The 56406-nt window shown below is 65.9% G+C and carries 53 protein-coding genes and 1 pseudogene (2 of these 54 running past the window's edge); 23 read left to right on the top strand and 31 right to left on the bottom strand.

Annotation, left to right across the window (positions count from 1 at the left end; all coding sequences use genetic code 11):
* The 6 genes from phnE (RT614_RS07980) to RT614_RS07955 all read right to left on the bottom strand — a co-directional run.
* A protein-coding gene (gene phnE, locus RT614_RS07980) for a phosphonate ABC transporter, permease protein PhnE (RefSeq protein ID WP_313621557.1) crosses the window boundary here: on the bottom strand, positions 1–471 show its 5' portion. 354 nt of this gene lie to the left of the window's left edge; the window shows 471 of its 825 coding nt (coding positions 1–471); its start codon is at positions 469–471; its stop codon lies off the left edge, out of view.
* Positions 468–1355, bottom strand: a complete 888-nt coding sequence (gene phnE / locus RT614_RS07975; protein ID WP_313621556.1) for a phosphonate ABC transporter, permease protein PhnE — start codon at positions 1353–1355, stop codon at positions 468–470. The genes phnE (RT614_RS07980) and phnE (RT614_RS07975) overlap by 4 nt, the downstream gene beginning before the upstream one ends.
* Positions 1352–2122 carry a phosphonate ABC transporter ATP-binding protein gene (phnC, locus tag RT614_RS07970; RefSeq protein WP_313621555.1) on the bottom strand — a complete coding sequence of 257 codons (771 nt, stop codon included), beginning with the start codon at positions 2120–2122 and terminating at the stop codon, positions 1352–1354. The genes phnE (RT614_RS07975) and phnC overlap by 4 nt, the downstream gene beginning before the upstream one ends.
* Positions 2123–2128: 6 nt before the next feature.
* Positions 2129–3127, bottom strand: coding sequence for a phosphate/phosphite/phosphonate ABC transporter substrate-binding protein (phnD, locus tag RT614_RS07965; RefSeq protein WP_313621554.1), 999 nt, complete (start codon positions 3125–3127; stop codon positions 2129–2131).
* A gap of 147 nt (positions 3128–3274) precedes the next feature.
* Positions 3275–4087 (bottom strand): IclR family transcriptional regulator, encoded by an 813-nt coding sequence (locus RT614_RS07960; protein ID WP_313621553.1) that lies wholly within the window; start codon positions 4085–4087, stop codon positions 3275–3277.
* 12 nt (positions 4088–4099) lie between these two features.
* Positions 4100–4918: an HAD-IIB family hydrolase gene (locus tag RT614_RS07955; RefSeq protein WP_313621552.1), complete on the bottom strand. Its 819-nt coding sequence runs from the start codon at positions 4916–4918 to the stop codon at positions 4100–4102.
* Positions 4919–5068: 150 nt separating this feature from the next.
* Here RT614_RS07955 and ribBA point away from each other — a divergent pair, with 150 nt between their 5' ends.
* The 6 genes from ribBA to RT614_RS07925 all read left to right on the top strand — a co-directional run bounded on the left by ribBA (position 5069) and on the right by RT614_RS07925 (position 9554).
* On the top strand, positions 5069–6244 hold the full coding sequence (gene ribBA, locus RT614_RS07950) for a bifunctional 3,4-dihydroxy-2-butanone-4-phosphate synthase/GTP cyclohydrolase II (RefSeq protein WP_313621551.1): 1176 nt from the start codon (positions 5069–5071) through the stop codon (positions 6242–6244).
* 10 nt (positions 6245–6254) lie between these two features.
* The gene (ribH, locus tag RT614_RS07945; protein ID WP_056325435.1) at positions 6255–6785 is read left to right on the top strand and encodes a 6,7-dimethyl-8-ribityllumazine synthase; all 531 of its coding nucleotides are present in this window, start codon (positions 6255–6257) and stop codon (positions 6783–6785) included.
* Positions 6754–7263, top strand: a complete 510-nt coding sequence (nusB, locus tag RT614_RS07940; protein WP_313621550.1) for a transcription antitermination factor NusB — start codon at positions 6754–6756, stop codon at positions 7261–7263. Before ribH ends, nusB begins: the two co-directional genes overlap by 32 nt.
* Positions 7264–7449: 186 nt before the next feature.
* The gene (gene thiL / locus RT614_RS07935) at positions 7450–8415 is read left to right on the top strand and encodes a thiamine-phosphate kinase (protein WP_313621549.1); all 966 of its coding nucleotides are present in this window, start codon (positions 7450–7452) and stop codon (positions 8413–8415) included.
* A gap of 66 nt (positions 8416–8481) precedes the next feature.
* Positions 8482–8988, top strand: coding sequence for a phosphatidylglycerophosphatase A (locus RT614_RS07930; RefSeq protein WP_313621572.1), 507 nt, complete (start codon positions 8482–8484; stop codon positions 8986–8988).
* Positions 8985–9554, top strand: coding sequence for a CinA family protein (locus tag RT614_RS07925; protein WP_313621548.1), 570 nt, complete (start codon positions 8985–8987; stop codon positions 9552–9554). The genes RT614_RS07930 and RT614_RS07925 overlap by 4 nt, the downstream gene beginning before the upstream one ends.
* Positions 9555–9724: 170 nt before the next feature.
* Here the strand turns inward: RT614_RS07925 and pyrF are convergent, their stop codons facing one another.
* The 3 genes from pyrF to RT614_RS07910 are packed head-to-tail and all read right to left on the bottom strand — an operon-like array spanning position 9725 to position 12318.
* Positions 9725–10543: an orotidine-5'-phosphate decarboxylase gene (gene pyrF, locus RT614_RS07920; protein ID WP_313621547.1), complete on the bottom strand. Its 819-nt coding sequence runs from the start codon at positions 10541–10543 to the stop codon at positions 9725–9727.
* A gap of 8 nt (positions 10544–10551) precedes the next feature.
* A complete protein-coding gene (locus RT614_RS07915) occupies positions 10552–11871 on the bottom strand; it encodes an NAD(P)/FAD-dependent oxidoreductase (protein WP_313621546.1) in 1320 nt (439 codons plus the stop codon).
* A gap of 48 nt (positions 11872–11919) precedes the next feature.
* Complete coding sequence (locus tag RT614_RS07910) at positions 11920–12318, bottom strand: diacylglycerol kinase (RefSeq protein ID WP_313621545.1); 399 nt, start codon at positions 12316–12318, stop codon at positions 11920–11922.
* Positions 12319–12492: 174 nt separating this feature from the next.
* On the opposite strand from RT614_RS07910, the gene RT614_RS07905 reads away from it, so the two are divergent.
* From RT614_RS07905 to RT614_RS07865, 9 genes are all read left to right on the top strand, one after another.
* On the top strand, positions 12493–13206 hold the full coding sequence (locus RT614_RS07905; protein WP_313621544.1) for a FadR/GntR family transcriptional regulator: 714 nt from the start codon (positions 12493–12495) through the stop codon (positions 13204–13206).
* Positions 13207–13353: 147 nt separating this feature from the next.
* Positions 13354–14328, top strand: a complete 975-nt coding sequence (locus tag RT614_RS07900; protein ID WP_313621543.1) for a sialic acid TRAP transporter substrate-binding protein SiaP — start codon at positions 13354–13356, stop codon at positions 14326–14328.
* 64 nt (positions 14329–14392) lie between these two features.
* On the top strand, positions 14393–15019 hold the full coding sequence (locus RT614_RS07895; RefSeq protein WP_313621542.1) for a TRAP transporter small permease: 627 nt from the start codon (positions 14393–14395) through the stop codon (positions 15017–15019).
* A gap of 51 nt (positions 15020–15070) precedes the next feature.
* The gene (locus RT614_RS07890; protein ID WP_313621541.1) at positions 15071–16480 is read left to right on the top strand and encodes a TRAP transporter large permease; all 1410 of its coding nucleotides are present in this window, start codon (positions 15071–15073) and stop codon (positions 16478–16480) included.
* A gap of 13 nt (positions 16481–16493) precedes the next feature.
* Positions 16494–17240 carry an SDR family oxidoreductase gene (locus RT614_RS07885; protein ID WP_313621540.1) on the top strand — a complete coding sequence of 249 codons (747 nt, stop codon included), beginning with the start codon at positions 16494–16496 and terminating at the stop codon, positions 17238–17240.
* Between the two features lie 33 nt (positions 17241–17273).
* Positions 17274–18140, top strand: a complete 867-nt coding sequence (locus tag RT614_RS07880) for a fumarylacetoacetate hydrolase family protein (RefSeq protein WP_313621539.1) — start codon at positions 17274–17276, stop codon at positions 18138–18140.
* A gap of 31 nt (positions 18141–18171) precedes the next feature.
* Complete coding sequence (locus tag RT614_RS07875) at positions 18172–19707, top strand: altronate dehydratase family protein (protein WP_313621538.1); 1536 nt, start codon at positions 18172–18174, stop codon at positions 19705–19707.
* A 60-nt stretch (positions 19708–19767) separates the two neighbouring features.
* Positions 19768–21288, top strand: coding sequence for a mannitol dehydrogenase family protein (locus RT614_RS07870; RefSeq protein WP_313621536.1), 1521 nt, complete (start codon positions 19768–19770; stop codon positions 21286–21288).
* Between the two features lie 9 nt (positions 21289–21297).
* Positions 21298–22350, top strand: coding sequence for an Ldh family oxidoreductase (locus RT614_RS07865; RefSeq protein WP_313621534.1), 1053 nt, complete (start codon positions 21298–21300; stop codon positions 22348–22350).
* A 29-nt stretch (positions 22351–22379) separates the two neighbouring features.
* On the opposite strand, the pseudogene RT614_RS07860 reads toward RT614_RS07865, so the two are convergent.
* The 10 genes and pseudogenes from RT614_RS07860 to RT614_RS07815 all read right to left on the bottom strand — a co-directional run bounded on the left by RT614_RS07860 (position 22380) and on the right by RT614_RS07815 (position 31851).
* Positions 22380–23094 (bottom strand): annotated as a pseudogene (locus RT614_RS07860) (ABC transporter ATP-binding protein).
* Complete coding sequence (locus RT614_RS07855) at positions 23091–23858, bottom strand: ABC transporter ATP-binding protein (protein ID WP_313621532.1); 768 nt, start codon at positions 23856–23858, stop codon at positions 23091–23093. The pseudogene RT614_RS07860 and the gene RT614_RS07855 overlap by 4 nt, the downstream one beginning before the upstream one ends.
* Positions 23855–24838: a branched-chain amino acid ABC transporter permease gene (locus RT614_RS07850; RefSeq protein WP_313621530.1), complete on the bottom strand. Its 984-nt coding sequence runs from the start codon at positions 24836–24838 to the stop codon at positions 23855–23857. The genes RT614_RS07855 and RT614_RS07850 overlap by 4 nt, the downstream gene beginning before the upstream one ends.
* Positions 24839–24851: 13 nt before the next feature.
* Entirely contained in the window at positions 24852–25772 is a 921-nt protein-coding gene (locus RT614_RS07845) for a branched-chain amino acid ABC transporter permease (RefSeq protein WP_313621528.1), read from the bottom strand.
* Between the two features lie 39 nt (positions 25773–25811).
* Positions 25812–26987: an ABC transporter substrate-binding protein gene (locus RT614_RS07840; protein WP_313621526.1), complete on the bottom strand. Its 1176-nt coding sequence runs from the start codon at positions 26985–26987 to the stop codon at positions 25812–25814.
* Between the two features lie 51 nt (positions 26988–27038).
* A complete protein-coding gene (locus RT614_RS07835; protein ID WP_313621524.1) occupies positions 27039–28043 on the bottom strand; it encodes an amidohydrolase family protein in 1005 nt (334 codons plus the stop codon).
* Positions 28044–28056: 13 nt separating this feature from the next.
* Complete coding sequence (locus RT614_RS07830) at positions 28057–28608, bottom strand: 3-hydroxyanthranilate 3,4-dioxygenase (RefSeq protein ID WP_313621523.1); 552 nt, start codon at positions 28606–28608, stop codon at positions 28057–28059.
* 254 nt (positions 28609–28862) lie between these two features.
* Complete coding sequence (locus RT614_RS07825; protein WP_409558432.1) at positions 28863–29837, bottom strand: LysR substrate-binding domain-containing protein; 975 nt, start codon at positions 29835–29837, stop codon at positions 28863–28865.
* A gap of 103 nt (positions 29838–29940) precedes the next feature.
* Positions 29941–30372, bottom strand: a complete 432-nt coding sequence (locus RT614_RS07820) for a RidA family protein (protein WP_313621520.1) — start codon at positions 30370–30372, stop codon at positions 29941–29943.
* Positions 30373–30393: 21 nt separating this feature from the next.
* The gene (locus tag RT614_RS07815) at positions 30394–31851 is read right to left on the bottom strand and encodes a 2-hydroxymuconic semialdehyde dehydrogenase (protein ID WP_313621518.1); all 1458 of its coding nucleotides are present in this window, start codon (positions 31849–31851) and stop codon (positions 30394–30396) included.
* A gap of 150 nt (positions 31852–32001) precedes the next feature.
* Here RT614_RS07815 and RT614_RS07810 point away from each other — a divergent pair, with 150 nt between their 5' ends.
* A complete protein-coding gene (locus RT614_RS07810) occupies positions 32002–32487 on the top strand; it encodes a MarR family transcriptional regulator (RefSeq protein ID WP_313621516.1) in 486 nt (161 codons plus the stop codon).
* 20 nt (positions 32488–32507) lie between these two features.
* Here RT614_RS07810 and RT614_RS07805 read toward each other — a convergent pair whose 3' ends face one another.
* The 3 genes from RT614_RS07805 to groES all read right to left on the bottom strand — a co-directional run bounded on the left by RT614_RS07805 (position 32508) and on the right by groES (position 35639).
* A complete protein-coding gene (locus RT614_RS07805; protein WP_313621571.1) occupies positions 32508–33461 on the bottom strand; it encodes a YihY/virulence factor BrkB family protein in 954 nt (317 codons plus the stop codon).
* Positions 33462–33673: 212 nt separating this feature from the next.
* Complete coding sequence (gene groL / locus RT614_RS07800) at positions 33674–35314, bottom strand: chaperonin GroEL (RefSeq protein WP_313621515.1); 1641 nt, start codon at positions 35312–35314, stop codon at positions 33674–33676.
* A gap of 37 nt (positions 35315–35351) precedes the next feature.
* A complete protein-coding gene (groES, locus tag RT614_RS07795; protein ID WP_006221616.1) occupies positions 35352–35639 on the bottom strand; it encodes a co-chaperone GroES in 288 nt (95 codons plus the stop codon).
* A 348-nt stretch (positions 35640–35987) separates the two neighbouring features.
* On the opposite strand from groES, the gene RT614_RS07790 reads away from it, so the two are divergent.
* From RT614_RS07790 to RT614_RS07780, 3 genes are all read left to right on the top strand, one after another.
* Positions 35988–36677, top strand: coding sequence for a hypothetical protein (locus tag RT614_RS07790; RefSeq protein ID WP_313621513.1), 690 nt, complete (start codon positions 35988–35990; stop codon positions 36675–36677).
* A 381-nt stretch (positions 36678–37058) separates the two neighbouring features.
* Entirely contained in the window at positions 37059–37685 is a 627-nt protein-coding gene (locus RT614_RS07785; protein WP_313621511.1) for a glutathione S-transferase family protein, read from the top strand.
* Positions 37686–37728: 43 nt separating this feature from the next.
* Complete coding sequence (locus tag RT614_RS07780; RefSeq protein WP_313621509.1) at positions 37729–39042, top strand: MFS transporter; 1314 nt, start codon at positions 37729–37731, stop codon at positions 39040–39042.
* Positions 39043–39064: 22 nt separating this feature from the next.
* Here the strand turns inward: RT614_RS07780 and RT614_RS07775 are convergent, their stop codons facing one another.
* The gene (locus RT614_RS07775; protein WP_313621507.1) at positions 39065–40078 is read right to left on the bottom strand and encodes a helix-turn-helix domain-containing protein; all 1014 of its coding nucleotides are present in this window, start codon (positions 40076–40078) and stop codon (positions 39065–39067) included.
* A gap of 189 nt (positions 40079–40267) precedes the next feature.
* Here RT614_RS07775 and RT614_RS07770 point away from each other — a divergent pair, with 189 nt between their 5' ends.
* Positions 40268–41032 (top strand): aldolase, encoded by a 765-nt coding sequence (locus RT614_RS07770; RefSeq protein WP_313621505.1) that lies wholly within the window; start codon positions 40268–40270, stop codon positions 41030–41032.
* A gap of 51 nt (positions 41033–41083) precedes the next feature.
* On the opposite strand, the gene RT614_RS07765 is transcribed toward RT614_RS07770, so the two are convergent.
* The 3 genes from RT614_RS07765 to RT614_RS07755 all read right to left on the bottom strand — a co-directional run bounded on the left by RT614_RS07765 (position 41084) and on the right by RT614_RS07755 (position 43986).
* Positions 41084–43372, bottom strand: a complete 2289-nt coding sequence (locus RT614_RS07765; protein ID WP_313621504.1) for a molybdopterin-dependent oxidoreductase — start codon at positions 43370–43372, stop codon at positions 41084–41086.
* Between the two features lie 69 nt (positions 43373–43441).
* The gene (locus tag RT614_RS07760; RefSeq protein ID WP_313621502.1) at positions 43442–43711 is read right to left on the bottom strand and encodes a PAAR domain-containing protein; all 270 of its coding nucleotides are present in this window, start codon (positions 43709–43711) and stop codon (positions 43442–43444) included.
* 20 nt (positions 43712–43731) lie between these two features.
* Positions 43732–43986, bottom strand: a complete 255-nt coding sequence (locus RT614_RS07755) for a hypothetical protein (RefSeq protein WP_313621500.1) — start codon at positions 43984–43986, stop codon at positions 43732–43734.
* A 131-nt stretch (positions 43987–44117) separates the two neighbouring features.
* On the opposite strand from RT614_RS07755, the gene tssA reads away from it, so the two are divergent.
* Positions 44118–45245, top strand: coding sequence for a type VI secretion system protein TssA (gene tssA / locus RT614_RS07750; RefSeq protein WP_313621498.1), 1128 nt, complete (start codon positions 44118–44120; stop codon positions 45243–45245).
* Between the two features lie 149 nt (positions 45246–45394).
* On the opposite strand, the gene RT614_RS07745 is transcribed toward tssA, so the two are convergent.
* The 5 genes from RT614_RS07745 to RT614_RS07725 form a co-directional block, all read right to left on the bottom strand.
* The gene (locus tag RT614_RS07745; RefSeq protein WP_313621497.1) at positions 45395–46189 is read right to left on the bottom strand and encodes an OmpA family protein; all 795 of its coding nucleotides are present in this window, start codon (positions 46187–46189) and stop codon (positions 45395–45397) included.
* A 3-nt stretch (positions 46190–46192) separates the two neighbouring features.
* A complete protein-coding gene (gene tagF, locus RT614_RS07740; protein WP_313621495.1) occupies positions 46193–47176 on the bottom strand; it encodes a type VI secretion system-associated protein TagF in 984 nt (327 codons plus the stop codon).
* The gene (tssM, locus tag RT614_RS07735) at positions 47173–50940 is read right to left on the bottom strand and encodes a type VI secretion system membrane subunit TssM (protein WP_313621493.1); all 3768 of its coding nucleotides are present in this window, start codon (positions 50938–50940) and stop codon (positions 47173–47175) included. Before tssM ends, tagF begins: the two co-directional genes overlap by 4 nt.
* 64 nt (positions 50941–51004) lie before the next feature.
* On the bottom strand, positions 51005–52366 hold the full coding sequence (locus tag RT614_RS07730; RefSeq protein WP_313621491.1) for a hypothetical protein: 1362 nt from the start codon (positions 52364–52366) through the stop codon (positions 51005–51007).
* On the bottom strand, positions 52366–53217 hold the full coding sequence (locus RT614_RS07725) for a M15 family metallopeptidase (RefSeq protein WP_313621490.1): 852 nt from the start codon (positions 53215–53217) through the stop codon (positions 52366–52368). The genes RT614_RS07730 and RT614_RS07725 overlap by 1 nt, the downstream gene beginning before the upstream one ends.
* Positions 53218–53442: 225 nt before the next feature.
* On the opposite strand from RT614_RS07725, the gene RT614_RS07720 reads away from it, so the two are divergent.
* Entirely contained in the window at positions 53443–54318 is an 876-nt protein-coding gene (locus RT614_RS07720; RefSeq protein WP_313621488.1) for a hypothetical protein, read from the top strand.
* 57 nt (positions 54319–54375) lie between these two features.
* Positions 54376–56406 carry the 5' portion of a type VI secretion system Vgr family protein gene (locus RT614_RS07715; RefSeq protein WP_313621486.1) on the top strand. Its footprint extends 918 nt past the window's final position, so the window shows 2031 of its 2949 coding nt (coding positions 1–2031); its start codon is at positions 54376–54378; its stop codon lies off the right edge, out of view.

Below are 56406 nucleotides of genomic sequence, written 5' to 3'. Positions count from 1 at the left end.
CGCGATGGCCAGTGTGCCGGCGAGGGCGCCGGGGCCGAAGATGGCGATGAACAGCAGTGCCCAGACGAGCGAGTTGACGGACCGGCTGGATACGAGGATCAGTCGGGCCAGCATGTTGATCGTTTTGCTGGGCGTGAGGTTGTTGGCCGCCAGGAGGCCCACGGGCACGGCCATGAACACCGAGAGGATGGTGCCCAGTGTGGCGATGTGCAGCGTTTCGATGAGGGCGTTGTGTACGCCGTCCGGGTAGTAGGCCCAGTCGATCGGCCACATCCGTTGGAACAGGTCGGCCATCTGTTCCGGTGCGTCGTACAGGAACTCGGGGATGACTTCTACGCCGCGGATCGCCTGCACGATGGCGGCGACGACCAGCAGGTACAGCGCGAAGCGCAAGAGGCGCTGGCCCATGCTGTAGCGTTGCCAGACGCGGGGCTGGCCGGCGGGGTTCAGGGGGGATACGTGGGCGTTCATTCGTCCACCTCCGCCTTGCGAGCCGCCGGTTGCTTGCTGCTGCCGATGCCGCGTGCGCCGGCGAAGCGGCTCTGCAGGATGCGGTCGAAGCCGAGGTTGTCCAGGAACACGGCCCGCACGAAGCCGGCAAGGATTTCGCCCAGCATGATGATGGCGATCAGGGTCAGCAGGATGGCGCTGACGAAGTCGTAATCAAAGCGCTGGAAGGCCGAGAACAAGGTGCCGCCGACGCCGCCCGCGCCCACGATCCCGACCATGGTGGAGTTGCGCAGGTTGGAGTCGAACTGATAGGTGGCGAAGCCGATGAAGCGCGCGAACACCTGCGGCAGGACGCCGAAGATGATGACGTTGGCGAAGGATGCGCCGGTGGCGCGCACGGCTTCGACCTGCTTGAGCGAGATTTCCTCGATGGCTTCGGTGAACAGTTTGCCGATGAAGCCGATGGACGCGACGGTCAGCGCCAGGATGCCGGCCAGCGCGCCAAAGCCAACGGCCTTGACGAAGAGGATGGCGACGATGACGGGGTGCAGGGCGCGGCAGAGCGCGACGAGCGACCGAGCGGGCCAGGAGATCCAGGCGGGCATCATGTTGCGCGCGCCCAGCAGGCCGACCGGCAGGGCCAGGATGATGCCCAGCATCGAGGCCAGGACGGCGATCTCGAGGCTTTCGGCAATGCCTTTCCACAAGGTGGCGGGCTTTTCGAAATTGGGCGGGAACATGCGCGCGAGGAAGGTCGACGCGTGGCCCATGCCGGTTTCAAAACGCGCCCAGCTGAAGTCCAGTTGCGCGCCGGCGTAGATGGTGTAGATCACCAGCAGCAGCACGCCGGCCTTGGCGCGCCCCGACATGGCGAATGGGCGGTTGGCGCCCCGGGATTGGATCATTCCAGCCAAGACTCGCCTCCGTAGATGGTCTTGAGCATGGCCGCGTCCAGGCCCTGGCCGTTGCCGTCATAGACCACGTGGCCGCCGGACATGCCGACGATGCGCGTGGCGTAGCGGCGGGCGAGTTCGACGTCGTGGATGTTCACGATGACGGGAATGCCGGTGGCGCTGCCCTGCGCGGACAGCAGCTCCATGATTTCAACGGAGGTTTTCGGGTCCAGCGAGGACGTCGGTTCGTCGGCAAGCAGCACTTGCGGCCGCTGCATCAGCGCGCGGGCGATGCCCACGCGCTGGCGCTGGCCGCCGGACAGCGCATCCGCGCGCTGGTCGGCAAAGCCGGCCAGCCCGACGGTGTCCAGCAGTTTGTACGCGTGCTCGATGTCTTCGGGTTCGAAGCGCCGCATCCAGGCCTTGACGGCGGACGTATAGCCCAGCCGCCCGGTCAGCAGGTTCTCCATCACCGTCAGGCGTTCGACCAGGTTGTATTCCTGGAAGACCATGCCGATGCGCCGGCGTGCGCGGCGCAGCGCCGCGCCGCGCACGCGCGCCAGATCGACGGCGCCGTCCTGGGATTCCAGGACGATCTCGCCTTTGGTGGGTTCGATCAGCCGGTTGATGCAGCGCAGGAGCGTGCTCTTGCCGGTGCCCGAAGGCCCGATGATGGCGGTAAGGCCTTGGCCGGCGATGTGCAGGTCAATGCCATTGAGAACCGGCCGGCCGGCCCGGTATTCCTTGACCAGGCCGGAAATGCGTAGCGACGTCTTCATGCTGGATTACTTCTTGCTCTTGGCGGATTCGCGGTCGTAGGCGGCGCGGTTGAAGCTTTCGCCGCCGGATTCGGCGACTTGGCGGACGATGGCCCAGTCCTTCTCGTAGGTCACGGGATAGAAGCGGTCTGCGTTGTCGAAGGCCTTGGACATTTCCGGCGGGAACCGGTAGTCGTAGAAGCACTTGAGCATCTGGTCGCGGAATTTCGGCTCCAGGTCATGCGCGTAGGCGAACGACGAGGTCGGGAATTTCTCGCTGGTGTAGATCACGCGGAAGTCGGCTTCCTTGACCTGGCCGCGTTCGACCATGCGCTTGAACACGTCGGACGCGACAGCGGCGGCGTCGTAGTCGCCGGAGTTCACGCCCATGACGGACTGGTCGTGCTTGCCGGAGAAGATGACCTTGTAGTCCTTGTCGGGCGTCAGGCCTTCCTTCGGGAACAGCGCGACGGGCGCCATGTGGCCGGAGTTGGACGAGGGCGCGGTGTGCGCGAGCTTCTTGCCCTTCAGGTCGGTCAGCTTCTGGTAGGGGCTGTCTTTCTTGACGATGACGATCAGGTTGTAGCCCTGGAATCCGTCGGCGTAGCCCTTGACGGCGAACGGCACGGCGCCCGCGATGTTGACGGCAAACGCGGTGGGGCCGGTCGAGAACCCGCCCACGTGCAGGCGGCCCGAGCGCATGGCTTCGATTTCAGCCGCGTTGCTTTGCACTTGATAGAAAACCACGCGCTTGCCCGTGCATTCGGACAGGTGCTTGGTGAAGGGCTTGAAGATGTCTTCGTAGACGGCCGGATCTTCGACGGGGGTGTAGGTGAACACCAGCGTGGAAGGCGTCTTGAGCTTGGACGCGTCGGTGGGCGTGTCGGCCACCAGGTCCTTGTTCGAGTCGCAGTACATCTGGTCCAGGTCGCCGCGGTTGGAGCAGGTGTCGGCGGCCTGGGCTGCGGCGCCTCCAAAGGCGAATGCGGCCAGCGTGGCCGCCTGCAAAAGACGCAAGGCTTGCATCGTGTGTCTCCTCGTGTAGGTATGAATTGAATATTTCCTGAATTCAAACACACAACTGGGGACGGCACACCTGGGAAAGTCCCTGCCTTTCTTTTCGTCTTTTGTTCGTTTTATTCGTTTTGTGTTCGTTTTTGCGCGAAGCGCGCGTCAGCCGCGGAAGCCCAACTTGCGGGAAATTTCGTGCGCGCAGGCCAGGAGCGGACGGGCGATGGCGCCGTCCCACGACACATCGAACAGGCCGGTGGGGCCCAGGCTGGTCAGCGCCAGAACGATGCCGCCCGTGTTGTCGAACACCGGCACCGACAGGGCATCCACGCCCGGCAGGGGATTGCCCAGCGCACGGGCCATGCCATGGACGCGGATGTCCGCAAGCTGGGCCTCGATGTTGGCGCGGGAAGCCTTGCGGGGCGGCGGCACGCTGGCGATGACGGCGGTGTCGCCTTCCTCGCGCGCGATGTAGTGTTCGCTGACCTTGGGGGGCAGCCATGCCGCGAACACCAAGCCCGTGGCGGTATGCAGCATGGACATCACGGTGCCCTTGCGCATGTTCACGTGGACCGGGTAGCTGGCTTCGGTCATGTGGATCATCGTGGGGCCATGCGAGCCCAGCACCGCGATGCCCAGCGTGTGTCCGATGTCGGATTGCAGCTTGGCGATTTCGGGCATGGCGATGCGCACTGGGTCCAGCCGCTGCAGGCTGACCAGACCCATCTGCAACGCGAAGGGGCCCAGTTCGTATTGGCCGGTGGCGGCGTCCTGCTGCACCAGTCCCACGCGAATGAAGCTGACCAGATAGGGGTGCGCCTTGGCGGACGTCATGCCGGCGCCGGCCGCCAGGTCGCGCAGCGTCAAAGGCCTGCCGGCATCGACCAGCGCGGCCAGCAGGGGCACGCCCACCTCGATGGACTGGATGCTGCGGCGGCCGTCGTTGGCGGGCGCAGCGGTCTTGGTAGTAGCCACGTTGTGCAGACCTCAGGCCGGCTGGACTTGGGTTGCCTGGCGCGCGGCGAGCAGGCGGTCGGCCATTTCGACAAAGCCCGCGCCGCCATGGAAGGCGGCGACAAAAGCCGGGCGATGCGTCAGACGGTGGATCTGGGCCTGGATGTTGGCCACGCCGACCGAGATCGGAAAGTAGGCGAACATCGGCTCGTCGTTGGGCGAATCGCCGATGAAGAGCGTGCTGTCCAGCGCGCCAGCGACGTCCGCGCCGAACTCGCGCTGGAACATGGTGCGGGTCATGGTGAGCTTGTCGTAGTCGCCGAACCAGCCGTTGACGTGGATGGAGCTGACCTTGGCCTGCGCCCCGGCCTCTTCGAAGATCTGGACGATCTTGCTGATCGCCGAGTCGGGCAGGGCGGGCACGTCTTCACAGAAGTCGATGGCCAGGTCGGCCACGCGGTAGTCCTGGTCGCTGGCGACGGCGCTGCCCGGCACTTGCTCAAGAACCCGGTCGCGGATGGCGTCCAGCTTCTTGCGGCTTTCCTGGCGCGAGGCCGCGTCCGTCCAGTAGTGCGTCGTCATGCGGCGGGCCTGGCGGTCGTACGCGTAGTAGAAGGCGCCGTTTTCGCCGACCACGGCGCGCACGGGCCACATGCGGGCGATGTGGTCGCACCAGCCGGCCGGGCGGCCGGTGATCGGCACCACCTGGATGCCGGCCTGGTCCAGGCGTTCCAGTGCGGCGTAGGCGTCGGCCGGCAGGCGTCCGTCGGTGGTCAGCGTATCGTCGATGTCGGTCAGGACGACGCGGACGGCCGCGGCGACGTTCAAAGGCATGGCCGCAAGGGCTTGCATGAGGTTTTTCCTTCGTTTTTTTTGGGGGGATCTCCGGCCGAAAGTTTAACCGGATGCCCCGGTCCGGACGGGTCCGGCGGGGGCAGATAGGGCATTAGCCTGCGGGGGCGGTAAAATCCGGGCTTTCCCGCCTGGTTTACGTGTCACGCCATGTCCGTCCAGTTGTCCTCCATGCCCGGCTCCGAGCCGGAATCCTTCGGCATCGCTTCGGTTGCCGAGATCATCGCCGAGCTGCGCGCCGGCCGCATCGTCATCCTAGTTGATGAAGAAGACCGCGAAAACGAGGGCGACCTCGTCATGGCCGCGGAATTCGTCACGCCGGAAGCCATCAACTTCATGGTCACTCACGGCCGCGGCCTGGTGTGCCTGACGCTCACCGAAGAACGCTGCCGCCAGCTTGACCTGCCGCTGATGGCCGCCCGCAACGGCACCCGTTACGGCACCAATTTCACGCAGTCGATCGAGGCCGCCGAAGGCGTCGAGACCGGCATTTCGGCCGCCGACCGCGCCCGCACCATCCAGGTGGCGGTGGCGCGCGACGCCAAGCCGTCTGACCTGGTCCAGCCCGGCCACATCTTCCCGGTGCGCGCCGTGCCGGGAGGCGTGCTGGTGCGCGCCGGCCACACCGAGGCCGGCTGCGACCTGACCGCCATGGCCGGCCTGACGCCCGCCGCCGTGATCTGCGAGATCCTCAAGCCGGATGGCACGATGGCGCGCCTGCCCGACCTGGTGGAATTCGCCCGCGAACACGGCCTGAAGATCGGCACCATCGCCGACCTGATCCAATACCGCAGCGAACACGAATCCATCGTCAAGCGCGTGGGCAAGCGCCCCATGCAGACGGCCTGGGGCACGTTCGAGGCCGTGGCCTACGAAGACGCCGCCACCGGCTCCGCCCATTTGGCGCTGGTGCATGGTAATGTGACTCCCGATGTCGAGACGCTGGTGCGCGTGCACGAACCGGCGTCCGTGCTGGACGTGCTGGATACCGGCGCCAGTCCGCATAGCTGGGGCGTGGCCCAGGCGCTGCAAGCTATCGCCGCCGCCCCGGCCGGCGTGCTGGTGCTGATGAATTGCCAGTCGTCCACGGAACACATGTTTGGCCAGATTGCAGGCTGGAATGACCCCAAGGCCCAGGCCAACCCCGCCAACGCGGACCGTTTCGGCCTGCGCACCTACGGGATTGGCGCCCAGATTCTGCGCGACCTGAACGTGGGCCAGATGAAGCTGCTGGCCCGGCCGCGCAAGATGCCCAGCATGGCGGGCTTTTCGCTCACCATTACGGGTTACGATTGCGACCCGCAGAACACTCCCGCAACACACTGAAGGCCGACAAATGAACCCTTACATCCTTACCCCCGACCTGAACGGCGAAGGGCTGCACATCGGCATCGTACGCGCCCGTTTCAATGAAGAAGTCGGCCAGGCCGAACTCGAAGCGTGCCTGAAGGAACTGGCCGAGCTCGGCGTGGACGAACGCGACGTGATGGTCGCCACCGTGCCCGGCGCGCTGGAACTGGGCGTTGCCCTGTCGCACATGGCCGAAACGTTCGAGTTCGACGCACTGATCGCCCTGGGCGCGGTCATCCGCGGCGAAACCTATCACTTTGAAGTGGTCAGCAATGAAATGGCCACGGCAATCACCCGTATCTCCCTCGAAACCGGCATCCCCGTTGCCAACGGCGTGCTGACCGTCGACACCGACGAGCAGGCGCAAGCCCGCGCCGCCGGCAAGGGCCGCGATTGCGCCCAGGTGGCCGTTGAAATGGCCAACCTCGTGGCGGCGCTGGAACCCGAGGAAGAAGACGAAGACGAAGACGACGAGGACGAAGATTTTGACGACGAAGAAGACGACGACCAGCGCTGATAGCGCGGCGCAGGCCCGCGCCAACGCGCGCAGCGCGCGCCGCCGTGCACGCGAATTTGCGTTGCAGGGCGTGTACGCGTGGCTGCTGCGCGGCGGCGAAGGCACGCAGGACGCCGGCGAGATCGACGCCCATCTGCGCGACACCGAGGATTTCTCCGAGGCCGACGCGCAGTGGTTCAAGACCTTGCTGCACGGCGTGCTGCGCGAGGCGCCCGCCCTGCGGGAGCGCTTCACGCCTTACGTGGACCGCCCGCTGAACGAACTGTCGCCCGTTGAACACGGCATCCTGCTGATCGGCAGCTTCGAACTGATTCATCACGTCGAAGTGCCGTACAAGGTTGCCATCAACGAAGCCGTCGAACTGGCCAAGTCGTTTGGCGGCACGGACGGCTTCAAATTCGTCAACGGCGTGCTCGACAAGCTGGCCGCCGACGTGCGTTCGCACGAAGTCCAGGCCGCGGCGCAGCAACGGCGCTAGAGGAAGGCGTAGCGGGTAGGCCCACCCCCGTAGCGCTGCGCGCTCCCCCCTCAAGGGGGCGCCGCTGCGGACCGGCGGAGCCGGATCCGCGCGGCCTCGGTTTTGGGCGCACCGCGCCCAATTTGGGCCGCGCCGCGCACATCAAGATGCAACGGCGACCATTGATCGCAGGATAGTGGAGGCGCGGTGGCGTCCGAATTTGATCTGATCGCGCGCTATTTCACGCGTGCCGCCCCGGCCGGTCTGCTGGGCGTTGGCGACGATTGCGCGCTGTTTCCTGTTCCGCCCGGCGAACAGGTGGCCACCAGCACGGACCTGCTGCTGGAAGGCCGACATTTCTTTCCCGACGTCGATCCCAAAGCGCTGGGGCACAAGGCCCTGGCGGTCAATCTGTCGGACCTTGCCGCCATGGGCGCGCGCCCGATCGGCTGCGTGCTCGGCCTGGCGCTGCCCCATCTGCATGAACCCTGGCTGGCCGCCTTTGCCGACGGCTTTCACGCGCTGGCCGCGGCCCACGGCTGCCCGCTCATCGGCGGCGACACCACTCGCAGCGCGCATGACCTGGCGATCAGCGTGACGGTTTTTGGCGCGGTTCCAGCGGGGCAGGCGCTGCGCCGCGACGCCGCGCAAGCCGGCGACGATATCTGGGTGTCCGGCGAGCTGGGTGCGGCCGACGTGGCCTACCGGCTGCTGGACGGGCAGCATCCGGCCGATGCGGCGCTGCTGGCCGCCACCCGCGTCGCATTGGAATGGCCCGAGCCTCAAGTGGCGCTGGGTCTTGCGCTGCGCGGCATCGCCCATGCGGCGATCGACCTGTCCGACGGCCTGTTGCAGGACCTTGGCCACATCCTTGCCGCCAGCCGCGCGGGCGCCTGCCTGCGTTTCGCCGATCTGCCCATGGCGCCTGCGCTGTCGGGCCTGGACGCTGCGCTGCTGCGCCGCGCCCTGCTGGGCGGAGGCGACGTCTACCAACTGTGTTTCACGGCGCCGCCGTCGCGGCGCGACGCCGTGCTGGCTGCCGGCAAATCCGCCGGCGCGCGTGTGACTCGCGTGGGCGAGATTCTGCCGCAGCCAGGCATGTCCGTCCTGGACGCGCAAGGCCAGCCGCTGGCGGACCTGCCTTCCGGTTTCGATCACTTTCCCGCGGCTTGAGCCGCGGTCTCCTGTCGTTAGCAGAACCAACACCACATGCCTTCCACCGACAAGCAGTCCACTTCCATGCGTGATCGCTCGCGGGCCGCGTACCCGGCGCTGTCCTGGGTCTGCCGCGATCCCGGCCGACTGATTGCGTTCGGCTTTGGCAGCGGGCTCATCCGTCCGGCTTCGGGCACGTGGGGCACGCTGCTTGCCTGGGCCATCTGGGTGGCGGCCGCGCCGGCTGCATCCGACCTGGCCATCGGCATATTTCTTGCTCTGGCGTTCCTGTATGGCTGCTGGGCGTGCCATCGCGTGGGCCGTGAACTCCAGCAGTCGGATCATGTCGGAATGGTCTGGGACGAGATGGTGGCGTTCTGGCTGGTGCTGTGGCTCACGCCGGCCGGCCTGTTGTCGCAGGCGCTTGCGTTCGTGCTGTTCCGCACGTTCGACATCGTCAAGCCGCCGCCCATCAAGTTCTTCGACGCCCACATCAAGGGCGGCTTTGGGGTCATGTGGGACGATATCGTGGCGGCCGGTTATGCCTTGCTGGTGATGGCGCTGGTGGCCCGCACAGGAGTCTTGGGATGAACGATCAGCAAGAAGCAGGCACGCGGACCAACTTGTCGGCCGCGCAGTTGTCGGAAGCCACCGTCCTCGGCCTGTCCGAACGGCTGGGCGATGTGCTGCGAAGCCAGGGATGGATGCTGGGCACCGCGGAATCGTGCACGGGCGGGCTGTTGGCGGGCGCCGTCACCGCGGTGGCGGGGTCCAGCGACTGGTTCGATCGCGGCTTCGTGACGTACAGCAACGACGCCAAGGTGACCGAACTTGAAGTGTCTCCGGAAACGCTTCATCACTTCGGCGCGGTCAGCGAACCGGTGGCGCTGGAAATGGCCAACGGCGTGCTGCTGGCGGTGCCAGACGCGCACGTGGCCATCTCGACGACCGGTATCGCCGGGCCGGGCGGCGCCACGCCGGGCAAGCCCGTCGGCATGGTGTGCTTTGGCTTTGCGAAGCGGGTGGGCGACGGCATCAGCAGCCGTGCAGTGACCCACGTGTTTACCGGAGACCGGGCGCAGGTGCGTCAGGCGTCGGTGGAATTCGCGTTGCGCGGCTTGCTGGAGTTCGTCGGTGCGCCGATAAACCGGCGCTAAAGAGGAAAGGCCCCCACGCCGCACTCGCTGCGCTCGCTTGCTGCCCCCAGAGGGGGCTGCCCCGCCTTCGGGCGGCCGTGCAGCGGGGCGGCTATTTTTGCGGGGGATGTGTGCCCCCGCGCCGTGCCGTAGCACGCGTCGCAGGCGGCCTTTGCGGGTCTGCCCCGGGTTCAGCGCACCGCGTTGATCGCGTCGCGCAGGCCCTTCGCCGCCGTGGCGGAGGCTTCGCGCCAGTCGTCGCCGCCGCTGGCGTAGATGATGGCGCGCGAAGAATTGATCATCATGCCGCTGCGCGCCGCGTTGGCGCCGGCGTTCACGGTGGCGGTGATGTCGCCGCCCTGGGCGCCGATCCCGGGGACCAGCAGCGGCAGGGCGTCGCCGATGCGCTGGCGCACTGCGGCCAGTTCATTCGGGAACGTCGCGCCCACCACCAGGCCGCATTGGCCGTTGGCGTTCCATTTGTCGGCCACCAAGCCTGCCACGTGCAGGTACAGCGGCTCGCCGTTATCCATCTTGAGGAACTGCAGGTCCGAGCCGCCGGGATTGGACGTGCGGCACAGGACGATCACGCCGCGGTCGCGCCAGGCCAGGTAAGGCTCCACCGAATCCAGGCCCATGTACGGGCTGACGGTCAGGGCGTGCGCCTGGTAGCGTTCGTAGGCTTCGCGAGCGTAGTTTTCGGCCGTGGAGCCGATGTCGCCGCGCTTGGCGTCCAGCACGATCGGCAGGTCCGGGTGCTTTTCGCGAATGTGCTGGCACAACGCTTCAAGCTGGTCTTCGGCGCGATGCGCGGCGAAGTACGCAATCTGCGGCTTGAAGCTGCACGCGTATGGCGCCGTGGCGTCGACGATGTCGCGGCAGAACTGGAAGATGGCGTCGGGCTTGTCCTGCAATTCGCGGGGGAAGCGCTGCGGATCGGGATCCAGCCCGACTTGCAGGAGCGAGTTGCTGGTGGTCCAGGCGTGTTCGAGTTTTTGCAGGAAATTCATGGGGGAGTTCAGTGCAGTTTGACCCGCGGGCGCGTGCGCCGCATGAGCAGGCGGGCCAGGGCAAGGGAGACGGTACGCGAGGCGCCCAGCACCGCTCGGTGGTGCATCAGGTGCAGGCTCATGTACATCAAGCGCGCCAGTGTACCGCTTACGAACAGTCCCCGTCCGGCGAGCTTGCCCATCAGACTGCCCACGCCCGCGTCCTGGCCCAGCGACACGAGCGAACCGTGGTCCTGGTAGACATAGGGCTGGGTGGGCTCGGCCGAATGGCGCAGGCGGGCGGTCAGCTTCTTGGCCAGGTAATCGGCCTGCTGGTGCGCGGCCTGGGCCCGGGCCGGCACCGTGCGGCCGTCGCGCCACGGCGCGGCGCAGCAGTCGCCCAGCGCCAGGATGTGCGGATCGGGGGTTTCCAGCCGTTCGTTGACTTCAAGCTGGCCCAGCTTGTTCAGGGGCAGGCCCAGGTCCGCCAGTAGGGCGGGTCCCTTGATGCCCGCGGCCCACATGCAGAGCTGGGCGGGAAATTCCCGGCCGTCTGCCGTGCGCACGGTGTTGCCCGTGACTTCGGACACGCGGCACGAGGTCTCGACCCGGATGCCCAGTTCGGTCAGCCGGTTGGTCGCCGCCACCGAGATTTTCTCGGGCAGCGCGGAAAGAATGCGCGGCGCGCCTTCCACCAGCGTGATGGCCAAATCGCGCTCGGCGCGGAAATTGGGCAGCCCATAGGCGCTGACGACGTGGCTGGCTTCGGTCAGCTCGACGGCCAGCTCGACGCCGGTTGCGCCGCCGCCCACGATCACCAGGTCCAGCCGGGCCTTGGGGTCGCGCACCTTGGCCAGGTCGACCTGCACCATGGCCTTGAGCATGGTCAGGCGAAACTGCTCGGCGTTTTCAGTGGTGTCCAGGGTGACCGCATGTTCGGCCGCGCCCGGCGTGTTGAAGAAGTTGGACGTGCTGCCCAGCGCCAGCACCAGCGTGTCGTACGCCAGTTCGCGGCGCGGCAGGACTTCCTGGCCTTGGCCGTCGTTCACGCCGTCCAGGGTGATCAGGCGGCGTTCGCGGTCGACGTTTTCAAGCCGGCCCTGCGCGAACGTGAAGCCGTCCATGTGCGCCAGCATCAGGTAGGAAAGGCCTTCCTGGTGGATGTCCAGCGTGCCGGCCGCCGCTTCGTGCAGCGAAGGCTTCCAGATGTGGAAGGGGCGGCTGTCTACCAGGGTGATGTGTTTGCGGCCGTGGATACGGCCCAGTTTCGCGGCCAGTTCCAGGCCGCCTGCGCCGCCGCCGACGATGACGACGCGCTCGGAAGGTGCAGACGTCGAGTTGGGCATCATGCCTCCCAGTATAGATAGACTCGCAACCCCGTCATGGTGCGAACCGTGTCAATGCATGACGAAACGGCTGATGGCCACCCCCACCCAGACCGTTCCGGCGAATATCAGCAACAGCATCACCGCTGCGCTGCCCAGGTCCTTGGCCCGCCCCAGCAGGGGATGGCGTTCGACGGACAGCGCGTCGGCGAGCGCTTCGATGGCGGAATTCAGCAGTTCCGCCGCCAGCACCATGATCACTACGCCCACCAGGAAGAAGACTTCCACCGTGGTGCGGCCCAGGAAAAACGCTGCCGGGATCATCAGCACGGCCAGCGCAAGTTCCTGGCGGAAGGCCGCCTCGTATTTGACGGCCGCCTTCAGACCCTGCCAGGAGTAGCGCAGCGCATTCAAGATACGGCGCGCGCCGCCGGTGCTTTTAAAGGGCGAGTGTTGCGGGTCGTGGGTCATGGGAATCGGAAGAAAGCCGGGTGTGGCGGCTTTTTAACAGATAAGGGTTGCCCGCGTGACACAGCGCAGGCCCATGGGCAAACCCTAATTGTGACCCAACGACCGCAAGCGCAGGATTCTGGTCAATTGGTAAGGCCACTTTACCTTTTTGCCCTGTCAACCAGCTGTACGCCCATGCCGATCCAGACTATCGAGCCCCGTCGCTTGTACCGCCAGATCGCCGATCAGCTTCGTTTGCTGATCGAGGCCGGCGAGTTCCCGGTCGGCGCGCGCCTGCCGCCGGAGCGAGATCTTGCGCTGAAGCTCGGCGTGTCGCGGCCTTCCGTGCGCGAAGCCTTGATCGCGCTGGAAGTGGAGGGCTGGGTGGAAGTCCGCATGGGATCGGGCGTGTATGTGCAGAGTCTGGCAGGCGCGCCGCGCGCCAGCCTGACCGCCGAAAGTCCGCTTGAAACCATCCGCGCCCGCCGCACCATCGAAAGCGAACTGGCCGCCCAGGCCGCGCTGAACCCCGTGCCCGCGCTGGTCGAGGGCCTGCGTGAAGCCGTGGACGCGATGGAAGACGAGGCCCGGGCCGGCAGCGTTCCCATCCGCGGAGACAGGCAGTTCCACCTGCGCGTGGCGGAAATGGCCAACAACGCCGTCCTCGTGCGCGTGGTGGGCGAACTGTTCGACGAACGCCACAATCCGCTGTCGGTCAAGCTGGGCGACTACTTCGAGAATTCCGATAGCTGGGCCGTCGCCATCACCGAGCACCGACGCGTCATCGACGCCATCGCGGCCGGCGATGAACAGGGCGCGCGTGCCGCCATGCATCAACATCTTTCCTGCTCGTACGACCGCCTGATGGCCAGCTGGCCAGGTGCGGCCGATGCGTTGCGCGCTGAATAGCATGTGCCGCGGGCGCCTGGCGCCCGCGGTGATTCGCAGTCGCAGTAAGAAGGTGCAGCTCAGTAGGTGAAATCCATACGTAAAACATGACGCAGGCCGTCGCGCGACCCCGCGTGCCGCGCCGCCACCTCAAAGAGAGGAGACAACATGAAGCCAGGCAACGCTATCAAAGTGCTGTTTGCCGCCGTCGCGCTAGCCGTCAGCGGCTCCGCGCTGGCGCAGACCAAACTGAAGTGGGCGCACGTGTACGAGACTTCCGAGCCCTTCCATACCTCGTCGGTGTGGGCGGCCCAGGAAATCGAAAAGCGCACCAACGGCCGCTATCACATCGATGTCTATCCGGCCTCTCAGCTGGGCAAGGAAAACGACATCAACCAGGGCCTGACGCTGGGCACGGTGGACATGATCATTTCCGGGTCCAGCTTCGCCGCCAAGAGCTTTCCGCGGATCGGGGTGACCTACTATCCCTACACCTTCCGCAGCCCCGAGCACCTGATCGCCTACACCAAGAGCGACATCTACAAGGAGCTCACGCAGGGCTACGACGAAAAGAGCGGCAATCACATCGTCGCTACCACCTACTACGGCACGCGGCAGACCACGTCGAATCGTCCGTTCACCAAGTGCGGCGAAATGAAGGGGCTGAAGATCCGTGTTCCGGATGTGGCCGCCTACCTGGCCATGCCGCGCGCCTGTGGCGCCAACACGGCGCCCATCGCGTTCGCCGAGGTCTACCTGGCGCTGCAGAACGGCACGGTGGAAGCGCAGGAGAACCCGCTCACCACCATCGAGGCCAAGAAGTTCTACGAGGTGCAGAAGAACATCATCCTCACCGGACACATCGTCGACCATCTGAACACCGTGATCTCCGGCAAGCTCTGGAAGAGCCTGTCCGACGAGGACAAGAAGATCTTCGCCGAGGTCGCGCAGCAGGCCGCGGAAAAGGCGTCGGCGGAGGTGGCCGAGTCCGAGAAGAAGATGGTCGAGGTGTTCAAGAAGCGCGGACTGACGGTCGCCGAGGTCAACATTGCGGACTTCCGCGACACCGTGCTGGAGAAAGTGCCGTTCAAGCAGTACGGCTACGAAAAGTCGGATTGGGAAAAGATCCAGGCGGTGAAGTAAGCCGCCGGCGGGCCGCCGCCGCGGCCCGCCAGCCACCACCCGATCCCGGATGAGGGGAAACTCCATGCATTCCAACGCGAAGGCCGCGCCAATGGCGGCCGTCAGCCCTGCGTCGGGGCAGCCGCCCGGCCCGCACCAGGCTGCTTCGGTGGACGAAATCGTCCAAAGCTTCGAAGAGGCCGATCACCACGTCGTCAGCCTTGCCGGTTATCAGCCCGAAGACTGGATCTGCCTTGCCATGTTCTGGACGATGGCGATGCTGGTCTTCCTGCAGTTCTTCTCCCGCTACGTGCTGAACGATTCCTACGCCTGGACCGAAGAACTTGCGGTGTATTGCCTGATCGGCGTGGTGTTCGTGGGATCGGCCATGTGCGTGCGCGCGTGCCGCCACATTCAGGTGGACTTCCTGTACCGCTATCTGCCCAAGCCCGTCGGCCGCGTGCTGTCGACGCTGATCGACATCGTGCGCACGGCGTTCTTCGGCTATGCGGTGTGGCTGACCTACCGCTACATCGTGCTGGTGGGCGATGAACCCATGACTACGTTGTTCTGGAACAAGGCCTACGTCTACTGGGTGGCGCTGGCGGGCTTTGTGATGATGTTCGTGCGATCGCTGCAGGTGTCCCTGCAGAACTGGCGGCAGGGATATTCGATCCTGGAGAATCCTGCGGCCTACGAGTCGCTGGACTGATTTCAAGCCGCAATCAACCAAGAATCCGCTGCGCCTTTCCAGGAGCGATACATGGGCACACTGATAGGAAGCTTTCTGCTGTTGATGATCCTGGGCCTGCCGGTGGCGGTGTCCATGGCGGGCGCGTCCCTGCTGTTCATCCTGATTTCCGGCAGCGTGCCGGACGTGGTGATCGCGCAGCGCATGATCGCGGGCGTCGAGTCCTTTCCGTTGCTGGCCGTGCCGTTCTTCATTCTGGCGGGCAACCTGATGAACATCGCCGGCATCACCGGCCGCATCTACAACTTCGCGGTTGCGCTGGTGGGCTGGATGCGCGGCGGGCTGGGGCAGGTGAACATCATCGGCTCGGTGGTGTTCGCCGGCATGTCCGGCACCGCCATCGCCGACGCGGCGGGGCTGGGCACGATCGAAATCAAAGCCATGAAGGACCATGGCTATCAGACTGAATTTGCAGTGGGCGTGACCGCCGCGTCGGCCACGCTGGGTCCCATCATTCCGCCGTCGCTGCCATTTGTGATCTACGGCATGATGGCCAACGTGTCGATCGGGTCGCTGTTTCTGGCAGGGCTGATCCCGGGGTTGGTGCTGACCATCCTGATGATGTTCACCGTCGCGTATTACGCCCGCCGCAACAACTGGGGCGGCGACGTTGCGTTCGACTGGAAGCGCCTGGCCGGCGCGGGGCTGGAAGTGCTGATCGTGCTGGCGTTTCCGCTGTCCATCTGGCTGATGACGCTGTCCGGGGTGTCGCCCAACCTGGCCGCCGGCATCGCCTTCGTGGTGTTGCTGGCGTTGGACTGGAAATTCAATTTCTCGGCCGTCATGGCCCTGATGGCGCCGGTGATCTTGATCGGGGGCATGACTCTGGGCTGGTTCACGCCCACCGAGGCCGCGGTGGCGGCCGTGATATGGGCGTTGTTCCTGGGCCTGGTGCGGTATCGCTCCATGACCTTGCGGACCCTGGCCAAGGCCTCGTTCGACACCATCGAGACCACGGCGTCGGTGCTGTTCATCGTGACCGCGGCGTCCGTGTTCGCCTGGCTGCTGACCACGACGCAGGCGGCGCAGACCCTGACGGACGCCATCCTGAGCGTGACGCAGAACAAGTGGGTGTTCCTGTTGATGGCCAACGTGCTGATCCTGATCGTGGGCTGTTTCATCGACACGATCGCCGCCATCACGATCCTGGTGCCCATCCTGTTGCCCATCGTGTTGAAACTGGGCATCGATCCGATCCATTTCGGCCTGATCATGACGCTGAACCTGATGATCGGATTGCTGCATCCACCGATGGGCATGGTGCTGTTCGTGCTGGCGCGGGTGGCCAAGCTGTCCGTCGAGCGCACCACGATGGCGATCCTGCCGTGGCTGGTGCCGCTGTTCGTGGCGCTGATCGCGATTACCTACATTCCCCAGATCACCTTGTGGCTGCCCACCGCGATGGGCATGGCCGGAAAATAAAGGAATCATGCTCATGTCAGGAAGACTGCAAGGCAAGACCGCCATCGTCACCGCCGCCGGGCAGGGCATCGGCCGCGCCGTGGCGCAGGCCTATGCGCAGGAAGGCGCCGACGTGCTGGCCGTGGACCTGAACGGCGCGGCGCTGGAGTCCTTGTCGGGCTGCCGCACTCAGGTGCTGGACGTGACCGACGGGCGCGCCGTGCGTGCGCTGACAGAGGCCGCAGGACCCGTGGACGTGCTGTTCAACGGCGCCGGCTTCGTGCATGCCGGCACCATCCTGGACTGCGACGAGGATGCCTGGGACTTTTCGTTCAACCTGAACGTGCGGTCCATGTACCTGCTGATCCGCGCGTGTTTGCCGGCCATGCTGGCGCGCGGATCGGGCTCCATCGTCAACATGGCGTCGGTGGCGGGTAGCATCAAGGGCGCGCCCAACCGCTGCGCCTACGGCGCCACCAAAGCGGCCGTCATCGGCCTGACCAAGGCGGTAGCCGCGGACTACGTGGCCCGGGGCATACGCTGCAATGCCATCTGCCCCGGAACGGTGGACTCTCCGTCCCTGCGCCAGCGCATCGACGCGCAGGCGCAGGCCAGCGGCCAGTCGATCGCGGCAGTAGAGGCCGCCTTCACCGCGCGCCAGCCCATGGGCCGGATCGGCCGAGCCGAGGAAATCGCCGCGCTGGCGGTGTATCTTGCCAGCGACGAATCCGCCTTCACGACCGGCACCGCGCAGGTGATCGACGGCGGCTGGTCCAACTGAATTCTTCTTTCTTCCAGCAACAAGGAAACCGCTATGAAATTGATGCGCTATGGCGCCAAGGGCTCTGAAAAGCCCGCCCTGATCGATGCGCAGGGCCAGATCCGCGACCTGTCTTCCGTCGTCGCCGACATCACGGCGCAGACGCTGACGCCGGCCGGGCTGGCCGAGCTGCGCGCACTGGATCCGTCGTCGCTGCCGCTGGTGGCGCAGCCGGGCCGGGTTGCGCCGCCGTGGACTGGCATGGGCAAGTTCATCTGCATTGGGCTGAACTACGCGGACCACGCGGCCGAATCGGGCCTGCCGGTGCCGGCCGAACCCGTCATTTTCATGAAGACCACGTCGGCCTTGGTGGGCTGCAACGATCCGGTGGTCCTGCCGCAGGACTCGGTCAAGACCGACTGGGAAGTCGAGCTGGGCGTGGTCATCGGCCAGAAGGCTCGCTATGTCAGTGAAGCCGACGCCATGAAGCACGTGGCCGGGTATTGCGTGGTGAACGACGTGTCCGAACGCGAATACCAGATCGAGCGCGGCGGCACCTGGGACAAGGGCAAGGGCTGCGACACCTTCGGGCCGGTGGGGCCGTGGCTGGCCACGGCCGACGAGATCCCGGATCCGCAGGATCTGGAGATGTGGCTTGAGGTGAACGGCAAGCGCTACCAGAACGGCAGCACCCGCACCATGGTGTTCGGCGTGGCGCAGCTCGTTTCCTACGTCAGCCGCTTCATGACGCTGTATCCCGGCGATCTCATCAGCACGGGCACGCCGCCCGGCGTGGGGATGGGGCAGAAACCGTCGCCCGTTTACCTGAAGGCGGGCGACGAGATGAAGCTGGGCATTGCCGGCCTGGGCGAACAGCGCCAGCGCGTCCACGCGTGGGATCCCGCCCTGATCGACGGCTGATCTTCCGCCACCCTTGCTTTCCGGAGTCCTCATGTCCCAGACCGATACGGCAGTCATACGCATCCACCCGGCGGACAACGTGGTGATCGCCAGGCGGCAGTTGGTCAGCGGCACGCGCCTGGAAAGCGAAGGGGTGACGGTTGCGGGCCTGGTGCCGCCCGGCCACAAGGTGGCGGTGCGCGCCATCGCCGCAGGCCAGCCGGTGCGCCGCTACAACCAGATCATCGGCGTGGCGCGGCAGGACATCGCGCCGGGCCAGCACGTCCATACCCAGAACCTGGAATTCTCCGACTTCGAACGCGACTACGCGGTCGGGCAGGACGCCCGGGCGACGGACTATGTGCCGGCGCCGGCGATGTTCGACGGCATCGTGCGCGCCGACGGCCGCATCGCCACCCGCAACTACATCGGCATCCTGACCAGCGTGAACTGTTCGGCCACGGTGGCGCGCGCCATCGCCGACCACTTCCGGCGCGACATCCGGCCCGAGGCGCTGGCCTCCTGTCCGAACGTCGACGGCGTCGTGGCGCTGACCCACGGCGCAGGCTGCGCCACGGGCAGCGACGGCGAGCCGCTGCGCGTGCTGCGGCGTACGCTGGGCGGCTATGCGCGGCATGCCAATTTTGGCGGCCTCATGGTCGTGGGCCTGGGCTGCGAGACCAACCAGATCGGCGGATTGATGGAGCAGGAGCATCTGCGCGAAAGCGGCATGCTGCACACCTTCAACATCCAGGACACCGGCGGCACGCGCAAGACGGTGGCGCGCGGCATCGAGCTGGTGGAACGCATGCTGGATCAGGCCAACCGCGTCCAGCGCCAGGCCGTGCCCGCCAGCCACCTGACGGTGGGCCTGCAGTGCGGCGGATCGGACGGCTACTCCGGCATCAGCGCCAACCCCGCGCTGGGGGCGGCGGTGGACCTGCTGGTGCGCCACGGCGGCACGGCCATTCTGTCCGAAACGCCCGAGATCTACGGGGGCGAACATCTGCTGACGCGACGTGCGGAAACGCCCGAAGTCGCCGCCAAGCTGCTGGCGCGCGTGCGCTGGTGGGAGGACTACTGCGCCCGCAACGACGCCGAAATGGACAACAACCCTTCCGCCGGCAACAAGGCGGGCGGCTTGACGACCATCCTGGAAAAGTCGCTGGGCGCCATCGCCAAGAGCGGCACGACCAACCTGACCGACGTCTACGAATACGCCCAGCCGGTGCGTACGCGCGGGCTGGTTTTCATGGACACCCCGGGCTACGACCCCGTGTCCGCCACCGGGCAGGTGGCGGGCGGCGCCAATCTCATCTGCTTCACGACCGGGCGCGGGTCCGCCTACGGCTGTGCGCCGGCGCCGTCGCTCAAGCTGTCCACCAATACCGCGCTGTGGCAGCGCCAGTCGGACGATATCGACATCAATTGCGGCGAGGTGGTTGATGGCGCGCAAAGCGTGGCGCAGATGGGCGAACGTATTTTCCAGCTGATGCTGCAGACCGCGTCCGGCCGCCGCACCCGCAGCGAAGCGCACGGCTACGGCCAGAACGAGTTCGTTCCGTGGCAACTGGGTGCGGTGATGTAGCGAAGACGGTACGCGGCATGCTATACCCTGGCGTCGCCCCCTTTTTGGCATTGCGCACCCATGCTTGAACGTTTGAATACGGAGTCGTTGCCGCGTCTGCCCGCAGACGTGGAAAAGCCCAGCTACGATCGCAGCCGGCTGACGCCGGGCATCGTCCATCTGGGGCTGGGCGCCTTTCACCGCGCGCACCAGGCGGTGGTCACCGACCAGGCCATGCAGGCCAGCGGAGACCTCAGCTGGGGCATTCTCGGCGTTTCGTTGCGCCACCCCGACACGCGCGATGCGCTGACTCCGCAAGACGGCTTGTATACGCTGTCGGTGCGCGATGCCGGTCCGGACGGTCAGGACCGCGAACAGCTGCGTGTGGTGGGTTCGGTCCTGCGGGTGATGGTGGCCGACGAGGATCCCAACGCGGTCCTGGAGCGCATCGCCTATCCGCAGACTCGAATCGTCAGCCTGACCGTCACGGAAAAGGGCTACAGCCACGAGCCCGCCACCGGCCATCTGCGCTGGGACGATCCCGACATCCTGCACGATCTTGAGAACCCCGTTCGCCCGCGCAGCACCATCGGCATCCTGGTCCACGGGCTGGCGCTGCGCCGGGAACGCGATCTGCCGCCCGTCACGCTGATGTCCTGCGACAACCTGCGCGGCAATGGAGACATCCTGCGCAGCCTGGTGCTGGCATTCGCGCTGCGCGTGGATGTCACCCTGGCCGACTGGATCGACCGGCACTGCACCTTTCCGAATTCCATGGTGGACCGCATCGTGCCGGCCACCGAAGACCAGGACCGGCAGCGGATCGCGGCGCGGCTGGGCGTCCAGGACGCCTGGCCGGTGCTGGGCGAACCCTATCTGAACTGGGTGATCGAGGACAAGTTCGCCGCGGGCCGCCCGGCGTGGGATGCGCAGGGCGGGGCTACCTTCGTGCGCAACGCGGCGCCCTACGAACGCCTGAAACTGCGCATGGTGAGCGGTCCGCACTCGGCGCTGGCCTACCTGGGCGCGACGCTGGGCTTGCAGACCATGGCCGAGGCGGTGGCCACCCCGGCGCTGCGCGCCTTCGTCGAGGCCATGATGCGGGAAGAGATCGCGCCGACGCTGCGCGGCATTCCCGAGACCGGACTGGAAGAGTACCGCCAGCGGTTCCTGGAACGGATCTCCAATCCGGCGCTGCCGCATCCCCTGAGCCAGATCGCCATGGATGGGTCGCAGAAGCTGCCGCAGCGGCTGCTGGACACCATCCGCGACCGCCTGCGCGCCGGACATGGCATCGACCGCCTGAGCCTGGCCGTGGCGGCGTGGCTGCACTATCTGCGCGGCGTCAATGAGCAGGGCGGCTCCCACCCCATCAAAGACCCCATTGCTGCACGGCTGGATCGCCTGCTTTCGCGCGCGGAAGTCGCCGCCAACGCCGCCAAACCGTCGCAGGCGGCGCAGCGGCGCGCAACGGTGCTGGCTCGTTTCAAGCCGGTGTTCGGAGATTTGGGCGAATCCACGGAATTCGTCACCAGCCTGACCGTGCAACTGGAAGCATTGCGCGAGCACGGCGTGATGCACGCGGTGCAGGCGGCCACCTAGGAAGAAATCATGCACGCCGACACCCGCGTAACCGCCGCCGATTGGGAACGCTGGGCCGAGGCGTGCCTGCTGGCTCAGGACTTTTCCGCGGAAGACGCGCGCTGCCTGGCGCAGAGCCTGGCGCAGACCAGCCTCTGGGGCATCGATTCGCATGGCATCGCCCGTCTGCCCCACTACCTGAATCGCGTTGCGCACGGGTCCATTCTGTCCAGGCCTGACATCCGCATCGACCACACCGGGCCGGGCACCGCGCAGGTGCACGGTGGCCGAGGGCAGGGCATCGTGGTGGCCCATCGGGCCAACGCGCTGGCCATCGAGCTGGCGCGCAGCGCCGGCGTGGCGGCGGTCGGGGTCAGCGATTCCTCGCACTGCGGGGCCATCGGGCTGTACAGCCGCGCGGCCGCCCGGCTGGGCCTGATCGGCATTGCCTTTACGCACTCGGACTCGATCGCCGCGCCCTTCGGCGGCCGCGAGCCCTTCTTCGGCACGAATCCGATTTCGCTGGCCTTTCCTCGCGCGGATGCGGAACCGCTGTGCCTGGACATGGCCACCACGGCCATCCCCTGGAACCGCGTCATGAACGCGCGGCGCGACGGCGAGCGGCTGCCGCCGGGCGTGGCGCTGGACGGTCAGGGTCAGGACTGCACCGACGCGCAGGCTGCGCGCGCCCTGCGCCCGCTGGGGGGCGAGGAATACGGCTACAAGGGCTATGGCCTGGCAATGATGGTGGAACTGCTGTGCGGACCGCTTAACGGCAATCCGTTCGGGCCGCACATCTCGTCCATGTACGAAGCGCTGGACACCCCGCGCGAACTGGGCGCGTTTTTCATCGTCATCGACCCCGCGCGATTCGCCGGCGGCGCGGCATTGGCCGCGGCGGTGGCGGGGATGGCGATGGAACTGTCCCAGGCGCCGGGATCGCCGCGGCTGCCCGGGGACCCCGAGGCCGCGTCGCAGGCCGAGCGCCTGCGGCAAGGATTACCGGTGCCGCCAGCCCTGTGGGCCGAGATGCAGGATTGGAGCGACCGGCTGGGCGTGACGTTGCCGCCGCGCGCGGGCTGAATGCCACGCAGCGGCGCCAGGACGCCGCGCTAGACCCCCAGGTATTGCAGCAGCCGCGCCTCGTCGTCCAGGAATTCCTTCGACGTGCCCGTCCAGGCGACGCGCCCCTTTTCCACGATCGCGTGGCGGTCCGCGGTGGCGAGCAGCGGCTCCAGGTTCTTGTCTATGCACAGCACCGCCAGCCCGGTCTGTTTCAAGGCGTCCAGCGCCGCCCAGATCTCTTCGCGCACCACGGGCGCCAGGCCTTCCGTGGCCTCATCCAGGATCAGCAGGCGCGGATTGGTCAGCAGCGCGCGGCCGATCGCCAGCATCTGCTGCTCGCCGCCGGACAGGTGGCTGCCCAGGTGGCGGGCGCGTTCGGACAAGCGGGGGAAGAGCGCATACACCCGTTCCAGCGTCCACGGCCGGGCCGCGCCTTGCTTGTTGTGCGCGGTGGCCACCAGGTTTTCGCGCACGGACAGGTTGGGAAAGACATGACGCCCCTCGGGGACCAATCCGATCCCCCGCTGCGCCACCTTGTAGGCGGGCAGGCGGCTGATGTCGGCGCCATCGAACGAGATCGCGCCAAGGGTGGCGGGATTCAGTCCCATCACCGCCTTGACGGTGGTGGACTTGCCCATGCCGTTGCGGCCCAGCAGAGTGACGAATTCGCCCGGGGGCGATGTCCAGGTCGATGCCGAATAACGCCTGGCTGGCGCCGTAGTGCGCGGTCACGCCGCGCAAGGAAAGCAGGGCGGCGGTCATGCTTGAACCTCCCGCGCGCGGCCGCGCTCGCTGCCCAGATAGCATTCGCGTACCTGCGGATCATTGCGGATCTGATCTGCGGTGCCAGAAGCCAGGGCGCGTCCATATACCAGCACGGTGATGCGGTCGGACAGCGCGAAGACGGCCTGCATGTCGTGCTCTACCAGCAGGATCGTGTAGCGCCCGCGCAGTTGCAGCAGAAGCCGGGTCATCGCTTCGGACTCGTGCTGGCTCATGCCCGCCATGGGTTCGTCCAGCAGCAGCAACGACGGCCGGCACGCCAGCACCATGGCCAGTTCGAGCTGCCGCAGTTCACCGTGCGCCAGTTCGCCGGCGGACGTGTCGGCGCGGCCAGACAGTCCGGCCAGGGCCAGCGCTTCGCGGGCAGGTTCGGTCAGGGCCGGCGTGGACAGCACCGGCCGCCAGAACCGGAAGCTGTGGCCGCGCCGCGCCTGCACGGCCATCGCCACGTTTTCCAGCGCGGTGAAGGGTTTGAATACCGACGTGATCTGATAGGACCGCGCCAGGCCGTGGCGCACGCGCTTTTCGACCGGCATGCGCGTCACGTCCCTGCCGTCCAGCAACACGCGGCCGCCATCGGGGCGCAGTTCGCCGCTCAATTGACCGATCAGCGTGGTCTTGCCGGCGCCGTTGGGGCCGATCACGGCGTGCAGCTCGCCGCTGGCGACATCCAGGGATAGCTTGTCCGTCACCGTCAGTCCGCCGTAGCGTTTTTCCAGGTTCTCGATGCGCAGCGTGCTCATTGCGACTCTCCGGAAGGCTGGCGCGCGGCCGGGCGGGCGATGCGCCAGGACGCGGGCGACAGGCTGCCGTACAGGCCGCGTCGCGAGGCCAGCACCACGCCGACGATCAAGAGGCCCATGATCAACATCCAGTGCTCGGTCAACAGCTTCAGTCCTTCTTCCAGCAGCAGGAAGGCCAGCGCGCCAACCACCGGCCCGAACAACGTGCCGATGCCCCCCAGCGCCACCATCACGATCAGTTCGCCGGATGTCGTCCAGGCCAGGTACGACGGCGATACGTACATCGTCAGGTTCGCCAGCAGCACGCCGGCCACTCCGCAGATGACCGCCGAAATCACGTAGGCGGCAAGGCGGTAGCGCAGCGTCGGAAATCCAAGCGCGCGCATGCGGCGTTCGTTGGCGTGGCAGCCGCGCAGGGCCATGCCGAATGGCGCGTGGATCAAACGGTGCATCAGCCACAGGACCAGCACCAGCACGCCCAGCGCCGAGCAATACAGCGCCAGCGGCGTGTCCAGCCGGAACAGGCCGAAGTCGCTGCCGGCGAACAGCGACATGCCGTCGTCCCCGCCGAAGCCTTCCAGACCGGTGGCCAGGAAATAGAACATCTGTGCGAATGCCAGGGTGATCATGATGAAGGCGATGCCCGTCGTGCGCATCACCACGTAGCCGCTGACCAGGCCCACGACCGTGCAGGCGCCGGCTGCGGCGGCCAGGTGCAGCCAGCCGTTCTCGATGCCGTAGTGCGACAGCACGCCCACCGAATAGGCGCCCAGGCCCAGGTACAAGGCATGGCCGAAGCTCACCATGCCGCCGTAGCCCAGCAGCAGGTTCAATGCCAGCGCCGCGATGCCGTACACCAGCACGCGGCCGAACAGCGCCAGCAGGAAGGGCTCGCCCTGCCATTGCGCATACGCCGGCACCAGGGCAAGCAGGATCAGCAGCGCGGCGGCCGCCAATGTGCGCGGAGATAGCTTTTGCATGTGATCTCCGTCCTTATCCGTGCCTGACGGGAAATAGGCCCTGCGGTCGCATGGCCAGCACCAGCGCCATGACGATGTAGATCAGCATCGACGCGATGGCCGGCCCCGCCGCGTTGGCGGCGGCGGGCGGCAGGGCGGCGCGCAGCAGGGTGGGCAGCAGGGCGCGGCCCAGCGTGTCGATCAGCCCCACCATCAGCGCGGCCAGGAACGCGCCGCGCACGGACCCGATACCGCCGATCACGATGACCACCAGGGTGAGGATCAGGATGGGTTCGCCCATGCCGGTCTGCGCGGACAGGATCGGGCCGGCCATCAAACCGGCCAGCCCCGCAAGCACAGCGCCCAGCACGAACAGCAGCGTGTTCAGGCGGGCGATGTTCACGCCCAGCGCGCCGACCATCATGCGGTCGGTCGACCCGGCGCGGATCAGCATGCCCAGCCGTGTGCGGTGGATCAGCACGTAGCAGCCTGCGGCAACCAGCAGCCCCACGACGATGATGAGGAAGCGGTACAGCGGGTACGTCACCCCCAGGATGTCGATGGTGCCGGACAGCCACGACGGCAGCCCCATGCTGATCGGGGCGGGCCCCCAGATGATGCGCGTGAGCTCGTTGAAGAAGAGGATGAAGCCGAAGGTGGCCAGCACCTGGTCCAGGTGTTCGCGCGGATACAGTCGGGCCAGCGCAATGCGGTCCAGCAGCAGCCCCAGCGCGGCCATGCCGGCGACGACCGCCGCCGCGGCCAGCAGGAACGATCCGGTATGTCGGAACACGGTGGCCGCGATGAACGCGCCCATCATGTAGAGCGATCCGTGCGCCAGGTTGATGAAGTTCATGATGCCGAACACCAGCGTCAGGCCGGCGGCCAGCAGAAACAGCAAAATGCCGAGCTGCAGGCCGTTCAAGGCCTGCACCAGCAGCAGCGTCGTGGACATGGCATTACCCCTTGCCGGCGGCCCCGTGGGCCGCCCGCTTCACTTCATGACGCACTGGGCGGCGTACTGGTCTGACACCTTGGACAAGTCGGGAAAGATGGGGCCCTTGTTCACGAAGCCCACCTTGCCATCCGCCGCCGCCGCCACGTCCGCCCGGAAGAATCCAGCCACGGGGAAGTGATTGGGCTGGTATCGGAACTCGCCGCGCACGGATTGGAAGTCCGCGGATTCCAGCGCCTTGCGCAACGCATCCTTGTCGTCGACCTTGCCGCCCGTCTTCTGCAATGCGGACCCGATCAGTTGCGCGGCGTCCCACGACTGTGCGGCATAGCTGGACGGCTCGCGGCCATACTTCTGGCGGAACGCCGCGGCGAAAGCCTTGTTCGCGGCGTTGTCCAGGTCGGGGGAGTAGGGCACGTTGGTGACGGCGCCCAGCGCGTCTTTCTGCAGGGCGGGCAGCGTGGCGCCGTCGATGGTGTCCACCGACAGCAGCGGGATCTTGCCGAAGAGGCCGGCCTGGCGATACTGCTTGATGAAGTTCACGCCCATGCCGCCAGGAAAGAACACGTAGGCCGCATCGGGTTTGGCGTCGGCCAGGGCTGCCAGCTCGACCGAATAATCGGGCTGGTTGACCTGGGTGAACACCTCGTTCACCACGTCGCCCTTGTAGAAGCGTTTGAACCCGGCCATGGCGTCCTTGCCCGCCTGGTAGTTGGGCGCCAGCAGGTAGACCTTCTTGAACCCCATCTGGTTGGCCATTTCGCCGCTGCCTTCGTGGCGCTGCGTGTTGTTCCAGGATGTGGAGAAGAAGTACGGCGAACAGTCCTTGCCGGCCAGGTTTGTGGGACCGGCGTTGGAGCCGACCAGGAATACGCCGGCGGTGGTCACGGGCCGCACGACGGCCAGCATGACGTTGGAATACACGACGCCGGTGATGATGGGCACCTTGTCGCTTTGCACGAGCTTGCGCGCGGCCTGCACGCCGACCTCGGGCTTGAACTGATCGTCTTCCTTGATGATCTGGACGGGCACGCCGCCCAGCTTGCCGCCGCCTTGCTCGACGGCCAGCATGAAGCCGTCGAGCTGGTCCTGCCCCAGCACGGAACCGGGGCCGGTCAGCGTCGTCAGCAGACCGATCTTGACGTCGGCGTGCGCGTTTGCGCCCAGCAGCAACCCGAGCGCAGCGGCCGCGGCCAGCTTGTGCATGCATTTCATGGTGATTCCCCTTGCTTTGCCGTGTGTCACGGTCGTGGATGTGATCGCGCGTTACTGCGCCTGCAAGCCAAAGAACGTCATCGTGTTGCGGAACAAAATCTTCTGCTGCACGCCGGGCAGCAGATCGGCGTGCGCGACGAGCTTGCCGACTTCCTGTTCGCCCAGCGGATACGGATAGTCGGAGCCGAGCAGCACGCGGTCTTCGCCCATGACGTCGATCAAGAGGCGCAGCGAGCGCGGGTCGAAGACGGCGCTGTCGGTGTAGAAGCGGTCGGTGTAGGAAGACGGCAGTTGCGGGCAGTCTTCGCGGACGATGTCGCGATGCCGCCATGCGTTGTCGACGCGGCCGAGCAGGTAAGCGAAGCTGCCGCCGCCGTGCGCGAAGCAGAGCTTCAGGCTGCGCGGGATGCGTTCGAACGCGCCCGACAGGATCAGGGACAGGATGCCGAGCTGCGTTTCGGCGGGCATGGCGACCAGCCACGGCAACATCCACTTTTTCATGCGGCCGTCGGTCATCATGTCCCACGGATGCACCAGCACGGGAATGTCTTCATTGGCGCAATGGACGAGGAACTGGACGAGGGTGTCGTCGTCCAGGTCTCGCGGACCGACGTGGTTGCCGATCTGTACGCCAAGATGTCCGGCGGCGCGCGACCGGGATGCTTCGCGGCAGGCCAGGTCGAGATCCTGCAGCGGGACCTGCGCGAGGGCTTTCAAGCGGTTTGGCGCATGGGCGCAGTGTTCCAGCGCGAGGTCGTTCATGCGCGCGGCCCAGTCTGCTGCAGCCTGAGCGGGATAGGTGTACCCGAACATGATGGGCGTGGCGCAGAGGATCTGGATGTCGACGCCGTGGCGGTCCATCTGCGCCACGCGCAGGGCAGGGTCCCATAAGGTGGCGTCTACGGGGCGGAACGGGCGGTCTCCCGCCATGATCTGCCCCGTGGATCCGTTGGCGTCGGGACGCAGCCAGGGGGCGTTGACGGGGTCGAGTGCGGCGGCTTCCTGCCGGGTGATCGGCGGGAAGAAGTGCGCGTGCATGTCGATTTTCTGGGTCATGTCTGAATCGAGCCTAGGCGGGCGTGGGCTGTTCGGAAGGCGCATGGCCTTTGCCGGGGTGGATTTCGCCGCAGGCGGGGCAGGTGCGTTTTTCGGTGCTGGCGTAGAAGGCCTGGAAGAGGGGCGGCAGGTCGGTGACGATGCTTTTCAGCTGGACTTCGACGCGGTGCACGAGCTCCCTGCAATGGGGGCAATACCATTCGAAGCCGTCGAGCAGGCCGGGTGGGCGCTGGCGTTCGATGACGAGACAGGCGCTGTCGGTTTCGGGGCGCTGGGGGGAGTGCCGGACGTGAGGCGGCAAGAGGAAGATGTCGCCTTCCTTGAGGTCGACGCGTTCGGGCTTGCCGTCGATCCAGAGCGAGAGCCAGGCGTTGCCTTGGATCTGGTAGAAGAATTCTTCCAGGGGGTCGTCGTGGTAGTCGGTGCGATGGTTGGGGCCGCCGACGACGGTGACGATGAAGTCGCTGTCCTGCCAGATCTGCTGGTTGCCGACGGGCGGCTTGAGCAGGTGCGCGTGGTCTTGTATCCAGCGCTGGAAATTCAATGGCGGGCCGTAGGCGGGCATGAAGGTCTCCGAGGGTGTTGCTTGGCTTGCGGGGATGGTGAAGTCTAGGCGGGGAGGTGGGCGGCTGCACAATAGAAATTGTGGGGGTGGGTATTCGGGTTATCTATCGCGGGGTTTCCCGGGAGGCTTAAGACGCCCGGCGTGGCGGCGGCCTGGGGTGAGCTCGTGTCTGATACCGGAGAGCGAGTGCGTGGACCCGCTGCGGTGTGTTCGGGTTTCAGCCACCGGTCTCCACAATCCCGGGCCGTGGATCGCTACGTGCCTTCTGGCGTCGCCTGCCGCTGCGCGGTGATCTGCTTCAGGTAGTCCACCAGTCGTTGGCACGCGGGTGTCAGCGGGCGGTCGGCGCGGAGGGAGTAGCCTACGTCGCCGAAGGCGCCGAAGACGGTGGTGGGCAGGCGGGATAGGACGCCCATGGACAGGAATTGTGCGGCGGCGTCGTAGGGGATCAGGGCCAGGGCGTTGCTGTGCATCAGGACGCCGATGTTGGTGAGTAACGACAGGGATTCGACGTGGCGCGTGGGCAGGCGCAGGCCGGCGTCGAAGAAGGTGCGTTCTATTGAGGCGCGCAGGGGCGAGGTGGGGGCGGGGAGGATCCAGATGTGGTCCATCAGGTCTGCCAGGGCCACCTGCTGCGCGCCTGCCAGCGGGTGTTGCGCGCCGACGACGAGGCACAGGTCTTCGTGGTAGAGCTTGTGGTGGTCGACGGCGACGCCGGAGATGGAGGCCATGTCGGCGCCGGGCAGGCGGCCGACGACGATGTCGACGTCGCCGGTGGCGAGCGCGGGCAGCAACTGGGCGGAAGGGCCTTCGCGGACGGTGACCTGGATGCCGGGATGCTCGGTCATGAGGCGGGCGATGGCCTCGGGCAGCAGCTTGGCGGATGCGGCGATCAGGGTGCCGACGACGACGTGGCCACTTGCGCCGCCGAGTACGGCGTCGATGTCGTCGGCCATGTAGCGCACTTCGGCCATCATGGCGTGGACGCGCCGGCCCAGCACCAGGGCGAGTTCGGTGGGCGTGACGCCGCGGTTGGAGCGTTCGAAGAGGGTGGCGCCGAAGAAGGCTTCCAGGTCGTGGATGGCTTTGGTGACGGTGGGCTGGGTCAGGTGCAGTTCGCTGGCGGCGCGCGACAGCGAACGGCGCGCCAGCACCCGTTCGAAGATCTGCAACTGGTGCAGCTTCAGCTTGTGGCTGAGCGCGTTGGGCGTAATGCGGAAGTTCGACATCCGTGCTGCCGCCCTGGCGCCTGGCCGCGGACGATCGTCCTGTTCCCTGGGTGTGTATGACACGCCGTCATCCATGATGCGCAGCCGGGAATGCCAGAAGGCGCTAGCGGACGACGGGCTTGTAGGCGACGGCCTTGATTTCGATGAGCAAATGGGGGTGCGGCAACTGGTGAACCGCAACCGTGGTGCGCGCCGGGCCATTGGCGTCGAAGAATTCGCCGTAGACCTGATTGTATCCACCGAAGTCGTTCATGTTGACCAGGAAAGTACTGATCTCGACCACGTCGGCCAGCGTGGCGTCGGCAGTGGCGAGGATGTCGCGGATGTTTTCGATGACGGCGCGAGTCTGCGCGCGGATGTCGAGCGTGGTGGTTCCCATGGCGTCGACCTCGGCGCCCGCGATGCGGTTGTCGGGCAGGCGCGAGCTGGTGCCGGATACGTACAGGAAGTCGCCGGCGCGTTTGATATGGGGATACTTGCCGCGCGGCGTGGCCTTGCCGGGGACGACGGTGGCGTTGGCGGTGGGCTGGTTCATCGTGCGTTCCTTGGCGGTGGGTTAGAGCTTGATGCAGACGTTGGTGGGTTCGGTGTAGAAATGCAGGGAATGGCGCCCGCCTTCGCGGCCGATGCCGGACAGGCCGCTGCCGCCGAAGGGCGTGCGCAGGTCGCGCAGGAACCAGCAGTTCACCCAGGCCAGTCCCACCTGCATGGCCTGCGCCACGCGGTGTCCGCGCGTCAGGTTCTGGGTCCATACCGCAGCCGCGAGGCCGTAGCGGGTGTCGTTGGCCAGGCGGATGGCTTCTTCCTCGGTGTCGAACGGGGCCACGTGGCAAACGGGGCCGAATACCTCTTCCTTGATGCAGCGGGCGTCTTCGGGCAGATCGGTCCAGATCGTGGGTTGCACGTAAGCGCCCTGGTCCCGCGCGTCTCCGAAGGCGGGCACGCCGCCGCCGGCGACGACCGTCGCGCCTTCTTCGCGCGCCAGCGCAAAGTAGGAAAGGACTTTTTCGCGATGTTCGCGCGAAACCAGCGGGCCCATCTCGGTGTCGGGGTCCATTGGCCAGCCGATGCGCATGTCGCGCGCCCGCGCGGCCAGCGCCGCGACGAAGCGTTCGTAGATGGGGCGTTCGACATATACGCGTTCCGTGCACAGGCAGACCTGGCCGCAGTTGGCGAAGACGGACCGCGTAACGCCGTCCACCGCCGCGTCGAAGTCGGCGTCCGCGAATACCAGCGCGGCATTCTTGCCGCCCAGTTCGAAGGAAACGGGTTTTACGCCCGGCGCCACCGCGCGCATGATGGTGGCGCCCGTGGCCGACTCGCCGGTGAAGGTGATGCCGTCGATGTCGGGGTGCGTGGTCATGAATTCGCCGGCAGAGTTCGGGCCGAAGCCGTGGGTCAGGTTCAGCACGCCGGGCGGCAGGCCAGATTCATGCGCGACCTCGGCCAGCAGCGTGGCGGTGGAGGGCGTGACTTCGGACGGCTTCATGATGACGGTGTTGCCGAAGGCCAGCGCCGGCGCCACTTTCCAGGTAAGCAGAAGCAGCGGAAGGTTCCACGGCGAAATCACGCCCACCACGCCCAGCGGCTTGCGGTAGGCGTAGTTCAGCGCTTGCCTGCCGTCGGGCGTGTCGGTCATGTAGCTTTCCATGTCCAGCGTGCGCGCGAGTTCCGCAAAGGTGCGGAAATTCGCCGCGCCGCGCGGGATGTCGATTTTCCCGGCCCAGCTCACCGGCTTGCCGGTATCACCGATTTCGGCCTGCAGGAAGTCATCGAAGCGGCGGTCGATGCCGTCGGCCAGAGCCAGCAAGTGTTCCGTGCGCGCCGCCACGGGCAGCGCCGCCCACGCGGGCAGCGCCCGTCGAGCCGCGATGACGGCGCGGTCGACCTGGTCTCGGCTGGCTTCGTGGACGCGCGCGATCAACGTGCCGTCCACCGGGCTGTGTTTGTCGAAGGTGGACGCGCCGTCTTCGAAGCGGCCGTCCAGGTAATTGCGCAGTTCGCGTATCGGCATGGGCGCGGTCCTTGGTGAAATGCCTATTTGTTTAATAGATACGTATACGTACTATATTGGCGGATATTAGGCAGGGGGCGGCGCCAAGTCAATGCGCATTTTCGAGAACCGCTGCGCCTACAATCGCCAGGCACATTCCATGGACGCCCGATGACCGCCCCTTCCCGATCCGCCCGCCCGGCCAGCGCCCGGGCCCTGAAGGAATTCGACCTGACGCAGGTGGCGTCCCACCTGCTGCGCCGCGCGCATTTCCGGGCGGAAGCGCTGTTCGCGCAGTCATTTCCCGACGAGGACCTGACCCCGCGCCAGAAGGCCTTGCTGGTCACCGTCTACCAGAATCCGGGAGCCACACAGAACCGCATTGCCGAGTTGATCGCCCTGGATCGCAATTCGTTTGCGGAGATGATCGCGCGCATGACGAAGAAGGGATTCGTGCGCCGCACGCGCTCCGCCGAAGACGCGCGCGCCTATGCGTTGGAGATCACGCCGGAAGGCTCAGCCTTGCTGGCTCGTATCCTGCCGCGGGATGCCGACGTCGAGGCGCAGGTGCTGGCGCCGATTCCGGAGGAACTGCGGCCGGTGTTCTTGCGGTGTCTGCGGCTGATGGCAGGACTGGAGACGCCGGACTCGCCGTGAGGCGCGGCGCCGTCGATGGATCAGACGTCGGTCTTGGGCGCCGGGTTGCCCGGGTCGGAGGGCGGGGGCGTTTGCGATGTGGAGGCGCGTTGCCGGTCCACCTTGCCGAAGCGCAGCGCGAACTGTCGCGTGAACACGGCCCCGAAGAAGAATATCTGCGCCGAGTAGTAGATCCACAGCAGCAGCGCGATGAGCGACCCGGCTGCACCATAGGCGGATACGGCCGCCCCGCGGCTCAGGTAGACGCCGATGCCCCATTTGCCCAGCAGGAACAGCGCAGCGGTAACGATCGCTCCGGGGATGACGTCCTGCCACGAGATCCTGGCGCTGGGCAGCAGCTTGTAGATCACGGCGAACAGCGCCGCCACGATGGAAAACGAAAACAGATTGGAGATCCACTCGGCCACCAGGGCGAATGTCGAACTGGTCCAAAGATCGCCATAGATGCCGCGCGCGGCGGCGAGGCCCGCGTTCACGGTCAGCGACACCAGCAGGAACAGCGCCAGCACCAGCACCAGGCCGAACGACAGCATGCGGCTGTGCACCATGCCGTGCAGGCCACTTTTCTGGTTGGCGGTGACCTCCCACAGGTCGTCCAGGCTGGCCTTGAGTTCCGCAAAGGCGGTGGTCGCGCTGAAGATCAGCACGAAGATGGAGATCAGCGCGGCAATCCAGCCGCCGCCCGACTCGTGGGCGCTGGCCAGCACAGTCTGGATTACTTCCGCGCCGCGCTCGCCAATCAGGTCGCGAAGCTGCGAGACCAATTCGGAGCGCACCGCGTCTTCGCCAAAGAACGCGCCGGCCACGGCGATCACCAGCAGCAGCATCGGCGCCAGCGAAAACACCATGTACAGCGCCAGCGCCGCTCCCTTGCTGGAGGCGCGATGGCTGGACCACTGTTTCGCAGAGTCCATCAGCAGCCCTCCGATCTCGGCGGGGCGCATCATACGCAGCAAGGTCTTGGGCAATCGCATGGGAGGCTGGGCGTCGTCTGGGAGAGCCTTCATTGTAGGGACGCATGCCGGCGGCGGAAACCGCAGATTGTTGGCAAACGTATGCCTGCCCAGGGAATGGCGCCCGCCTGAAACAACAGGCAAAGAAAAACCCCCGGGGCGAAGGACCGGGGGTTTTTCGGATACTGCATTCCCCGGCCGAAACCGGGGAGGCCTTGCAAGGGAAGCGGGACTTAGAAGTCCATGCCGCCCATGCCACCCATGCCGCCGGGCATGGCCGGAGCAGCGGGCTTGTCTTCAGCCAGTTCCACAACGGCGGCTTCGGCCGTCAGCAGCAGGCTGGCGACGGAGGCAGCGTTTTGCAGGGCGGTGCGGGTCACCTTGGTGGGATCCAGCACGCCTTGCTCGACCAGGTCGGTGTACTCGCCGGTCGCGGCGTTGTAGCCGTAGTTGCCCTTGCCGTTCAGGACGTTGCTGACCACGACGCTGGCTTCTTCGCCGGCGTTCGTGACGATGGTGCGCAGGGGCTCTTCCACAGCACGCAGGATCAGCTTGATACCGGCGTTCTGGTCAGGCGTGTCGCCCTTCAGGCCAGCGATGGCTTGCTTGGCGCGCAGCAGAGCAACGCCGCCGCCAGCCACAACGCCTTCTTCCACTGCAGCGCGGGTAGCGTGCAGGGCGTCTTCGACGCGAGCCTTCTTTTCCTTCATTTCGACTTCGGTGGCAGCGCCAACGCGAATCACGGCAACGCCGCCGGCCAGCTTGGCCACGCGTTCTTGCAGCTTTTCACGGTCGTAGTCGGACGTGGCTTCTTCGATCTGCACGCGAACTTGCTTGACGCGGGCTTCGATCGACTTGCTGTCGCCAGCGCCGTCGATGATCGTGGTGTTTTCCTTGCCCACTTCGATGCGCTTGGCTTGGCCCAGTTCGGTCAGGCCGGCCTTTTCCAGCGACATGCCGGTTTCTTCGGAGATCACCGTGCCGCCCGTCAGGATGGCGATGTCTTCCAGCATGGCCTTGCGGCGGTCGCCGAAGCCAGGAGCCTTGACGGCGGTGGTCTTCAGGATGCCACGGATGTTGTTCACAACCAGGGTGGCCAGGGCTTCGCCTTCGACGTCTTCCGCGATGATCAGCAGGGGACGGCTCGACTTGGCGACTTGTTCCAGCACGGGCAGCAGGTCACGGATGTTGCTGATCTTCTTGTCGAAGATCAGGACGAACGGGTCGTCCAGGACGGCAACTTGCTTGTCCGGGTTGTTGATGAAGTAGGGCGACAGGTAGCCGCGGTCGAATTGCATGCCTTCGACGACGTCCAGCTCGTTTTCCAGCGACTTGCCGTCTTCGACGGTGATGACGCCTTCCTTGCCGACCTTGTCCATCGCGTCAGCGATGATCTGGCCGATGGAGGAATCGCTGTTGGCCGAGATGGAACCGACTTGAGCGATTTCCTTGCTGGTGGTGACCGGCTTGGATTGCTTTTGCAGTTCGGCGACGGCAGCGGCGACAGCCTTGTCGATGCCGCGCTTCAGGTCGATCGGGTTGAAACCGGCGGCAACGTACTTCAGGCCTTCCTGAACGATGGCCTGGGCCAGCACGGTTGCGGTCGTGGTGCCGTCACCGGCGTTGTCGGAGGTCTTGGACGCGACGTCCTTGACGAGTTGGGCGCCGATGTTTTCGAACTTGTCCTTCAGTTCGATTTCCTTGGCGACGGACACGCCGTCCTTGGTCACCGTCGGGGCGCCGAACGAGCGCTCCAGCACGACGTTGCGACCCTTGGGGCCCAGGGTGGTCTTGACAGCGTTGGCGAGGACATTCACGCCACGGACGATGCGCACGCGGGCGTCATCACCGAACAATACTTGCTTGGCAGCCATTTCTTAGCTTCCTTCGAAAATTCGTTTGAGGCGGGGTTTACTGAACAACGGCGAGGATTTCGTCCTCGCGGATGACGAGCAGTTCTTCGCCATCAACCTTCACGGACTGGCCGGCGTACTTGCCGAACAGAACCTTGTCGCCAGCCTTCAGGTCGACCGGCAGGATCTTGCCATCTTCGGTCTTCTTGCCGGGGCCGACGGCCACGACTTCACCCTGGTCGGGCTTTTCAGCGGCGCTGTCGGGGATGACGATACCCGAGGCAGTCTTGCGCTCGTTTTCGAGGCGTTTGACGATCACGCGATCGCCCAGGGGACGCAAGGCCATGAGGAACTCCTGTTAACTAAAAGAAAGTGAATGGTCGTTTAGCCCCGGGAGGGCTGTTAGCACTCACCGGTGTCGAGTGCTAATTATAGGGATGATGTCTGACGGTTCAAGGGGGCAGGCGGGGCTGTTACATATTCGGCGCGGGGCGTGTGTTAGTTTTTGTTACTTGCTGCCGTTACCTATACATATACCGGCTGAATTGCGCGCAGGGCGCGAAGCGCCCCGGCGCGCCGGCATTGAATGGAGCGCCGTGTGCAGCAAAAACTACCGCTTTGGCGGGTGATCCGCGAAACGTTTGCCTAGCTGGGCGACCATGGCGGGCGCCTGCTTGCCACCGCGCCGCAATTGGTGGCGATCCTGATCGCGGGCACCACGCTGGGCAAATACCTGGACCAGATGGCCGTCGCGCAGCAGAGCATGCTGCTGCAACTGGCGGGATGGCTGGTCAACACGGCGGCGCCGGTGCTGGCGGCGGTCGCCTGGCACCGGCACATCCTGTTGAATGAACACGCGCGCCCCGGTATTGCCACGGGCAAGCCCGAACGGATGTACTTCGTGGTGGCGGCAGCGGGTTCGGCGGCGCTGTTCGCGTTGTCGCTGGTGAGCTTTGTCGTCGCCAGGTTGACGGCCGGCCCGGAGGGCCTGCCCGCCTATGCCATGGCGCTGCAGTTCGCGCTGGGGCTGTTGCCGGCCTATTTTGTCGGTCATTTCTTTCTGGCCCTGCCCCATGCCGCGCTGACGGGAAGGCTTGAGGTTCGGCGCATGGCCGCGTTGACCCGCGGCAACAAGTTGCGCTTCGTGGGCGTGGCGCTGGTGCCCGTGCCGATATTGCTGCTGCTGGAACTTGTCAGGGTATATCTGCTGCAGATGCCGCGCACGGTCAGCGCGGGCTACTACGTCTACGGCGCGGTGGTCGTGTTCGTGACCGCCTTGATTTCGGTGACCTCGATGTCTGTCTGCTATCGCACGTTGGTGTTGTCGCCTACCGGCGGGACGGTTGACGCGCCGGATGGCGAGACGGCGGCCGTCGAAGGGTAGGGACTCGCTCCAGGCGATGCCCTGGGTGTCAGCCGGGTCCCACACAACTCACCACCTGAAAGCCTGTGGTTTAGACCTCCGTCCCTTGACCTCCATCATTGGGACAGAGACCTATCGCGGTTGGGCGTTCGTTCCTGGGCGTAACGGTCTCTATGGCGAACTCGGGATGCACGAGCCGGCGCCAGCGTAGCCACACGCTCTCATCTAGCCATTCATGGGTGATGACCCAGAAGAAAAGGGGTCACCCGCAAAAGCTGGAACTTCTGTCGCTCCCAGGCAACCTTGGTGCGCTTCCTGGCAAGTCTGCCGGCGCAAGCGCTCCTAACATTTCCTGCACCACCTCCTGTGCGTGCTCGTTGCCTACCAAGTCCCAGCCCATCCATGATCACCCTCTACGACCACCCTCGTTCCGGCAACTGCTACAAGGTTCGCCTCTTGCTGTCTCTGATCAATCTGCCGTACCAAAGCCGGTTCATTGACGTATTGGCGCGCAAGAACCAGACCGAAGAGTTCGAACAGGTGAGCGCATGGAGGCAGGTGCCCGCCATCGAAGACGACGGGTTGGCCGTGTGGGACAGCCATGCCATCTTGCTTTACCTGGCTCAGAAGTACGCCCCGCAATGGCTGGCGCCATTGCCCCATAGCGGACAGATGTTCTCGTGGCTGTCCGTGTCGGCAAATGAGATCGCGAATAGCCTTCAGCCGCTGCGACTGACAAAGGTCGTCAGCAATGCGGAAGCCGCACATCATCTGGGCGTTAGTGAGGACCTTCTTGATTTGACGGGACTGCAGCGACGAACCGATCGATTCCTCAGTCTGATCGAAAAGCGCCTTGGCGAAACGCCCTGGTTGGCATCGGTGCGCAGCGTCGCGGACATCGCCTGTTATGGCTACCTCGCATTGGCGGAGGAAGCGGGCATCGATCTGAACGCCTATCCCGCGGTGTTCGCCTGGCGCCAACGCATTGACGAGTTGCCGGGCTACGTCTCGCCCGCACACGCCAACTGAGCGGCATGCGCCGCGCATAACTACAAGACCCCAAGGAGAAAACATGGACGCCATCTCTCGTCCGGGCATCAGTGCGGCCACGGAAAAGAAGCCTAACCTGCTTCGCATCTCGGTAGCCACCGTCGTGGGTACGGCCGTCGAGGCCTTCGACTTTCTTGCCTATGGCACTGCCGCGGCACTGGTATTCAACAAGCTGTTCCTCCCCCAGTTCGATCCTTTGACGGGCACTTTGGCGGCATTCGCGACCTTCGCCAGCGGCATGTTGGCCCGTCCCATCGGCGGAATTCTCTTCGGCCACTTTGGCGACCGCATCGGCCGCAAGTCCATGCTGACGCTCAGTCTTCTGATGATGGGGATATGCACGGTGTTGATCGGGCTCTTGCCGACCTATCAGCAAATAGGGGTATGGGCGCCGATACTCCTGGTGGTGCTTCGTATCGGGCAAGGGCTTTCTTTCGGTGGGGAACTGGGCGGAGCGATGTTGATGGCGGTTGAGCACGCGCCTCCAAAATGGAAGGGGCTTTTCGGGAGCCTTCCGCTGGTGGGCTCTCCGCTGGGTATTCTATTGTCCGTGGGCGCGTTTGCCTTGGTCACGCGTCTTCCGGAAGACGCGTTCCTTTCGTGGGGTTGGCGTTTGCCATTCCTTGCAAGCGCCATTCTGATCGTCGTCGGAATCCTGATCCGGCGCGGGATCGATGAATCTCCTGACTTTGCCCGCGTAAAGTCAGAGCAGGCCCAGGTAAAGCTCCCGCTGGCGGAGTTGCTGAGCAAGCATGGAAAGGCGCTGCTGCTGTGCGTGGGCTGCAAATTGGCCGAGGTTACGTTGATCTACACGTTCCTGGTTTTTTCCGTGTCGTACGCGGTGTCCTCATTGGGATTCAGCCGGACCGATGCCCTGCAGGCCCTGCTGTACGGCGCAGCAGTAATGACCTTCACCATTCCCCTGTTCGGAATCCTGGGTGACCGCTACGGCGCGCGGCGTGTCTGCGGGTGGGGCGGGCTGATGTTGGCGGCGATGGCGGTGCCCATCTTCATGGCGGTGGGTAGCGGTTCGCTCCTGGCCTATAGCGTTGCCGCGTTCGTCGCGATGGCGCTCAACTACGCGATGATGATCGCGCCCCAGTCGAGTCTCTATGCCGCACAGTTTCCGCCGGAACTGCGTTATTCGGGCCTGTCGATCGGCGTGCAGTTTTCTGCTGCGATCGGAGGAGGGCTGGCGCCCATGGTCTCGGCAATGCTGGTGGCTCGCTTTGACAGCATCGTGCCCGTGGGCGGATATCTGGCGGTACTTGGCGTGGTCGCGGGTGTTTCGGCCTTCATGATGAAGTCTCCCGCACAGGTACGCCGTACCGGATAGCCAAGGAGGCCCGCCCCGCGCGTCAGGATGCCATGTGAATCCCGGCGCGATATTTGTTGGGCGGGCTTCCGAAGCGCTGCTGAAAGCAGCGGCTGAAGTGACTTGCATCCTGAAAGCCACAGGACGCGGCAATTTCCTTTACGGGCAGATGGCCCTTGGTCGGATCCTCCAGGGCAGTACGGGCCAGCTCCAACCTTCTCTCGCGGACATATTGCCCGTACTGGATGCCCCGCATCTGAAAAAGTCGATGAATCCATCGATTCGACGCACGCAGCGCACGCGCCACGGCAGCGACGGACAGGTCGCTGTCGGCAATATGGGTGTCCAGGTAACTCGTGATGGCCTGCCAGCTTTCAATGGGGCCTCTTTCAGCGGATGGCAATTGTTCCAGCGCCTGGCTGGTGTAGATGGCTGCCAGTAGCGAGATCAACGCTTGCTCGGCGAACATGCTCGACGTGGGGCTGACTGCGTTGGCCTCCTCGAAAAAGACATGGGCCAGGCAACTGTGAGCCGTTCGCACCATCGGAAGCGCAGAAGCGGCGCGCTGGGCTGTGAACTGCGATATGTCCTGCAGGTGCATACCCAACAGATTGAGCAGTGATCCCTTGATGACCACCAGGCGCGAATCGGTCAGCATGCGAACTTCGGATGGCAGGGCGGTGGTGCGGAAGATGATGTCGCCGGTTTCCACCGGAAGACTTGCGCCGTTCTGGCTGATGATCCCGTGACCTTCAAGGATGAAGCTGGCAAGGAACTCTGCCTGCAACGCGTCGGCGGCATGCTCGGGGCGATGCCGCACCGCAATCGGCGTGGATTCAAGGTTTACTGCCAATCCGCCGGCGCGCAATCGACAGGCTTGCAGATGCAGTCTGGGTTGCAGGGTAAGCGGCTGGAAGTCGCCGGGAAGCACCAGCTTGTCCAGTTGAGCCTGATAGCCCGAGAGTTCGGCTTCGTAGAAAGGACGAAAGCGGGGCGCGAAATTCAGGTCGGGTTCCTGCCGACAGGCGACAGGCCGGGATGACGTGGCGACTTGCATTGAGATCGATATACCAGGCGTGCGTGGACTCGGTGTCCGCCGGCTCATTGTATCGGCGCCATCGGCCCGTGAACTTGCCGTTTTCCCTAGTGCGTTGCACGTTGAGACAACCCTTGTGCACTCCAAGGCAATGGCTCTGTATGGAGCATCAGGTCCAATGAGCTCAATGTCTGTGATAGCGAGATAAGGATGGATGACAAGCAGAAGCAGTCGGATGCGTTTTTCAAGCGATCGGCCGACAAGCTGGATTTTGGGAACTGGAACGTTCAAGAGAAGATTGCGTTGAGCTGCCGCATCCTGGCCGCAGAAGGGCATTCGGAAACCCTGGCGGGTCAGATCACCGTGAAGAACGATGAGGGCACCTATTTCACAACGGCGCTAGCGCAGGCGTTCGATGAAATTCGTCCGGAATCGGTCATACGCATCAACGAAGAGATGGAAGTGCTGGACGGGGAAGGAACGCCGAATCCCGCGGTCCGATTCCATTTTTGGGTTTACCGGAACCGGCCCGACGTGCGCTGCATCGTGCACACCCATCCGCCGTACGTGTCGACCCTATCCATGACCGGCCGTCCATTGGTGGTGTCTCACATGGACGCCACCCCCTTTCACAACGATTGCGCGCATCTCAAGGAGTGGCCGGGGTTGCCGATCGCTGACCAGGAAGGCGAGATCATTTCGGCGGCATTGGGCAGCAAGCGATGTGTGCTGCTTGCCAACCATGGCTTTCTGGCGGCCACCAGTTCAATCGAGGAGACGCTCTATCTGTCGGTTCTGATCGAACGTGCGGCCAGAAACCAGCTCATGGCCGCCGCTGCCTACGGCGAGGTGCGTCCCGTGGATGACGCTCTGGCTGCAGAGTCCCACGATTTTCTGCTCAAGCCCAGCATCGTGCGCGCCAGCTTTGCCATGTTCGCGCGCCGTATCGAGCGGCAGAGGGCTACAACGGCTTGATGTTGCGCGCGCGGACCCGCCTCTACTTGGAGTCCGAGACGGCAGAGGGGGCTAAACCGCCCCAGACAGCAACACCGGCAGTTCCCATGCCCGATGCCGCACCGGGTCGCCCAGATGCTTTTCCACCTGCACCAGGGCGGTCTGCGCACTGGGCCCTTGCGTCAGCCGCGAGGTCCCGATGTCCGCAGTCAGTGCATTCGGATTGCCATGCCTGTCCAGCTTGCCATCGGGATCCGACCAGGCTCCCGTGGCCATGATCACCACGCCACGCGACAGCCCTTCGTCCAGCACCGCGCCCGCCAGACAGGCTCCTCGGTCGTTAAAAACCCGCAGCACATCGCCATCGCCGATCCCGCGCTCGGCGGCATCCAGCGGATGGATCGCAATCGGCTCATGACCGGAAACTTTTCCGGCGCGCGACAGGCTCGCCGGATCCAACTGGCTATGCAGCCGCGTGCGCGGTTGACTGCTCAGCAAATGCAAAGGCCATTGCCTGGCCGCTGGCGCGCCCAGCCATTCCGTCGGCGGCAGCCAGGCCGGATACCCCGGGCAGTCGTCGTAGCCATAACCGGCCACCACTTCGGAATACAGCTCGATCCGTCCGGACCGCGTGTATAGCGGGTTTGCAGTCGGATCCTGCCGAAAACGCTCGAACAGCACATAAGGCGTTTCCGGCGGCGGCACTTCGGCATGTCCGCGCGCCCAGAAGCTTGCAAAGTCAGGCAGCTCCACCCCCCGCGCCTGACACCCCGCCCTCATGCCCTCATAAACATGCCGGCACCAGCCCGGCACATCGCGTCCCGCCGTGAACGCATCGCCAAACCCGGCGCGGCGCGCCAGCTCGGCAAGGATATCGAAGTCATTGCGGGCCTCGCCTTGCGGTTCCACCGCGCGATGCATGGCGAACACATAAGGATCATGCGAAGACCCGCCCACATCCTCGCGCTCCAGCGCAGTCGTGGCTGGCAGCACGACATCCGCGCGCCGTGCCAAAGGCGTCCAGAAAGACTCATGCACAATCACCGTCTCAGGCTTGCTCCACGCCTGCCGCAAGCGATTCTGGTCCTGATGATGATGGAAGGGGTTGCCCCCGGCCCAGTAAATCAGCTTCACGTCCGGGTAGACATGCCGTCCGCCGTTGAACTCGTACTCCGCGCCCGGCGCCAGCAGCATATCGGCGATGCGCGCGACCGGAATGGCCAGGCCCGAGGGGTTCTTGGGCACTGGCACCTCCGGTCCGGGGACCTGGCGGCGCGGCTGGCCTATTCCGTTCAACGAGGCATGACCAAAGGCAAAGCCGCCGCCCGGCATGCCGATCTGGCCCAGCATGGCCGCCAGCCCGATCACCGCCCAATACGGCTGCTCGCCATGCTGCGCACGCTGCAAGGCCCAGGCGGCCGTCAACAGGCTGCGTTGCCGCGCCGCCTCGCGCGCCAGCGTCGCAATGCGCTCTGCCGAAATGCCGGTTATCGCCGCGGCCCAGGCCGCATCCTTGGGCTGGCCATCGTTATCGCCGCGCAGATACGCTGCCCAACGCTCAAACCCGGTGCAGTGGCTGGCCAGAAATGCCGCATCGTGCAGATTCTCGGCCAGCAGGGTATGCGCCATGCCCAGCATCAACGCCGTGTCGGTATTGGGGCGTATCGGCAGCCACTCCGCTGTCATCTCGGCAGGGACGTCGGCCCGCGTCGGGCTGACCACCACCAATTTGATGCCGCGCCGCTGCGCTTCTCCCAACCAGCCAGGCAGATTGTGCAGGCCTGACCCGCCCGAGGTCACCTGGCTGTTCCTGACTGGAATGCCGCCAAAGGCGATCAACACCCGGGTGTGCGCAAGGACGCTATCCCAATCGGTCACGTCGCCGCTGACGGGCGAGGTGGTGCCGATGACATAAGGCAGCAGAAACTGCGCTGCACCCCAGCTGTAATTGCCTATCTGATCGACGCAGCCGCCGCCCAGAAACAGGAATCGCCGGATCAGGCTGCGCGCATGATGGACCCGCCCGGCCGAGGACCAGCCATAAGAGCCGCCAAACACCCCGGCCGCGCCATGCTTGGCGCGCACGCGCGCCAATTCGCCAGACACGAGGTCGAGCGCGCGTTCCCAGGATATTTCAATGTAGTCGTCGCCCTCGCGGTCGCGGCGGCCTTCCAGCCAGCCGCGCCGCACCGCGGGGCGGCGCACCCGCAGCGGCGAATGCACCATCTCGGGAATGGAGTCCAGCATGGGCGACGGAGCCGGGTCCGGCCCAAAGGGCTCGCAGCCGACCAGCCGGCCAGCGTCGGTGATTGCCGTGAAGGCGCCCCAATGCGAGAGCGACGGGTGACGCGTGCGTGCCATGCAAAAGACTCAAAGTGCGGTTCGATCCTGACCCAGCCTGACCCAGAATGCGGCGGCGGCCTGCCTGGATCAGCCGTATTCCAGTTGATAGAAATGCTGGCTGGCGATCAGCGTGGCGCCGCAGGATGTGCGCATGCCTTCCAGCGCGGTCAGGCGGTCGGAGCTGACGTTCTGCACCCCTTCGACGATGGTGTGCGTGTCGCCGCATTGGGGGCAGGTGACGCGATCGCCGACGCGGGCCATGGGCTGCCCGAAGATGACGACGGTTTCGTCGCCGGTCACGACGACGCCGCCGTGCGACGTTTTATCGCCTTTGCGGATGACTGAGCGTTGAGACATGTTGCGCGCCGGATAGGGGGTTACAGATACGTGCCATCCGGCGCCAGCCGGGCCACGCCGACCACGAAGGTGCCGTCGGGCGCCATGCGTACGGGCCCGCCGCCACCCTTGTAGCTGCCGTCCGGGGCGCGTTGGGGAGTGCCGGTCACATAGGTGCCGTCTGGCGCGCGGGTGATCGGGCCATCGCCGGCGACGATGGTGCCGTCGGGGGCGCGACGCGGCGTGCCGGCGATGAAGTGCCCATCGGGCAGCATGCGGATCGATTTCGTCGTCATGAATGCTCCTTGGCTAGGAGCGCAAATCATAGCGAAGCATTGTGATGCGCCTTGTAATAGGACGTGTCATCTTTGAACCTTATACGTAAACGGTTGTGGGATGATTTGCGCCTACTTACATACGTCCGCCTATGACCGACCTCAACGCCTTGTTGCAACCGATCCCCGGCGACGCGCCATGCGGCGTCGACCTGGTGTTTTCGCCCGAGTTCGACGCGATCCGCGAAGCGCGCCGGCATGATGATCCTCAACTCGACCAGGGCGACTGGGTCATCGACCTGAAAGAGGCCAACTGGTCAGAGGTAGCGCGCATCTGCACCACGGTGCTGCGCGAGCGCAGCAAAGACATACGCATTGCTTCGTGGCTTGCGGAAGCCTGGGCCAAGACGAGCGGTTTCGCCGGCCTGCGCGACGGCTACCTGCTGATCGACGGTCTTTGCCGCGATTACTGGGACGGTCTGCATCCCGTGCCGGAAGACGGCGACGTGCAGCAGCGCGTCGGCAACCTGGCGTGGCTGCTGTCGCGCTCGCAGCAACTCATCGGCGAAATTCCGCTGACCCAGGCCGACGGCGCGCGTTATGGCGCGGTGCTATGGGAGGCGGCCAGCCAGCTGGCCAATGCCGTGAAGCGCACGCCGGACAACGCCAATGAATTGACGCGCGGCAAGCTGACGCTTGACCGCTACGATGCGGCGCGGCGCGATACGCCGCCGTCGTTCTATTCCGAATTGGACGCGCAGCTTGAGGGCTGCGCGCAGGCGCTCGCGCAATTGGAGCGCACGCTGGACGAGCGGCTGGGCGAAGACAGCCCGGCGTTCTCCCGTGTGCGCGAGTCGCTGCGCAATGTCACGGAGCTGGCGCATCGGTTCGCGCGCGATGCCGGCTTGCTGGTCCGTGCCGACCTGGCGGCCGCGCCGCCGCCCGTGTCGTCCGCGCCCGCCATCCCCGCCCGTGTGGAGCCCACCTTGCCCGCCGCCGATCACTTTCCCGCTGTTGATGCGCCGGTTCATGGCGCTCCGCCGGCCGCCGCGCGCGGACCGATCCAGACCCGCGAACAGGCGCTGGCGCAGCTGCGCGACGTGGCAGACTTCTTCCGCCGCACCGAACCGCACAGCCCGGTTGCGTACCTGGCCGACAAGGCGGCCAGCTGGGGCGAAATGTCCTTGCACCTGTGGCTGCGCACGGTGGTCAAGAACGACGAGACCCTCTCGGGCCTGGAAGAATTGCTCGGCATCAAGAAGGCCGGCGAGGGCAACTGAGGCGTTCGGCGGCCGCATGTGGCTGCGAGGCAGCAACGCGTCCGGGGTGCCCGGCATGCACGGCGTGTTTTCGGCATACACGGCGTGTTCGGCATACCCGGCGAGCCCGGCATACCCGGGGGGCATCGCAGCCCCCCAAGCTCCAGGCCTTACCTGGCCGCTCGGAACTCGATGCGCCGGTTCTTGGCGCGGCCCTCCGGCGTGGCATTGGTAGCCACCGGTTGGTCGGGCCCGGCGCCCATTGCCTCGAAGCGCGACGCCGGCAGTCCCTTGTCCACCAGATAATCCCGCACCGCGTCCGCGCGCGCCTGGCTGAGCGCCAGATTGGTGCTGCGGCTGCCGGAGCTGTCGGTGTGGCCGATGATCTGGATCTTGTCGGCGCGCAGCTTGGGCACGGCGTCGGCCACGCGGTCCAGCAGCTCGCGGCCGCGCGCCGTCAAGCGGGTGCTGCCCGTCTCGAATTCCACCACCCGATTGCTCAGCAGGTTATCCAGCACGTCCTGCTCGTCCTTGTCGGCTGACACGCGCAGGCCATTGACGATCTTGTAGGTGGGATTGAGCGAGGTGGCGAAGGTGCTGGCGATCTGCTGGCGCGAGGCTTCGTTGTCCACCTCTCCGCGCAGCCGGATCTGCGTGCCGTCGATTTCCAGCTGGCCCCGGTTGATCTGCTTGAGCGGACTGTCCAGCAGCTTGCCCACGTGCTGCGACCAGTTCGCCGGGGCGACGACCCCGCCCACGTCGATGCGATCGATCACATTGCCCACGCCATACACCTTTTGCAGTCGCTGCAGCACGTCTGCTTTGGTAGCCTCGTCGGGCACCGCGCCGCTGGCGACTACCTGGCCAGGCTGGGGAATGACGTTGGCGGGAACCACCGTGGCCGCGTCCTGCGCATGCGCCGAGCAAGAAAGGGCGGCGGCCAGGACCAGAAAGAGTGTGCGCATGTCCTAGGCTCCGATAAAGACTTCGCGGAAGGTCTCCAGCGCCTGGCGCAGGGAGAGCCGCGGTTGATCCAGATAGCTCGACAGCTTGGCCAGCCCGTGGCTGGCGCTGACGTGTTCACGCACCCAGGGGGCGTCCTCCAGCACGATGTAATGCTGCGACAAGGTCTGCGGGGTCGACAGCAGGGTCGCCAGCGTCTGCGGCGACGCGCCACGAAAGCCCACCACCAGCCGGTGTTTGCCTGCGATCTGGCCGATGAACATGGCGATCTCGAAGTCGGCGCGATTGAGGAAAGGCGCTATCAGCGTCATCCAGTACGTCGCCACCAGATTGATGTAGAGCGGGTCGTCCGGCAGCGGCAGCGCCAGGCCGGTATCCAGCTGCGAAGATCCGCTGGACATGACCGGCGCAAGCAGGATGCCCAGCGCCAGCACGATGTCGTGCATGCTGGCGGCGTGGCCGTTGCCGCGCAGCATCGCTTCCACGCGTTCGATCGTCTGCAGGTCGATGAAGGCGTCGAAGCCGTCGTCGGCGGCGGTCCGGATCTCGCCTTCCAGGCCGTTCAGCGTTTGCAGCACGGCGGCGGGGTCGCCTTCCTGCATCAGTTGCGAGGCGGCTGCGCCCATGCGGTTCCACATGCGGCTGAAGGCCAGCGGGCTGCGCGCGATGAAGTCCAGCGGGCGCGACACTTCCACGGAGGTTGCGGTAATGAGCGGGAAGCGCCGCCCGGACTGGTCGCGGCTGGGCTGCAGATGGCCCGCGATGGCCAGCTTGCCGCGCGAGCCCAGCACCGCGAACGGCACCGGCTGCGCCTCGTCGTAAAGCGTCTTCCAGTGCGGATCCTGCGCCAGGATCTCCATGGTGTTCGCCACCCAGGCATCCAGCGTCGCCATCAGCTGCGGATGCGAGGTGTTCTTGACGAAGTCGCCACGCGACGGAATCTTGCCAAAGTAGGCCGTACGGAACATCGGAGACTGCGGATTGCTCATTGCTGCGCTCCGGCAGGCGTCGGGGCGACGGAGGGTTGAGGGGAAGCGCCCGCGACCGTCGCGGGCAGGCGCAGGTTGCGCAGGCCCTGGCTGCCGGGCTCGGCGCCGCCGGCGCTGGCCGCCTGGGCGTTGCTGATGATGCGCAGCCTGACCGGAACGGTGATGTTGGACTTGGTCCAGCTCATCTCGAAGCTGCCGTCCGGGTTGGGCTTGCGCTGGGCGCCGGAAATCAGGCGTTCCAGGCCGAAGCGGCCGGGCTCGTGCACGATTTCGACCACGGTGCCGTCGAAGGCGGCGGCCGTGATGCGCGCGCCGGGCGCGCCTTGCGCGTTGGGCCAGACGAAGTTGACCCATTGCGGCGGCGTGTTGCGGTAGCGAAGCTGTTGGCCGTCGATCTCGATCGTGTATTCCGTGACGCCGCCCGCGGGCTTGGGCTGGATCTGGAACAGCGTCTGCGGTTGGCTGGCCGCGCCGGATCCGGCCGCGCCGCCCGACAGCGGGGCAACCCATTGCGCGAAGTTCGCGGTGAACGACGGCTGCAGGTCGATGCCCATGTCGCCCCAGGTGCGGGCGGTAAGGATGTCGCCCCGGCGCACGGTCAGCGGACCCAGGGTCTCATTGACATACTTGGCGATGCTGCCCTGCGGGCCAAATACCTGCGCGATCTCTTCGCCGCCGGCCTCGATGCCGGCCTTCGTCGAGAACGGATACTTTTCCGCCAGGTTCTGCATGAAGCCCTGGTAGACCTGCGCGTTCCAGACCTTGTTCAGTTCGGTCTGCGCAGGCTGCAGGGCGACCGCGTAGCCCTGGATCAGGGGGCGCACCAGCAGCGGGCGCAGCGTCTCGCGCTGCGCCGGCGTCAGGCCGGCGAGCATCTGCTCGTCCACCAGCTTTAGCGCGTCCGCCAGTTCCGAATCCTTGCCTTCCAGCGTCTGGCGCATCAGCAGCAGCGCGCCCGGGCCGGGGTCGCCCTGGTTGTTGATCAGGTTGAAGCGCGTGCGGATCTTGGACAGGGCGCCCATGTAGTTGCCCAGCAGCGACTGGTTGTCGCGCGTGACCACCAGGCGCGCCACGTCGGAGAATTCACGGCCCACCGGGCCCATCGGGATCTGTTCACCGCCGGGCGCCGCCTCGGTCGGCTTGGGCTGGCCCTGGCGCAGGATCACGCGCTTGAACCATGCCACGACGCCCGTCTGCGCCTGCGCAATGCCGGTGTTGATCAGCGACGGGTTGTCCCACGAGGTCTGTTCATACGTGGTGTTGATCAGTTTGACCAGCGGCGAATTCTGCGGGTCGCCCAGGCGGTTCATGCCGTGCACCGCCTGATCGAAGCTCGTGAAGGGCTTGATCGTGACGCCGCGCAGCATCTTCTGCCATTCCTGCGCGTACTCGGTCTTGTACATCGTCGCCAGGCTTTTCTGGATCTGCTCGGGGCTGCCCTCCAGCGTGAGGTCATCGCGCGAGTTCACGCCCAGCACCCAGTCGCTGGTCTGCACCTCGCGGCGCGCGGCCTCACCGATGGCCGGCTCGATGTATTGCTCCCAGGCTTCTCGCGTGAACGTGCCCGGCACCGCGTAGCTGCCCGCCACCACGGCGGCGTCGGCCTCGCCCATGATGCGGGCGACGGTCATGGCGGGGAAGCGAGTGGCCGCGCGCGCCTTCAGCGTGGCGTAGGCGCGTTCGCGCGCCGGCATGCCCTGCATCACGCTGCGCAGGTTGCCGCGCGTGCGTTCGACCATGGCGAGGTTGGTTTCGATCTGGGGCCAGTCGGCATCGGCCGCGCGCGCCACGTAGAACGAGATCAGGCGTTCGGCGCTGCGGATCAACTGGTCGCGCGGCATGGCGCCCCGGTTGGTTTCCAGCCAGCCGCGCCAGAATCGCGTGATCTGGTCGGACAGATGCGTGGGATCCACATGTTCGCGGTTGGCCATCATCAGGTACGTCTTGAGCGCGTTGTAGGCGTCGTCGACGTTCGTGGGCGATGCATCCTGGAAAAGTGTGTCGCCGGCATTTGCGCGCACCGGCTGGGCCTGGGGCGCCGGCTGCGCATGAGCGCCGCTTGCCGTCGCGGCCTGCGACACGTCCACGCGGCCCAGATAGTCCTCCAGGCTGGCCTTGACCGGCGCCAGCATGAACTGGCGCAGGCCGTTGTAGTACTCGGCCAGCAGGCGCTGCTTGAGCACGTCGCCCTGATACAGCCCCAATCCCAGCGACAGCGGCCGGCTCGACGAATAGCGGTCCAGCTGCTCGATGCGGTCCTGCAGGATTTCCATGGCTTCCAGGCGGCTTTGCAGGTCGGTGCGCTCGCTTTGCAGACGAACCACCTTGTCCAGATCTGCCTGCACGTTGCTGGCCAGCTGCCGGTTGCCCAGGTACGACCAGCTCCAGCCGCCCAGCACCAGGCCCAGCGCCAGCACCAGGCCGAAGAAGGCCAGATAGCGCATGCGGACCTTGTTCGGGCTGGCGTGCTGACGCACCAGTTTCTTGTCGGCGAAGATCACGCTGGAGAAGAGGTCGCGCAGAAAGAAGCCGTTGTGCGACGTGACGCTGCGCGCCGCTTCGCGCGAGGCCGGGCGCAACGCGAAGCGCTCCGCAAGCTTGTCGGTGGAAGTGCTGCGCGAAGCGCCTTCCTGCAGCGCGCTGGTGAAGTAGAAGCCCCGGAAAACAGGCTTGTACTGGAACGGATTGGTCTCGAACAGGGTGGACAGGAAGGTGCGCAGCGCCGGCTTGATGCCCGCGAATTCCAGCGGGAATGTCAGCAGCCCCGGGGGCAGGGCGCCGCTGCGGCGCAGCGAGATCTGCGCCGTGCCCATTTCCTTCAGGCCTTCATACATTTCATCGAAGCGCTCGTCGAACAGGGTCAGCACGTCACGGCTTTCATCGGCGCCATACGGCAGGGTTGCGCCCCAGACGCGGTCGCGCTCGCGCGCGTCGGCGTCGGCGAAGAACTCGGAAAAGCCCGCGATCAGGTCGGCCTTCGTGAAAATCACATATACCGGCGCAAACACTTCCAGCCTGTCGGTCAGCTCCTGCACGCGCTGGCGCAGGTTCTTGGCCAGGTTGATCGCGAACTCAGGGCCGGCGTCCGTCAGCTCGCTGATGCTGGCCGCCACGATGATGCCGTTGATCGGCGCCTTCGGGCGATGCCGCTTGAGCAGATCCAGGAAGCTCATCCACTCGTTGCGGTCTTCCTCGTGCACCGAATAGCGGCCGGCGGTGTCCAGCAGGATGCCTTCCGTGGTGAAGAACCAGTCGCAGTTGCGGGTGCCGCCCACGCCACGCACCGCGGCGCCGTTCTTGTCGGCAAAGGGAAACTGCAAGCCCGAATTGATGACCGCGCTGCTTTTGCCCGCCGCGGGATTGCCGATGACGATGTACCAGGGCAGTTCGTACAGCGCCTCGTTGCCGGACGTCTGGCCGATCTTGGACGTCTTGATCGTGCGCACGGCCTGCGTCAGGCGGGCGCGCAACGCGTCGATTTCACTGCGGTTGGCGGCGGGGCTGGCGGCGGCGCCTGTCTGCACCTGTTGTTCCAGCATGTCGCCCAGCTTCTGGTTGGCGCGCCGCGTGCGGCGCCGGCGCCAGAGGTAGACGCAGAGCCACAGGAGCAGCAGCACGCCCAGCGTCGCGCCGGCCCAGGCCATCGCGATCTGCATGGTGTCGGCGAACAGGAACAGGAACACGATCAGCGCAATCAATCCGATCAGCATGAAAGTGCGCGGGTTGGCGAACGCGCGTCCGCTCCAGTAGCGGAAGTCGCTCATGGCGCTGGAAAATCGAGAAAGCAATCCTGATGGGCTACGCATGGTTTTCGCTTTTTTTATGGGGTCAGGCGGTCGCGCTGGAGGCGGGTCGGGAGACCAGCGCGGCAGAGCGCAATGCGGGGTCTTGCAGGGTAAGGGTCAGCACGGGTTGGTCGAATTGCAGGCAGGTCTGTGCAGCCACGGCCAGCGTCAGCAGCGACGCCGCCGCGCCGGTGTGGCCACAGGCCACGCCGACGGACAGGCAGTCTTTGCCGGCATCCAGGTGGGCGAACAATTGCGAGGCCACGCTCAGCGGTTCCAGGGGGCGGCTGCCCCGGTGATCGGCATCGCTGATGACGTGGGCGACGTTGTCGGGCCCGACGTTGGCCGTTTCCAGCAGCGTGCGCGCCAGGTCCGCCAGTTGCGCCTCGGCCTGCGCGCCGCGCGCGTCGGCCGACTTCTCCCGGTACACCACGGGCGACAGCGTGACGTTCACGTCGGCCTGGACATCGGATGGCGCCAGCAGCAGGCCGGCGGCGGCTTCGCCAGGCACGCGGCCCTGCGGATTGGAGTGCGTCAACAGCGTGGACAAGCTTCTCCAATGGGCGACCTGCTCGGCGTCGATATAGCCGTCGCCGGCCAGCACGATGCGCCATTGCGGTTCGGCCTTGGCGTCGCGGGGCTCGGCGGCAAGCTGGCGCAACAGCAGATCCGCGGCCATGGCGTCGCGCGCCGGGTGTTCGGCGGCGTCGATGCGGGCATCGGGCCAGACCCCGGCGGCCGCTCGCACTGCCGCAAGGGCGCGCTGGCGCGCCGCTTCGGACCAATCGGCCGGCACCAGCACATCGAAGTGCAGCCGGGGCCAGTCTTCGTCGCGCGCGGGCACGTCCAGCTCGGTGACACGCGCATGCGCGTCATGGGTGAGTGCGCGCGCGATATCGGCCAGCAGCGCCGTGACTCGCAGGGTGGCCGTGGCCAGGGCATCGGACGGCGCGCCCCGTTCCCGCGCAGCAGCGTACAGCTCCATATCGTCCATGCCAGGCACGCGCGCGGCAAAGATCGGAAAGCCCTCTGGCGTCTTGAGTTCGGCGTCCAGCTCAGGACGCTGCTGTTCGGCCAGCGCTTCGTAGACGGCCGCGGCATCCGCGCCCACGGCGGCGCGCGCGGCGACGGCGACGAGGCGCAGCTCTGCCGGGCGCGCAGCGGTTTCAGCCGGTGCTTCCGTTCCAGCCTGCGCAGGCGCGGCCTTGGGCGCGCGGGCGGCGCGTACGATGCGCGCACCCGCCCACAATGCGCCCAGCAGGGCCAGCGGCAACGCGAACAGGTACAGCCCGATGTCCACGCCGGTGGGCAGCGTGCGCGACTCCTGCCACCAGATGATCACGGCCAGCCACACCACGGCGAACAGGGCCAGGACGAGCATTCCCTTCTTGAGCACGCGAGCCATTATTTCGCGGCCTCCCGCGCGCGCTGCATGACGCCGGGCCGGCGCAGCTCCACATGGCCGAAGTCCATCATCTTCCAGCGGCCGCCCCAGGTCAGGCCGACAAGCTCCGCAGTCTGGCCGAACAGCTCATAGCCGCGCATGGCCCACGGGTCTTTCTCGGAAATCACGATCTTGCCGTCGCGATAGAACGCGCTGTCCGCGGCCAGGCCGAACTGGTGATAGCTCTGGAATGCGCCGGCGTTCGTTACGTGCGATCCCATGCCTGCCAGTTCTTCCTGACGCTCGGGGCTTCGGTAGCCCTCGATCAACGCCATTTCATAGCCATGCTGCTCGCGCATGATGCGGTAGGCCAGCAGCAGCCGCTGACGGAAATCGGCGTCCAGAAGATCCCAGTTGCGGCTTGCGCCACCCAGCTTCGGACGCACCAGTTCGACCTCGCGCGTAGTGAAGGCTTCGGGGGGCAAGGTGGGCGGCGGAGCCAGCCGTTCGCCTTCGAGCAGCGCCTGGATTCGGCGGTCTGGGCCGGTCGTTTGGGCGCTGTAAACGAATGTGTGATTGTGTCGCATGACGAAAGCGAAAAGTGACGGAACAGAAACAACTATCAGCCCGATCGCTACCTGCCAACGGTACCTGCCTACCCAGTCCATCCACGCGCCGACCCCTTTTCCGATCGCGCCTGCTGTGCCGCCCACCGCGCCTCCGGCATGACTCGCGCCGCGCGTTGCTCCCCTTGCCACGCCCATTACACACGCGCGCAATCCCCGCGCCGCGCCTTGGCGCAGAGCCGGAAAAAACAGGAGCGCGGACACGCCGACCGCCAGTAAAAAATACAGGGGCAGTAGCAACAGCAAAGTAGGTCCCTCATGTGAAGGCGTAATCTTTTGTTTTATCCGCGCATGAGGCAAGTGCTCGGGCGTTGCAAACAGCGTCCGACCATTAGGACTCGTAACAAGAAACACAGATCAAATAGACCCTATCGGGTATTCTCGTCGGGCTTGGTTACAGGGGGGCTGCACACGCCTCCTGCTGACACGGGAACCCGCATGGCAGAAGAGAAAAAAGAAGCTCGCCCTACGATGACCGCACCGAGTCTGCTCAGCGCCTCGACCTCCGCGCGTGGCGAGGCTGACTCGTCGCGCATACTGGCCGCCCTGGAAGGACGCGCGCCGGAAGCCGAGGTCAAACATCTGGCCCCGCCGCACAGCTCGCGCGCGCGGCGGTGGACCGCGCTGGCGTTGTTGCTGGCGCTGTTGGCGGGCGGAATGACGTGGGTGATTCATGAAGAAGGTGCTGCGCCCTTGGTGGCGCAGGCCCCGAACGCCGTGCCCGGCGTCGCGTCCGCGCCTGGCGACACACCCGCGCCGGCTCTGGCCGCTTCGCCGCCGCAAGCATCGTTTTCATCAGCGTCGGCCGACGTCGTCAACAATCCGCTCAGCGCGCTGGAAAAGCCGCCCGCAGTGGCCTCCATCGTTGATGAAGCGCCGCCCGCGCGTGATGCGAACGTGGGGCGTGGCGATCCCGATCCGCAAGGCGAGCCGAACAATCCTCTGTCCGTGCTGGCGATGACGGCGTCGCCCGCAGCCGCCGCGCCGGCGCCCGGTCCCACGCGTCAGGCCGCGGAGCTGCGCGCGCAACCTTCCAATGCGACGCGCGCGGCCAAGCCTGCCGCGACGCCGCCACGCAAGAGCGCCAAGTCCGCCGATACGGACGCCGCCCTGTTGTCGGCGCTGATGAGCTACGGCTTGCCGCCCGCATCGCCGCCGGGAACGCGCGTCTATAAATCTGACGGCATCTTCATGCGCGAGATGCCGGGCTCGCCTTTGTCCGAACGGCTGAAGCAATGCCGCACCCTGGGCTTCATCGAAAGCGAGCAATGCCGCCTGCGCGTGTGCGCGGGCCAGTGGGGAACCGCAGTGGAATGCCCCACGCCGCAGGCCAACATCGAACCCTGAATATCTCCCGGCCGGGTACGGCCGGTATTGCCCACGTCCCCACGAGGTTTTTGTTCCATGGCTGACAACGCAAGCAACGGCAGTTTCAGCGCCGAGTCCCGTCTTTACCGGCTTGATGGCGAGGGCGCGATGTCGTCCCTGCAGGTCGAGGGGTGGGTCGCGCGCGAAGGCCTGTCCTCGCTGGGCGAGATGCGCGTGGTGGCGCTGGCGCAGGATGCCGCGCTGGATCTGAATGACATGGTGTCCAGGCCGGCGACCTTGCGGACCACGCGCGCCGATGGCAGCGAGGTCGGGCGCAGCGGCGTGGTGCGTGCGGCCGAATTGCTGGGCGGCAACGCGGGCATGGCGCGCTATCGCGTGACGCTCGCCCCGTGGCTGTGGCTGGCCACGCAACGGCGCGACAGCCGCATCTACGAGAACCAGGCGGTGCTGGACATCGTGCGCCATGTGCTGGACGGCTACGAGGGCTATACCTACAAGGTGTCCGCCGACGTCGAGAACCACTTGGCCGACCTGCCTGCGCGGACCTACACCACGCAGTATCGCGAAACCGATTACGCCTTTCTGTCGCGCCTGCTCGCGGAAGCCGGGCTGGGCTGGACCACGGTTGAAGACGATAGTGCGCCCGCGCGCCACGCCGTGCTGATATTTGCCGATAGCCGCGGGCTGGCAGAAGACGCCGAGTCCGCGGGCGCCGGCGTGCGTTTCCAGCGCGCCCACGCAAGCGAATCACGCGATGGCGTTCAGGCCATCGCGCGCCGGCAGCGGCGCGCCGTGGAGCGGGTGACGGTGCTGGCCTGGCATGAAAGCGGCAAGCACGCCATCGCCGGTCAGGCGCTGTCTGGCCCCGCCAGCGGATCCGATGACGAGACCGCGGGGCTGGAATGGTTTGAACCTTTGGGACACGGCGGGCTGCTGAACCAGGCGCACGCCCAGTTCCAGGCGACGCTGCTGATGGAGGCTGTGCAGGCCAGCGCCGAGACCTTCATCGGGCGCGGCAATGTGCGCACCTTCCGGTCGGGCACGCGCTTCACGTTGCAGGAGATGTCGCCACTGGGGCCCGCGGGGGAGTCGGGATTCGAACCCGTCTTCGCGCTGGATCGCGTGGAGCACGTGGGCATCAATAATCTGCCCGGCCAGAACGACGCCAGCCTGGCGAACAGATTGGGAGCCCTGGACGACTTTCTTTGCTTTGAAGACGAAGACGTGTCCGCGGCAGGATTCGAGGCCGGCGCCACGGACGACGTCCACGGCGCGGCCGAACCGGAATACGGACTGGGCCTAGGCCAGGCGCGCGACCACGACGACGCCGCGATCGGCGTGGGACGCCCCGACGCAGCCGTGCTGGCGCGCGCGCATGACGTCGGCTACGCCAACCGGTTCCGCGCGGTGCGCTGCGACCGGCCCTGGCGCGCCTTGCCTCCGACGGCGCGCGGCGCCAGGCTGGCGGGCGCACCGTCCGCCGTCGGCGTGCATACCGCCATCGTCACCAATGCCGACGGCGCCATCGAGGCCAGCGGCGAAGACGAGATCCACCGCAATGCGCGCGGGGATGTGCGTGTGCGCTTCCATTGGCAATCCGACGGCGAAGGCCTGGCGAAAAGCCGTTGGGCGCGCGTTGCGCAGCGGCAGGCGGGCGCGGGCATGGGCATGAGCTTCGTGCCGCGCGTCGGCCAGGAAGTGCTGGTGCGATTCCTGGATGAAGACATCGATCAGCCTTTGATCGTTGGCGCGCTCTACAACGGACGCGGCGAAGGCGGCATTCCGTCCACGCCCGGCGGCAGGGCGGGAGAGCCGATGAACACCGAGGTGTACGCGGCCGCGACCGATGGCAAACCCAGCGCGCAGGCCAACCTGGCCAGCGGCAATGCGCCTGCCTGGCATGGCGCGGCAGGCGGAGACGATCAACATCGCAACGCTGGCGCGTTGAGCGGCTTCAAGAGCAAGGAGTTCGGGGGCGACGGCTATAACCAGATTGTGTTCGATGACAGCGACGGCCAGCTGCGCATGCAGATCAAGTCCTCGCAGTCGGCCAGCGAATTGAACCTGGGCCACCTGATCCATCAAAGCGGCAACTATCGCGGCAAC

Origin of the sequence: Achromobacter sp., assembly GCF_032102605.1 — a bacterium.
Lineage (GTDB): Bacteria > Pseudomonadota > Gammaproteobacteria > Burkholderiales > Burkholderiaceae_B > Achromobacter.
Note: the sequence above shows the minus strand (reverse complement) of the source record. Positions and strands in the feature narration are given on the sequence as shown.

Excerpts from the sequence above, each read along its gene's own strand:
- RT614_RS07955 (WP_313621552.1), bottom strand. The coding sequence starts at position 4,918 with ATGCAAGCCCTTGCGGCCATGCCTTTGAACGTCGCCGCGGCCGTCCGC.
- RT614_RS07720 (WP_313621488.1), top strand. The coding sequence starts at position 53,443 with ATGACCGCACCGAGTCTGCTCAGCGCCTCGACCTCCGCGCGTGGCGAG.
- tssA (WP_313621498.1), top strand. The coding sequence starts at position 44,118 with ATGACCGACCTCAACGCCTTGTTGCAACCGATCCCCGGCGACGCGCCA.
- pyrF (WP_313621547.1), bottom strand. The coding sequence starts at position 10,543 with ATGAATTTCCTGCAAAAACTCGAACACGCCTGGACCACCAGCAACTCG.
- RT614_RS07830 (WP_313621523.1), bottom strand. The coding sequence starts at position 28,608 with ATGCCCGCCTACGGCCCGCCATTGAATTTCCAGCGCTGGATACAAGAC.
- phnD (WP_313621554.1), bottom strand. The coding sequence starts at position 3,127 with ATGCAAGCCTTGCGTCTTTTGCAGGCGGCCACGCTGGCCGCATTCGCC.
- RT614_RS07810 (WP_313621516.1), top strand. The coding sequence starts at position 32,002 with ATGACCGCCCCTTCCCGATCCGCCCGCCCGGCCAGCGCCCGGGCCCTG.
- RT614_RS07820 (WP_313621520.1), bottom strand. The coding sequence starts at position 30,372 with ATGAACCAGCCCACCGCCAACGCCACCGTCGTCCCCGGCAAGGCCACG.
- RT614_RS07895 (WP_313621542.1), top strand. The coding sequence starts at position 14,393 with ATGCATTCCAACGCGAAGGCCGCGCCAATGGCGGCCGTCAGCCCTGCG.
- RT614_RS07785 (WP_313621511.1), top strand. The coding sequence starts at position 37,059 with ATGATCACCCTCTACGACCACCCTCGTTCCGGCAACTGCTACAAGGTT.
- tssM (WP_313621493.1), bottom strand. The coding sequence starts at position 50,940 with ATGAGCGACTTCCGCTACTGGAGCGGACGCGCGTTCGCCAACCCGCGC.
- ribH (WP_056325435.1), top strand. The coding sequence starts at position 6,255 with ATGAACCCTTACATCCTTACCCCCGACCTGAACGGCGAAGGGCTGCAC.
- RT614_RS07910 (WP_313621545.1), bottom strand. The coding sequence starts at position 12,318 with ATGACCCACGACCCGCAACACTCGCCCTTTAAAAGCACCGGCGGCGCG.
- RT614_RS07900 (WP_313621543.1), top strand. The coding sequence starts at position 13,354 with ATGAAGCCAGGCAACGCTATCAAAGTGCTGTTTGCCGCCGTCGCGCTA.
- RT614_RS07845 (WP_313621528.1), bottom strand. The coding sequence starts at position 25,772 with ATGTCCACGACGCTGCTGCTGGTGCAGGCCTTGAACGGCCTGCAGCTC.
- RT614_RS07730 (WP_313621491.1), bottom strand. The coding sequence starts at position 52,366 with ATGGCTCGCGTGCTCAAGAAGGGAATGCTCGTCCTGGCCCTGTTCGCC.
- RT614_RS07880 (WP_313621539.1), top strand. The coding sequence starts at position 17,274 with ATGAAATTGATGCGCTATGGCGCCAAGGGCTCTGAAAAGCCCGCCCTG.
- RT614_RS07890 (WP_313621541.1), top strand. The coding sequence starts at position 15,071 with ATGGGCACACTGATAGGAAGCTTTCTGCTGTTGATGATCCTGGGCCTG.
- RT614_RS07805 (WP_313621571.1), bottom strand. The coding sequence starts at position 33,461 with ATGCGATTGCCCAAGACCTTGCTGCGTATGATGCGCCCCGCCGAGATC.
- RT614_RS07865 (WP_313621534.1), top strand. The coding sequence starts at position 21,298 with ATGCACGCCGACACCCGCGTAACCGCCGCCGATTGGGAACGCTGGGCC.
- tagF (WP_313621495.1), bottom strand. The coding sequence starts at position 47,176 with ATGAGCAATCCGCAGTCTCCGATGTTCCGTACGGCCTACTTTGGCAAG.
- RT614_RS07770 (WP_313621505.1), top strand. The coding sequence starts at position 40,268 with ATGGATGACAAGCAGAAGCAGTCGGATGCGTTTTTCAAGCGATCGGCC.
- RT614_RS07905 (WP_313621544.1), top strand. The coding sequence starts at position 12,493 with ATGCCGATCCAGACTATCGAGCCCCGTCGCTTGTACCGCCAGATCGCC.
- RT614_RS07850 (WP_313621530.1), bottom strand. The coding sequence starts at position 24,838 with ATGCAAAAGCTATCTCCGCGCACATTGGCGGCCGCCGCGCTGCTGATC.
- RT614_RS07840 (WP_313621526.1), bottom strand. The coding sequence starts at position 26,987 with ATGAAATGCATGCACAAGCTGGCCGCGGCCGCTGCGCTCGGGTTGCTG.
- RT614_RS07915 (WP_313621546.1), bottom strand. The coding sequence starts at position 11,871 with ATGATGCCCAACTCGACGTCTGCACCTTCCGAGCGCGTCGTCATCGTC.
- RT614_RS07835 (WP_313621524.1), bottom strand. The coding sequence starts at position 28,043 with ATGACCCAGAAAATCGACATGCACGCGCACTTCTTCCCGCCGATCACC.
- RT614_RS07760 (WP_313621502.1), bottom strand. The coding sequence starts at position 43,711 with ATGTCTCAACGCTCAGTCATCCGCAAAGGCGATAAAACGTCGCACGGC.
- groES (WP_006221616.1), bottom strand. The coding sequence starts at position 35,639 with ATGGCCTTGCGTCCCCTGGGCGATCGCGTGATCGTCAAACGCCTCGAA.
- phnE (WP_313621556.1), bottom strand. The coding sequence starts at position 1,355 with ATGATCCAATCCCGGGGCGCCAACCGCCCATTCGCCATGTCGGGGCGC.
- RT614_RS07930 (WP_313621572.1), top strand. The coding sequence starts at position 8,482 with ATGCGTGATCGCTCGCGGGCCGCGTACCCGGCGCTGTCCTGGGTCTGC.
- RT614_RS07780 (WP_313621509.1), top strand. The coding sequence starts at position 37,729 with ATGGACGCCATCTCTCGTCCGGGCATCAGTGCGGCCACGGAAAAGAAG.
- phnC (WP_313621555.1), bottom strand. The coding sequence starts at position 2,122 with ATGAAGACGTCGCTACGCATTTCCGGCCTGGTCAAGGAATACCGGGCC.
- ribBA (WP_313621551.1), top strand. The coding sequence starts at position 5,069 with ATGTCCGTCCAGTTGTCCTCCATGCCCGGCTCCGAGCCGGAATCCTTC.
- RT614_RS07765 (WP_313621504.1), bottom strand. The coding sequence starts at position 43,372 with ATGGCACGCACGCGTCACCCGTCGCTCTCGCATTGGGGCGCCTTCACG.
- RT614_RS07855 (WP_313621532.1), bottom strand. The coding sequence starts at position 23,858 with ATGAGCACGCTGCGCATCGAGAACCTGGAAAAACGCTACGGCGGACTG.
- RT614_RS07925 (WP_313621548.1), top strand. The coding sequence starts at position 8,985 with ATGAACGATCAGCAAGAAGCAGGCACGCGGACCAACTTGTCGGCCGCG.
- RT614_RS07870 (WP_313621536.1), top strand. The coding sequence starts at position 19,768 with ATGCTTGAACGTTTGAATACGGAGTCGTTGCCGCGTCTGCCCGCAGAC.
- RT614_RS07885 (WP_313621540.1), top strand. The coding sequence starts at position 16,494 with ATGTCAGGAAGACTGCAAGGCAAGACCGCCATCGTCACCGCCGCCGGG.
- RT614_RS07825 (WP_409558432.1), bottom strand. The coding sequence starts at position 29,837 with ATGTCGAACTTCCGCATTACGCCCAACGCGCTCAGCCACAAGCTGAAG.
- RT614_RS07775 (WP_313621507.1), bottom strand. The coding sequence starts at position 40,078 with ATGCAAGTCGCCACGTCATCCCGGCCTGTCGCCTGTCGGCAGGAACCC.
- RT614_RS07815 (WP_313621518.1), bottom strand. The coding sequence starts at position 31,851 with ATGCCGATACGCGAACTGCGCAATTACCTGGACGGCCGCTTCGAAGAC.
- RT614_RS07755 (WP_313621500.1), bottom strand. The coding sequence starts at position 43,986 with ATGACGACGAAATCGATCCGCATGCTGCCCGATGGGCACTTCATCGCC.
- groL (WP_313621515.1), bottom strand. The coding sequence starts at position 35,314 with ATGGCTGCCAAGCAAGTATTGTTCGGTGATGACGCCCGCGTGCGCATC.
- RT614_RS07745 (WP_313621497.1), bottom strand. The coding sequence starts at position 46,189 with ATGCGCACACTCTTTCTGGTCCTGGCCGCCGCCCTTTCTTGCTCGGCG.
- RT614_RS07875 (WP_313621538.1), top strand. The coding sequence starts at position 18,172 with ATGTCCCAGACCGATACGGCAGTCATACGCATCCACCCGGCGGACAAC.